This window comes from Arenibacter sp. F26102 (assembly GCF_023015865.1).
GTDB lineage: Bacteria > Bacteroidota > Bacteroidia > Flavobacteriales > Flavobacteriaceae > Arenibacter.
In genome coordinates, this window is the sequence record NZ_JALKBC010000017.1 from 1 (window position 1) to 57,671 (window position 57,671).

Here is a 57,671-nt window from a genome sequence, read left to right on the forward strand (position 1 = left end):
GTAATTTTTCAAACAATGGAATTGCGGCAATAAAGCGGTTTGATCATTCAATAAATCGGACTTTTTCTAAACTGGGCAATCTTACCAAATTAACTCTTGGTATTGGCCTGGGGACCTTATTTGCTAGCGGAATAGGGGGGATCCGGGACTACGAAACGGGATTGGTTGGAGTTAGCAAAACAACCGGCATTATAGGCAAAGATTTAAAACAGTTCAGTAATGAAGTGTTGATGACATCTAAAAAATTGCGCGGCATTTCGTCAGATAAACTATTGGAATTGGGACAGGTTGCGGGGCAACTTGGAGTAACAGGAAACGCCAATATTTTAAAGTTTTCAACCACCTTATCAAAATTAGAAAAAGCGAGCGATATACAAGGGGAAGCCGGGGCCGCGTCAATTGCTCGATTATTAACAATTACCGGTGAGGGTGTCGGGGTAGTGGATCGGTTTGCGTCTGCATTGGTCGGGCTTGGTAATACATCGGCCGCGACGGAATCGGAAATATTGGGGGTTGCAAGTGAGGTAGCCAGGGCAACGGCTGCATATAAATTACAATCGACCCAAATACTTGGAATTTCCACGGCGTTAAAATCTTTGGATGTTCGGCCCGAAGCCGCGGGAACGGCTGTTGGTAAGGTGTTTAGAGGTATTGAGGACGCGACTATAAAAGGTGGCAAAACATTGGCGGCCTATGCCAAGGTAATGGGGTTGACCTCTAAAGAAGCTAAAAATATTTTTGCATCGGATAAAACAGCGGCGTTTACCGCGTTGATCAAAGGGCTAAATAATATAAGTGTTCAAGGGGGCAGCGTTCAACAAACGTTGTCCGGTTTAGGTTTGGATGGGGAAACGGTATCTAAAGGGATTATCCCATTGGCCACAAACTTTAATTTGTTGGATGAAAAATTGAAGTTGGCCAATTTAGCATTTAAGCAGAATATTGATTTAAACAACGAATTTTCCGCGGCATCTAAAACGGTTAACACCGCCTTGGATTCTGTCCGTAACAGCTTTAATAATGTTTTGATTGGAACGGCAACCACTGGAACCGGGTTAGAAAAGGTTCAAAATACATTATTCTTTGTAGCGGACAACATGGAAACGGTTGTGGCCTTTGGAGCGGGCTTAATTGGCACCTTTGGAGCGTTAAAAGTATTGGTGTATGGTTCACAGGCCGCGTTTGCGGCATATAACGTTGTTTTGGGTGTCCATAGTGCTTTAAGTGCAACGGCATCCATAGCAATTGGGCAAAATGCCGTTGCATTAGGTGCCTATAAAACAATAATGGCAGTCACCACCGCCGGCACCTGGTTGGCCACCACCGCAACCACAGCGTTTGGGGTGGCCCTAAATTTAGGGTTATGGCCTATTTTAGCTATAATTGCGGCAATTGGGGCGTTAATCGCTATATTTTATTATTGGGATGATATAACCGCGTGGTTTGGTAAACAATGGAAAACGTTTACCGGAATGATCGGCGCGGTATGGGACAACCTGGTGAAATGGTTCAAGAATTTCAGTTTTACGGATTTCTTTAAAAACATTGGCCAAAGCCTAATGAAGTACATTTTATGGCCAATGAAACAATTATTAACGTTGTTATCCAATATGCCCGGTAAGGTCGGAAAAATGGCATCCATTGGGTTGGATAAAATCGGCGAAATGTCCGGTGAATTGGATGTGAACGACAGCCGCAAACCATTGGACGGTCCGGAAGTTAGGGCAGAACAAAGCCGACAGGCCACAAGGGACGCCATGGTACGGGGTAGTATAGACCTTAATATTAGAGATAATGGAAACAACGTGGAATCGGCAAAATCAAACGGACCCGTTGCTATACCGATAAGGTTAACCAATACCCAAGGAATGAATTAAAATTTTTGTTTGTCCATTTATTTTGATGTGAAAGACCGCTATTAGTTTAGCGGTTTTTTTATTATCTAAAATGTTATCTTACCCAAGTGTAATCTATTTTGAAAACGATGAAATCCAAATCCAAATTAGAAAATAGGAACTTGAAGTATTATGTTATGTTAATGATATTCTCAATGTCAATTATTGCAATTCTAATTCCAACAGTTTTGTTTGTTTTGCAATTCAAAAGTTATAGTATTTCGAATAGCATTGCGGAATGGGGGAGTTTTGGTGATTATTTTGGTGGTATTCTTAATCCTATTATTTCGTTTGCTAGTTTGGTTTTATTAGGGTATATAACGGTAATAGTTGCTAAAAATTCTAATAAAGAAAATTATATTTTGAATGTAAAATTAAGACGAATGGATGCCTATAAAGAGTTAACCGAATTTTCGCCAACATTAAATAGTTTGGCAACGGCATTATCTGATTTTTTTGATCAAACAGAATTCATATTAAATTTTCATAATGCTTCATTAGATGAAATAATAAACAATAATAATTATGATGATGCAAATAAAAGTGCTCTCAAAAAAGATTTGAAAAATCGACTTTCAGAGGATTTGAGCAATCATTTAAATAATGAGCTTTATAAAATGTCAGAAGCAACTACTAAAATTGATGAGTTTGAAAATTTAATAACATTTGCACATCTTCGATTTGGACACTTATTTAAATATGATTTTAAGTCAGAGGAATACAATAAAATATCAGTTTCGATTAAGATTATTGCTAATAAGACTAGAAAGATGAAGGGGATTTTTAATTCTTTGAAAATGCAATTTAATGGTAAAAGGATAAATGATTTAAGGAAAGAATTTCAAGATTTAATCAAAGAATTAAAAATCGTTAGTGAATTATTGGTGGTGTTCTATAATTCTATTTCACAGGAATTAGAATATAAGGATGAGTGAATCAGTTTCATTATTTACCGAATTTATTAACTGAATTGTTAATCGTAATCTAAAAAACCTGTAAACATTACGTCTATGGGCTTTTTCTTTGGAGAACCGCTAAAACTACGAAGCTTTAAATTTTTGTACTTAAATGTAATATGTGGGGAATATGTGGGGAAAATATAGTCATACAAACTAAAAAACCCTTAATAATCAACAGATTAAAAAGGGTTTTTGTACTCGAGGCGGGACTTGAACCCGCACGGACTAATGTCCATTGGATTTTAAGTCCAACGTGTCTACCAATTCCACCACTCGAGCCTAGCTGCTCAAAGCAGAATAGATTTTACAATGGAGCGAAAAACGGGATTCGAACCTGCCTACCGTCAGGCAGGCCTGCGACCAAGGTCGCTTTTCGTAAGAATCAATTATTGTCGTTTTTCAACTTTCAAAAAAATGAGCGAAAAACGGGATTCGAACCCGCGACCTCCACCTTGGCAAGGTGGCGCTCTACCAACTGAGCTATTTTCGCAATTTAAAAATGAACGTAGCATCCTTTTCAGGATGCGGGAGCAAATTTAATATAATTCTATAAAAAGCAAAGAACTTTTCACTAAAAAGAATCAAAATAATTATAATACCCCCAAGGTGAATATATTAGATCGGAAATATTGGCGTATTGGCCTACATTATTAATTACTAGGCATTTTTCTTTTTGGTGAGCAAACGCTTTATTTCATTTAGTTTCATCAAGGCTTCCACAGGAGTTAAGGTGTTGATGTCCAAATGGGTAATTTCTTCTTTGATCTGTTCCAACAAAGGATCGTCCAAATTAAAAAAGCTTAGTTGCATTTCGTTTTGCACCAATTGTAATTTATCGGAAAGCTCCTCGCTGGAATGCGATTTTTCCAGCTTTTTAAGAATTTTATTCGCCTTATGGATGACCTGTTGTGGCATACCTGCCATTTTGGCCACATGTATACCAAAACTATGCTCACTGCCGCCCGGGGTCAATTTGCGTAAAAAGAGCACATTGTCCTTCAATTCTTTTACAGATACATTGAAATTTTTAATGCGGCCAAATGTAGAGGTCATTTCATTGAGCTCGTGGTAATGGGTGGCAAATAAAGTTTTGGCCCTTGCAGGATGCTCATGCAGGTATTCTGATATAGCCCAGGCTATAGAGATTCCATCATAAGTGCTGGTACCCCTGCCAATTTCGTCCAAAAGCACCAAACTGCGCTCGGAGAGGTTGTTAAGAATGGAGGCGGTTTCGTTCATTTCCACCATAAAGGTAGATTCCCCCATAGAAATATTGTCGCTGGCACCGACCCGTGTAAATATTTTATCTACATAACCAATTTTAGCAGCATCGGCCGGTACAAAACTTCCCATTTGGGCCAACAATACTATAAGCGCTGTTTGTCTTAATATGGCCGATTTACCGCTCATGTTGGGACCGGTAATCATTATAATCTGTTGCTCGTCCCTATTTAGGGTGAGATCATTGGCAATATAGGCTTCTCCCAAGGGCAATTGCTTTTCAATAACCGGATGCCTTCCTCCAATGATCGACAGTTCGGTGGAATCATCCATGTCCGGGGAAACATAATTGTTCTCCTTGGCCAACTGGGTAAAGCCGCAAAGACAATCCAGTTGGGCAATTTGGTAGGCATTATTTTGTACCGGTGCTATATATTCCTGCATCCAAACTACCAATCGTGAGAACAACTGCTGCTCCAAACTTAAAATTCGCTCTTCCGCACCTAATATTTTGGCTTCATATTCTTTTAGCTCTTCGGTGATATAGCGTTCGGCATTTACCAAGGTCTGCTTTCGTATCCAGTCCTCAGGGACCTTGTCCTTATGGGTGTTCCGTACTTCTATATAGTAACCAAAGACATTGTTGGAGGCTATTTTTAGGGAGCTAATGCCCGTGCGTTCGGTTTCCCTTTGCAGCATTTTGTCCAAATAGTCCTTTCCGGAAAAAGCCAGGCCTCTCAATTCGTCCAATTCGGTAGAATATCCTTTTGCTATAGTACTGCCTTTGAGCATATTCACCGGAGCCTCCTCACTGATCATTTCTTTGATCTTAGATCTTAGCATATCACAGGTATGCAATTGATCTCCAATAAGGTTTAATGCTTCATTTTTGCTTTTGGTGGTGATTTGCTTTATGGGAACAATGGCCTCCAAGGAATTTTTAAGCTGAACCACTTCCTTCGGATTAATTTTTCCCGTGGCCACTTTGGAAATTAACCGTTCCAAATCCCCGATCAACTTAATGCCACTCTGCAATTTATGGTGGGCAACCTCATTTTCGGTCAAATAGGTAATTACCTGATGCCTTCTACGGATTTTTTCAATATTCTTCAAAGGAAGTGCCAACCACCTTTTCAGCATTCTTCCGCCCATGGGCGAAATGGTTTTGTCTATGACATCTAAAAGCGTAACGGCATTTAGGTTATTGGAATGGTATAGTTCCAGGTTTCTTATCGTAAACCGATCCATCCAAATATATTCCTCTTCCGCAATACGTTGAAGGGTGTTGATGTGCTGTAATTGTCGGTGCTGGGTGTCGGAAAGGTAGTGTAATACAACCCCAGCAGCTACTATGCCATGGGATAAATGGTCTACGCCAAAACCTTTTAAGCTTTTTGTTTTAAAATGATTGGTGAGGGTTTCAAGGGCATAGTCATCCTGAAAAATCCAGTCTTCCGTAAAGAATGTATGGAAGTTTTTGCCAAATACTTCCAGGAATTCCTTTTTATTAGCTTTAGATACCAATACCTCGTTAGGGGAGAAATTCTGTAGTAATTTGTCTATCTGTTCTTCATTTCCTTCCGAAGTTAAAAATTCGCCTGTTGATATATCTACAAAGGATATACCTAATCTCTTTCGGCCAAAATGTACCGCACATAGAAAATTATTGGTTTTGGCCGATAGGATATCATCGTTCATGGCCACCCCCGGGGTCACTAGTTCGGTAACACCCCTTTTAACTATGGTCTTGGTGAGTTTCGGATCTTCCAGCTGATCGCATATGGCCACACGTTGCCCTGCTTTTACCAGTTTTGGTAAATAGGTATTTAAGGAGTGGTGCGGGAAACCTGCCAATTCCGTTCGATCCCCTCCGTTGTTACGGTGGGTAAGGATAATGCCCAATATCTTGGAGGCCTTAACGGCGTCTTCCCCAAAAGTTTCGTAAAAATCCCCGACACGGAACAATAATAGAGCATCAGGATATTTCACCTTAATGGTATTGTACTGCTTCATTAAAGGGGTTACCTTTTTTGTTTTTCCCGAGTCGGCCAAAGCGATTTTATTAACTTATTTTTGCATTCCTTTCTGAAACAACGAATGTAAGGTTTATCTACCGGAATGTACACTATTGTTGATATTTTGGGGATAACTTTATGTCGGTTGGAGAGGGGTTTATACCACAGTACAAGTGGTATGAAAATTAAATTTAATATTGGATTGTATGCGTAAATTGGAGAATAGCGAATTGGACCGACTTAATGTAGATGAGTTTAAACAGGTGGAAAAGACTCCTATTTGTATTGTTTTGGATAATGTAAGGAGCTTGAACAATATTGGATCGGTTTTTAGGACGGCGGATGCCTTTTTGATCGAAAAAATATACTTGTGCGGAATAACTGCGACCCCACCTCATAAGGACATTCATAAGACTGCTTTGGGAGCTACAGATAGTGTTACCTGGGAATATCGGGAAAACACCATGGAATTGTTGGAGGAACTAAAGCATGTGGGCTACACTTCGCTATCTGTTGAACAAGCAGAAAATGCAGTCATGCTAAACGATTTTGAAGTGGATAAAAAAGAAAAATATGCCTTAATTTTTGGGAACGAAGTAAAAGGAGTTTCCCAAGATGTAGTCTCAGGTAGTGATCTGGTCTTGGAAATTCCACAATACGGTACCAAGCACTCGTTGAATATTTCGGTAAGCGTGGGAATCGTGGTTTGGGATCTCTGGGCCAAATTGAAGGGGTAAAATGAGTCAAGCCCAAAAACAGTGAGTTCCCTATATAAAGTAAGGATACACCATCTCAAAGGCAGTGTTTGTTTATTTTTTTGTTCGCCAAAAATCAAAAAAAAGTCTGCCTATATAAAACCAAAAACCCAACCTAATGGTTGGGTCGGCAATATATAGTTTGAGTTAGTTAGTTTAAAACCTTGAAGTCTTTCCATCAATTTTTATGATGTGCCATATGGCTGAAAACGACTTTATTGGAGGCGCAAGTAAATAAATTGATTTGTTCTGTGCAAGTAATATGTGAAAATTATCTTAAAATGATAGTTTTACCGTAAATTTTTGTATCTGGTCCAATATCACCTCATAATCCTCTTGGTTTTCAACAAAATCCAATTCGCTTACATCCAAAATTAGATTGTTCTGCTCGGGAAAGCTTTTTAAAAAGTCGAAATAGCCGCGGTTTAACTTCTCTAAGTATTCAGGTGCAATATTTTGTTCGTAATCTCTTCCCCTTCGCTTTATATTTTGTAGAAGTCGTTCCGTGTTTTGGTACAGATAGATGTACATAGTTGGCTTCTTGATTTCTTTGTGCATGAGGTTAAAAAGCTTCCGGTAGAGTTTAAATTCCTCCTCCTGTAAGGTAACTTTGGCAAAAATGAGGGACTTGTTAATGTCGTAATCGCTTACCATAAAATTCTTGAACAGATCATATTGTGAGGTGTCGTCCATAAATTGCTGGTAACGGTCGGCAAGAAAGGACATTTCCAGTGGAAAGGCAAACCTAGCTTGATCTTCATAAAATTTAGGAAGGAAAGGGTTGTCCGCAAATCGTTCCAAAACCAATTTTGCGTTAAAATCGTGTCCTATTTTATGGGCCAATGTGGTTTTTCCGGCACCAATATTTCCTTCAATAGCAATATATTGCAATTGAGAGAAAAGCTGTGTTCTGGTAGTGTATAGCTTATGTTGGGTTCGTTTAATATTGCTTTTGTCCTTGCATTCCTGTAAGAGATTTCTAGTGTCCTTGTTCAGAACAGGATGATAAAACTGTGGTGCTATGTCTGCCAAGGGCCTCAGGACAAATCTTCTCAATTGAAGACTGGGGTGGGGGATGGTCAGCGCCTCGGAATTAATTATTTCCCTATCATAATATATTATGTCGATATCCACAGTCCTGGAGGTGTACCCAACCGCTTCATTTCGCGACCTACCCAGCCTTGTTTCTATTTCCAATAATTTTTTTAACAAATCTAATGGCGTTAGGGTGGTTTCTATTGCAATGCAGCAATTGTAAAAATTTTCCCCCTCAAAACCCCATGCCGGTGTTTCGTAAATTGGACTTATCTTAACAACATTTCCGATAGTGGAATGGATTAAAAACACCACCTCCTGTAGGTGGTTTAGTTTATCCCCTAAATTACTTCCAAGTGAAAGATATGTTGTTACGGTCTTATTCATAATTAGCGAGCAAAGTAAACAAAAGAAATCCACTCTATAAAGGGAATTGCCAAAAACACGGTCAAATTTCATCTACCTTCATCTGGTTGCAAATTCTAATATTTGGGATATATATAATTCAATATTTTTAATCGCATAAATTCCACATTGGCTATCTTTGCACGTTATTAGTAATACTTATATCGAATGAACTTTTTAAGAAATTTATTAGCGGCAATTATAGGTTGTCTCATAGCCTTTGGAATCATGTTTGTAATGTTTCTTGTATTGGCAGCCCTTATCGGAAGGGGAGAAGACACTGTGGTGGTCAAGAATAATTCCGTTTTGGAAATACAATTGCAGACACCCATCAGTGATTATGTGGGAATGGACGATTCCAACCCTTTTGCAGGGCTTTTCAGTGTTAAACAAGGATTGGACGATATATTACACGCCATTCGCGTGGCCAAGGACGACAATAAAATAAAAGGGATAAGTCTAAATAATAATGTGCTTATGGCCGGCTTATCACAAACCAAGGCTATACGCGATGCCTTAATTGAGTTTGAAGGTAGTGGGAAATTTATATACGCTTATGGGGATTTCTATACCCAGAAAGATTATTATTTGGCCAGTGTAGCTAAAGAGATATTTCTTAATCCAGTGGGGGCCCTGGAGTTTAAAGGACTTTCAACGGAAGTGTTATTTTTTAAAGATTTGCAGGAAAAGACCGGTGTTAAAATGGAAGTAATTCGCCATGGGAAATACAAAAGTGCGGTTGAACCTTTTTTGGCGAACGAAATGAGCGATGCCAATAGAACACAGATCAAGGAGTTACTGGATGCTTTGTGGGATTCAATGCTTACCAATATTTCCGATAGTAGGAATATTTCAATTGAAAATTTAAATCATATAGCGGATACCTTAGGGACCAGGACACCAAAATACGCAGCTTTGTCCGGATTGATAGATGATGTTATATTTTTTGATGAATATGAATCAAAGATTAAAGAGGCTTTAGCAATAGAGGACGATATGGATATTAACTATGTTGGCATATCAGATTATATTAATACCGCGAGCAAAATAAAAATCAATAGTGGCAAGGGAAAGATTGCGGTGATTTATGCCCAAGGCGAAATATGGTACGGAGAGGGAGGGTCGGATGTAATTGGTCAAGGAATTATTAATGATGCACTCAAGAAGGCCAGGGAAGATGATGATGTTAAAGCCATAGTACTGAGGGTGAATTCTCCAGGTGGAAGTGCATTGGCTTCCGATATTATCTGGCGCGAAATTGAAATTACCAAACAGTCCAAACCTGTTGTGGTTTCTATGGGCGATGTTGCCGCTTCCGGAGGATATTATATTGCAGCCGGGGCCGATAAGATTTTTGCAGAACCTACTACCATTACGGGGTCTATAGGTGTTTTTGGTACTGTTCCAAATATTAGTGAATTGGCCAAGAATATGGGTGTAAATGCGGAACAAGTAGGGACCAACCAAAACTCAGTGGAGTATTCCCTATTTGAACCGATGAACGATAATTTCAGAAATAATGTACTTGAGGGAATAGAAGCCACCTACGAAACATTTTTGGATAGGGTAGCTCAGGGCAGGGGTATTTCCATAGCTCAGGCAGATAGTTTGGCCCAAGGTCGCGTATGGAGTGGGGTAGATGCGTTGCGCTTAGGTCTGGTAGACGAACTGGGTGGACTGGATGAGGCTATTGCCGAGGCAGCTAAAATGGTAAATCTAGATAATTACAGTGTAAGAAAACTTCCAAAGTATAAATCGGATTTTGAGAAATTTATGGAAGACATGGGAGGTGCCAGTGCCAAAAGCAAAGAGACTTTTATTCAGAAGGAAATTGGTCTAGAAGCCTATTCAATTCTAAAGGAGTTAAAATCCGCGATGGAAAATAAGGGAATTCAGGCCAGAATGCCTTTTACCCTGAATATCAAGTAGGATTTATTTAACCCAACTATGATTATACAAAAAGCCCCTTCGAAAAAAGGGGCTTTGATATTAAGTAAATATTTGTAAACTAGTTTTTTGCCAGGTTAATTTCCACACGCCTATTTTCTGCGCGTCCTGCTTTGTACATATTGGTCGCAATTGGTTTACTTTCGCCGTAACCAATGGAAGTCAATCTAGAGCTGTCGATTCCTTTTTCAACCAAGAAGTTCTTAACGGAAAGTGCCCTTTCCTCTGAAAGTTTCTGATTGGACGGCACACTGCCTATACTATCCGTATGGCCCTCAACAGTGAATTTGGCATTGGGGTATTCGTTAAGTATTTTTATGATATCCACTAAAACATTAGTAGACTCTATTTTGATCGTAGCCTTTCCGGAATTGAACAAAATAGTCTTGGCATACTCATTTAAGGTTTTTTGTACCTCCTCAGTAACTTCAGGACATCCGTTGTTGGCAACTGTTCCGGCTACCTCGGGGCAATTGTCATCTTTGTCCAATACGCCATCAGCATCGGTATCTGGCCAAGGACACCCTTGGTTTTCTGCAACCCCAGCTTCTTCCGGACAATTGTCATCCTTATCCAATACACCATCATTGTCCGTATCTTCCCAAGGACACCCTTTGTTTTCTATAATTCCTGCTTCCTCTGGACAGTTGTCATCTTTGTCCAATACTTGGTCACCATCCGTATCTTCCCAAGGACAACCATTGTTTTCTACAGGTCCAGGAACCTCTGGACATCCATCCACCTTATCCAACACCCCATCCTCATCCTTGTCTTTTGGTCTGGATTGGTAAATAGGAATTTTTAATCCGGCATAAACATCCGCACCTTTGGATTTGTCACTGGTCAAAACTGTTAAAATGGAGCCAGAACCAATATACAGTGGTCCTGCCCTTAATCCAGCTCCCCATTGGACACCTAGGTTTTGTATATAACTGACCGGAGAATAAAAACTGAACCATTTGCTTTCGAACCTAGGAGTAAGGGATACAATGTTGGCAATACTATTGGTATTGGTATTGCTTTTTGAAGTTATTGATAAATCGGTATTTAGATTCATATAAAAGTGATTGTTAATGTTCCAATCAGCATTTAGATGCAAGGCTGTAGGCAAAACTGCTTTTGAGGCGTTTCCAGACCTGATTTGTGTATAAAGGTTGTTTAGTTTGTCCTCAAACCCTTCTTCGCTATCAAAATCGTCTTCACTAATAGAATTGGTAATGTCGTAGGCATTTTCTGTACCTTTATATTTAAGGCTGCCCAGGTCCGTTAAGGATAGTCCAAATTTCAATTTGTATTTATTGATGTCTTTTGGAGCATACGGATTGCCATCCTTGTCGGTAACGGTATAGTCTGCAAAATTAGGGCGCCATTCGTAAATAAAACCTAGGTCTACTCCAAAGCCGTCCGCACTTTTAACAAATTCGTAGTCTTCAAAATCGTTCGTAATATTGTCACTGTTTCCGTAGGATATTTCACCTTGGGAGTCAATGCTTCCTGTAGTTCCGGAACCGTCCGCATCATAATCTATAACTATATTCTTTCCGCCTGAATAAACATTGCCATATCCCATTAAATATTTTAATGAGATACCTCCCTTAAGAAAATGTTGTTCCTCATTCATTAGCACTGTGGCATAGGTGATTCCTGTTTCTGCCCAGGCATTGGCGCTCATCTGATAGTCGCCTTCATCCACATTGAAATCCTCATTTTCATCGAACTCATTGGAAATGTTGTCATAGGTATCTCCATTAATTTCGTTGACATTGAAAAATACCCTGCCTCTGGTAAAGACTGCCAATGAATTTTTGGAATTGATGTTGAACATGAAAGAAGGTCCCAAAATATCAACATTGCCATAAGCATTATTGGCATTTTTGGGTGATTTTGTTCCATCATCATCAAAATCAAAACTGTCCTTAAAGATATCTCCAAACTTTGCACTGTAATAGTCGTTTCCTATTAAGCCACTGACCCCTATAAGGTTTATATCCGTCTTAAGTCTAGAGTCCACTATATTGGCCGGATTGGAAATTATGCCATGTACCCCGTTGTAATTGTCAGTGCCTAATCCAATATAAGATTGGGCCTTCACCATGGTGGTAAATAGAATTAAGAATGCCACTAAAATACTTTTGTTCATGCTTAAAAATTTAGTTTATTTCATTTTTATTGTTAATCGACCCCTGTTCTCGTAAATTTGAGTTTTTTCAAGAGTCAAATTGTAGGAACGCTTTAATTTGGATTAAATTATAATATGTTAAAATTTTTAATTTTTCTATGGGGAATTCGGTCTTAAAGGAAGAGGATAAGAAGCTGGCTTTTAAGATTTATCTCTATTTGGGAGCTTTGTTTATTACCTCCTTGGTAGTTTCCAATCTAATTTTTCAGAAGTTTTTTTATTGGAGGCCTTTTGGGGATGTTACGGTTTTAGGAGCTTCGTTATTTGAAATTTCTGTTGGTATTTTGCCCTATCCCCTTACTTTTTTGATTACGGATCTTATTTCGGAAATATATGGTAGAAAAAAGGCGAACCAAATTGTAACTGCGGGAATTTTTGCATCCTTTTTTTCCATGGGGATAGTATTGCTGGCCAACTTGGTCCCTGCATTGCCAAATTCACCGGTTAGTGATGAGGTGTTTGGCCATGTTTTTGCCCTATCTCCAATTGCAGTTCTTGCTTCAATGTTGGCCTATCTTTTTGCTCAATATATAGATATAGGTATTTATCATTTCTGGAAAAAATTGACCAAAGGGAAACATCTTTGGCTACGTAATAATTTTTCGACTTTTCTTTCGCAGTTCATCGACACGTTTACAGTTGTGGGCCTTCTGTGTATATTTGAAGTGTTGCCGTGGTCCATGTTCTACGGACTCGTTGTCAGTGGTTTTGTCTTTAAGGTAATTGTGGCATTCTTCGATACCCCTTTTCTGTATTTTTTTGTATATCTGTTTAGAAGGCGGTTTAATCTGAAAGTAAACCAGGAAATTGATCTCGAAGCATAATAAAACTTGCTTTTCTCTGTTCTTAACGAAGGGACCAATAACGCAATAATCATCTAGGGTTATAATAGTAGGAGTCCAAGCTAAGACTGATATTTGTTTCAGTGTTAAATATTATTTAAACTGGATGTGAATTTGAATTTTGCTTGGCAATTTATTGTAGAATTGCGTCAATATTTGAAGGTATACGTTTAAACTTATGGTCAATTTCTATGTAATATTGGGCCATAGCCGGAATGTAAAACAAAAGAATACTAAGAAAAAGGGGGAATTGCTCCTTCTTGGCCATAAATTGATTGTATTGCTTATAATATTGTAAATAGTAACAGATGAAAAATAAAATTTTAAAGATTGTTGGAGGCTTTTTTTTGGTGATAATTTTATTGCTAATTGCAACCCCATTTTTCTTAAAGGGCAAAATTGCGGATATAATTAAGAATAAGGTGAATAATAGCATCAATGCCACGTTCGATTTTGCCGATGCGGATTTAAGTCTATTTAGAAGTTTTCCCAATGCCACAGTTACCTTAAGTGATATAACCTTGATTAATAAGGCCCCTTTTCAGGGCGATACCCTTTTCGCTTCCAACAAGGTAACCTTGGACATGTCTATAAAAGAACTTTTTAAGGAAGCCAGTGAGCCAATTGTTATTAAAAGTTTAATACTTGATGGTCCACTATTGAATGTGAAAGTGGACAAGGAAGAAAAGGCAAACTATGATATTGCCGTTGATGATGGTTCTTCCTCAGTGGATACAGCCTCCACTGATAGTGGTTTTACCCTGTCCATGGAGTCGTATGCAATTAATAATGCGGCTATTAAATATGATGACCTTTCCAGTGGCATGTCATTTGCAATTTCTGAAATGAACCATAGTGGTAGGGGAGATCTTTCCTTGGAGAATTCTGAATTGGATACGGAGACCAGTGGTTTGGTCTCTTTTGAAATGGACAGTACACAATACCTAAATAGGAATCCAGTCCAATTGAAGGCTCTTATAGGCGTGGATCTAAAAGAAAATAAATATACTTTATTAAAGAATGAGGCCATGGTAAATCAACTGGCCTTGGTATTTGAAGGTTTTGTTAAATTGAATGAAAACAATCAGGAGGTGAACATTAGTTTTAGAACGCCTTCTTCTGACTTTAAGAACTTTTTAGCGGTTATTCCAGCAGCATATTCCAAAAATATAGAACAGGTGTCCACCACTGGAAACTTTACGGTTGCAGGTGTATTTAAGGGCGTTGTGGACGATGATCATATCCCTCAGTTCAAAATCGATATAAATTCTGATAATGCCTCCTTTAAATATCCCGATTTGCCAAAATCGGTCCGAAACGTATTTATAGATACCGAAATTTCCAATAATACTGGAATTGTAGAAGATACCTATGTGGATATCCGTAGGTTGTCCTTTATGATAGACGAGGACAAATTTAATATGGTTGCCAAAATAAGTGACCTTATGGGCAATACTAAGGTGAATGCCAAGATAGATGGTAAGATGAATTTAGCAAATATCTCCAAAGCTTATCCAGTGCCTGCCGATTTAAATTTAAAGGGAATTTTGAATGCCGATATTTCAACGGCTTTCGATATGGCTTCCATAGAAAATAAGAAGTATGAGAATACGAAGACCAATGGTACCCTTAATTTAATGGACTTTGAATATAAGTCCGATGAATTTCCCAACCCTATTATTTTAAAAAGCACTTCGGTTACGTTTAATCCAGCCACGGTAACCCTAAACAAATTGGAAGGGGCAACTGGCAAGACCGATTTTGATGCCTCCGGGACCATCAATAACCTACTGGGGTTTATGTTCAACAATGAAAATGTAGAGGGCAATTTTAATCTAAAGTCCAACTCTTTTGCCATTAATGATTTTATGGTGGCTGAAGAGACCATAGGGAACAGTAGTGGAGAAGAAGGGGCGGCAACTACATCCACTGAGGAAAAAATAAAGATACCTTCCTTTTTGGATTGTACCATAAATGCCAGCGCCAACACTGTAATTTATGATAATCTTACCCTAAAGGATGTAAAAGGAACTCTTCGAATTAAGGATGAAAAGGCAATTCTGACCAATATGACATCTTCAATATTCGACGGTAAATTGGCCTTGAACGGAGAGGTGTCCACCAAGGATGTCACACCCACATTTGCCATGAAACTGGGGATGGAAAGTTTTAAGATTGCTGAGACCTTCAAAGCTTTGGAAATGTTTAGGACATTGGCGCCTATTGCAAAGATTCTTCAGGGAACCTTAAATTCAGATGTGCAGATATCGGGAAGTTTAAAGGATGACTTTACCCCGAATTTAAGTACCATTTCTGGTAATATTTTGGCCGAATTGATGACAAATCAAATTGATGCCAAAAGCGCACCCCTACTTAGTGAGTTGGATAGTAAGCTAAGTTTTTTGAATCTTGAAAAATTAAATATAAAGGATTTGAAAACGGCCTTGACGTTCGAGGATGGTGTGGTAAAAGTTAAGCCATTTACGATTAAATACCAGGATTTTGCCATAAATGTGGCCGGTAGCCACACATTTGACCAAAAATTGAACTATGCTGCTACCATTGAAGTGCCAGCGAAATATTTGGGAAAGGACATTAGCAGTTTAATCGCTAAAATTGATGAGAAATCCTTGGAAAATTTAACAATCCCAGTGACTGCCAATATAGGTGGTGGGTATACGAGTCCTACGGTGACAACCGATCTTACTTCGGGTATAAAAAATTTAACGGGCCAACTTGTTGAGATAGAAAAACAGAAATTGATCAATAAGGGCAAGGATAAGGCCAAGGATTTTATTGGGGACCTTATCACCAAAAATCAGAAAGCCACAGATTCCACTAAAATGAAAAATCAGGAGAGTGCCAAAGATGTTATCGGTGGCCTATTGGGGGGAACAACCAAAAAGGTGGATTCAACAGGGAAAACCGATACTACAGCAATAGCAAAAAAGGAAGCCCAGAAAGAAGTAGCTAAAAAAATATTGGGCGGGCTTTTGAGCAAAAAGAAACAAGAAGCGGAAAAACCAAAAGATAGTGTTCAGTAAACAAATTAAAGAGGAATTGAAACCCTTAGGGTAATATCTTAATAGATTTTAGGATGGAAATTAATGGATGCATACTAATTTTGAGGATTAGTATGCACCTATTTCATATATAGCCACAATAGTTGTTTCACTGTTAAGATAGATTGGTGGTGATGTACCTGTCTAAGTTGATGACAAAACTTGCTCCAAAACTGTAATTAAATCCTTTGGATTTTTGAGGTAGGTTACCATTTTATCATATTTTTCAGTTTCAAGATTAATTGGACTTCCAGAGAATAAAAGGGGTGTATTGGTCTCCGATGACAATCTATGAACCTTTTCTTCAACCACTGATGGGGTTGTGGTAATAAAAAAGGTTAGTAGATAATTGGGCTTTACCAACTCTGCCATGGTCTTTACATTGTCATAGGGTACATTCTGTCCGAGGTAAAAAACTCTCCACCCTAGTTTTTTGGCAATAAAGGAAGCTAGTAATAATCCTATTTCATGATTTTCCCCTTCGGTCAGGAACAAGATAATCTTTGGTGCGTTTTTCGGAGCGATCGGCAATAAATCTATTGCAGAACATATTTTTTGACGGATTAAGTTTGAAACAAAATGTTCCTGTGCCGGCATAATCTTATTAATACCCCAAAGAATCCCAACTTTATGTAGAAATGGATAAATCACCTCAGTGAATGTGGTCAATATGCCATTTTTAATAACTTGGGATTTAATTATATTGTCAAATTCCTGTTCATCCAAATTAATCATGCTTAATACCAAGGCCTTTACTTCATCGTCTTGGTTTGAGTTGATCAAAGATTCTGCAACTTTCTTGTGAATTTCTTCGTCGGACATTTTTCCTATCGCCGATAATCGAACTCCTTGACTTCTTAAGATACTTATATTTAATAACTTTTTTAATTGACTGTCCGAATAAAATCGAATATTGGTTTCCGTTCTTTCCGGAACTAAAAAATCATATCTACTTTCCCATTTTCTCAACGTATGTGAGTTAATTCCTGTTAAGGAAACGATTTGTGCCATGGAATACCTACTCATAGTAATGTCTAATAAATTATAGTGTAAAGTTAAACAATTATAATAAAATAAAGAATGCATTTTGTTAAAATGTCTAACTTTGTGATAAAATAAGTTGTACAAAACAAAATAAAGCATATATTTGTCTAAGTATTAATCTAAAAACATTAGACATGAAAAAAATTGGAATTTATTTTTTGACATTTTTCAGTTCACTGTTACTTTTTGTTTCCTGTAACAATGATGATGATAATGACATTATTGTTGAGCCCACTTTGAAGACTATAGTGGAAACGGCTCAAAACACAGACATTTTAAGTAGCCTAGTTGCTGCTTTGATCAAGGCGGATGAAAACGACGATTCAGATTTAGTAGGAGCATTGAGCGGTGAAGGAACTTTTACGGTTTTTGCACCAACCGATAGTGCCTTTACTACCCTTTTGGCTAGTTTGGACGGCTTTGACAGTTTGGAGGATTTTGATACTCCGGAGAAACGGGAACTTCTAGCTGCCATCCTTAAATATCACGTAGTTGTTGGCGCTGCCGCTACTTCCAGTTCACTAACCAATGGTCAAGAATTTACCACATTACAAGGTGAAAAGATTATGGTTAGAATAGATGGAGATGTTTATATTCAAGATCCGACAGAAACGGATGCAAAAGTTGGACCTGCGGATATTATGGCTTCCAACGGTATTGTACATGTCATAGACAAGGTTTTGATTCCACAGGAAGTTTTGGATGCCCTAAACCCTGAACCAATGCCCAATATTGTAGAATTGGCAAAGGATACCGAATTTCTATCTCTTTTGGTAGGAGCCTTGGTACAGGCCGATGCCGGTTTGGTAGACCTGTTGCAGACCGATGGTCCTTTTACAGTCTTCGCACCTACCGATACCGCCTTTGCCGCCCTATTGGAAGCTTTGGGTGAAGATTACAACAGCTTGGCAGATTTTGACACCGCCGAGGAAAAAGCATTGTTGGCACAGATTTTAAAATATCACGTAGTCGCCGGAACGGCCGCCTATTCTACGGACTTGTCCGACGGACAAATGATAGAGACGGCGCAGGGCGAATCAGTAGCGGTAAGCCTTACAGGTGGAGTTTTCATCCAGGATAAAACCGATGTGGACGCAGCCGTGGCACCTGCCGATATAGCTGCCAGTAATGGGGTAGTACATGTGATTGATAAAGTGTTATTGCCACAGGAGGCTTTGGATGCCCTAATGCCGCCAACGCCAAATATTGTAGAATTGGCAATGGATACCGAATTTCTATCTCTTTTGGTAGGAGCCTTGGTACAGGCCGATGCCGGTTTGGTAGACCTGTTGCAGACCGATGGTCCTTTTACGGTGTTCGCACCTACCGATACCGCCTTTGCTGCCCTATTGGAAGCTTTGGGTGACGATTACAACAGTTTGGCGGATTTTGACACTGCCGAGGAAAAAGCCTTGTTGGCACAGATTTTAAAATATCACGTAGTCGCCGGAACGGCCGCCTTTTCTACGGACTTGTCCGATGGACAAATGATAGAGACGGCGCAAGGCGAATCCGTAACGGTAAGTTTGTCCGGTGGAGTTTTCATCCAGGATAAAACCGATGTGGACGCAGCCGTGGCACCTGCCGATATAGCTGCCAGTAATGGGGTAGTACATGTGATTGATAAAGTGTTATTGCCACAGGAAGCTTTGGATGCGCTAATGCCGCCAACGCCAAATATTGTAGAATTGGCAATGGATACCGAATTTCTATCTCTTTTGGTAGGAGCTTTGGTACAGGCCGATGCCGGTTTGGTAGACCTGTTGCAGACCGATGGTCCTTTTACGGTGTTCGCACCTACCGATACCGCCTTTGCCGCCCTATTGGAAGCTTTGGGTGATGATTACAACAGCTTGGCAGATTTTGACACTGCCGAGGAAAAAGCATTGTTGGCACAGATTTTAAAATATCACGTAGTCGCCGGAACGGCCGCCTATTCTACGGACTTGTCCGATGGACAAATGATAGAGACGGCGCAGGGCGAATCCGTAGCGGTAAGTTTGACCGGTGGAGTTTTCATCCAGGATAAAACCGATGTTGACGCAGCCGTGGCACCTGCCGATATAGCCGCCAGTAATGGGGTAGTACATGTGATTGATAAAGTGTTGTTGCCACAGGAAGCTTTGGACGCTTTAGGACACGAATAAAGGATTAACTAGTGTGTTTAGTTTGGTTATGGAAACTGACGGCCATTTAATGGTCGTCGGTTTCTTTTAATAATTCATCTTATTAATATTTTTTAAACCTTAAATATCATATATTTTGAAAGCGCTCTTCGATTCTTCCAGTTTAAAATGCAGTAAATTGGTTACCCGTACCTATAGTACTTCATTTTCTTTAGGCATTAGATTATTCGCGCACAAAATAAGACCAGCAATCTACGCCATTTATGGTTTCGTTAGGTATGCGGATGAGATCGTGGATTCATTTCACGATTACGATCAAGAGGAATTGCTGACCGAATTTATCCGGGAATATAAACTTTCCTTGAAAAGAAAAATTAGCCTAAATCCAATTATCAACTCTTTTCAGGCTGTGGTACATAAATTTGAACTTTATGAATATGCCGAAGTTTTTTTAGAAAGGATGCAATATGACTTGGACGTATGTGAATACACCACAAAAGAAGCTTATGAAAATTATATATATGGATCGGCCGATGTGGTTGGTCTAATGTGTTTAAGGGTGTTTGTGGATAATGACAACGAGAAGTTCAATTCCCTTCAATCCTCAGCCAAGTATCTAGGGTCTGCATTTCAAAAGGTTAATTTTTTGAGGGATATAAAAGAAGATCTTGAAAGTTTGGGCAGGTCATATTTTCCCAATGTTCATAAAAAGGAATTGACCGATGAAGTGAAAAAGGAAATTATTGCAGATATTGAGCAAGACTTTGAAAAGGCCTATCAAGGATTGGTTCAATTGCCAATAGAAAGTAGATTAGGGGTTTATATAGCTTATAAATACTATTCTAAACTTTTAAAAAAACTTAAACACACTAAATCCGAAAAAATACTTACCAATAGAATCCATATTTCCAATCCTATGAAAATGGTAATATTGGCAAAGGGCTACTTTAGATACAAGCTAAACGCTATTTAACTTGAGCTCAATTTTAATTAAAATGCAAATAATGGATTATCAATTAATTAAAGTCGATGTTTTTGTCTCCTCGAGCCTGCCTACGGACAGGTAGGCCTGCCTTGTCGGCAGACAGGCCCAGTCGAGAGGTTTTAGGCAGTTATATTTTTAAATAGAGGTCTCGACTGCGCTATTAGATTAGCATTACCCCAAACAACCCACATTAACAATTAAAAATCAATCTAACACACGACCTTTAGTATTGAGTTTCTAGGCATAAGTAGTTTAGTCATTTAGTATAAGGTCTTTCCTTCGGTCTTAGCTTGGAACATAATCCTTAAATGTGAAATGAATGATATTAAAAAAAAAGTAAATGGAAATTGTATTGTACTTTGTCATAACACTGTTGACTTTTATGGTGATGGAAGTAGTTACTTGGTGCACCCACAAATTTGTAATGCATGGTTTTTTATGGACTTTACACGCCGATCACCATGCGCCTAAATACCCGCACATATTTGAGAAAAACGATACTTTTTTTGTGATTTTTGCCATTCCAAGCATTGCGCTTTTTTATTTTGGAGTAGCCCCAATATTTAACTATTTGTTCTTTATAGGTTTGGGGATTTTTCTTTACGGCATAGCCTATTTTTTAATTCATGATGTGCTGATTCACCAGAGATTCAAGTGGTTTAAGAACGTCAAAAACAAATATTTACTGGCTTTGAGGAAAGCCCATAAAATTCATCATAAGAACATGGGAAAGGAAGATGGGGAATGTTTTGGAATGTTATTCGTCCCTAAAAAATACTTCAGGCGAAACTGATGAAAGATTTTCCATCTTAGGTTGATAAATTAAATTTTAATTCGATTTCTTTCCAAATTGGTATATAAAACCTAAGGTCGGCAGTTTGGATTCTATAGCAATGGGATGGTTGCCTACTAATGTACAAATAAGTGGAACTTCGCAATATTATCTTCACTTTTAAGCCTCAATTCCACTTTTATAAGCGGCCAAAGCTCTTTCCCTGGCAAATTTATGTTCCACTATGGGGTCGGGGTATTCGAGGGAGTCAAATTCAGGAATCCACTTTCTTACGTATTTGTAATCCTTGTCAAACTTTTTTTGTTGAGATAAGGGGTTGAAAATTCTAAAATAAGGTGCTGCGTCGCAGCCGGTCCCTGCTGCCCATTGCCAGTTACCATTGTTGGAAGATAATTCATAATCCAACAATTTTTCGGCAAAATAACTCTCTCCCCACCTCCAATCGATCAATAAATGTTTGCATAGAAAGCCGGCCGTAATCATCCTTACCCGATTATGCATAAAACCTGTTGCATTAAGTTGCCTCATTCCGGCATCCACCATAGGGTATCCTGTTTTTCCTTGGCACCATAATCTAAACTCCTCCTTGTTGTTTCTCCACTTAATTTTATCGTATTTAGACCTAAAATTTTCAGTGACTACCTTAGGGAAATGAAATAATATTTGCATAAAGAATTCACGCCAAATCAATTCACTTAAAAATACCGCATTGCTTTTGTCAATTCTAGAAATTATCTGCCTAATGCTAATTGTCCCAAATCTCAAATGAGGGCTTAGATAACTTGTTATATCTTCATAGGGAAAATCCCTTTTTTTTCCATAGAGATGCAACTGGGACAGATCAAAGTCCCTCACTTTTATTTCCGATTTTTTAAACCCAATATCTTCCAAAGACATTGTGGTGTGTTTAGCCTTGCACAGATTATTCAGCTTTGGATCCCTTAGTTGTATGGGATTGTCTTCCTGGAATTTAAGAAGCCATTTATTTTTGTAGGGTGTAAAAACGGTATATGGCTCTTGATTGTTTTTCAAAATGTCATTTTCCTCGAATACAACCTGATCCTTAAAACTCAAAAAAGTAACCCCATTTTTGTTGAGTATTTCAGCAATTTCTTTGTCCCTGGTTATGGCATATGGTTCGTAATCCTTATTAGTATACACTTTAGCAACCTTAAACTTGGAGATTAACTCCAGCCATACTGCTTTTGGGTCCCCATGTAAACATAATATGTCCGAACCATGCGCCTTTAGGGAATCTTTAATTTTTAGAATTGATTGATGGATAAAACCAACTCGGGCATCATCCTTTGGCAATTCGTTAAGTATATTGCTATCAAAGATAAAAATGGGTAGGACTGGAATGTCGTTATCCAGTGCTTCTGCAAGTGCTGTATTGTCCTCGATTCTTAAATCGCGTCTAAACCAAAAAATAGAAATTGGTCTTTGGTCTTCAGATTTTGTTGAGATGTCTAAAGGGCTTTTAGCTGGCACAATATTTTAGATTTATTACAATTAATTTGATGTCATGGTTATGGACAGCTATGGGAGTCGAGCATTTTGTTTAAACCACTTGGTTACATATTTAAGGATAAAATGGAATTAATTTATTTCCAATTACAATTTAACGATTAATCAGCACTTTTATTAAATTATCTACTTTACTTCCAACCCAACAACGTACCCCTCACTCCCCCTAATGTTAAAGACTGTATTGTCCTCAAAAATCAGGTACTGGCCTTTAATGCCTTTTAATACCCCTGAATATGTTGGTATTTTGTCCAAGTTAAGACTTTTTACTTTTTGGGGATATTGTAGCACGGGAAATTCTAAATGGGTTTCTGTATTGCTTTCTATATAATAGGGGGCAGCCTCCTCCGGAATATATTTTTTTAATTTATTTCTGTATTCCACTAAATCCTCATCGTCAACGTCATTGGTCAGCATTTTTCTCCAATTGGTTTTGTCGCCAATGTGTTCTTTTAGAGCCATCTCGGTAACTCCCGCCAAATAGCGATTGGGAACTTCAACAATTTCTATTGCTTCATGGGCGCCTTGGTCTATCCATCGGGTAGGGACTTGGGATTTTCGCGTTACACCTACCTTGATATTGCTGGAATTGGCAAGGTACACGATATGCGGTTGTAATTGCACCTTTTTTTCGTATTCCAAATCGCGATCTTCCTTGTCCAAATGTGCGGTACTCAATTCGGGCCTCATGATCCAGTCCCCAGCGGTCGGAGTTTCATAAAAACATGTTCTGCAGAAACCTTGTCTAAATATGGGACGATCTTCACCACAATTTAGACATTGGTATTTAACAAAAGTAATTTTAATTTCTTTGTTCAATACCTGGTTGAGGTTTAAAAAGTCCCCTTCAAATATTAAGTAATATTGTATGGGATCTGCCAATTCGGATTCCATTTTTCTTAAAACACCTTGATACTGCATATTTTTTTCTTAATGTAAAATCTATTTGAATATGAATTCAATTAAAGCTATTTTTAGCTAATTTAACTTAGGGCCTGTTTAAAAAATATAATATTAATTCTTAAACCGGTTCTTAACCCAAAACCCTACTCTAACAGGGAATAAAGATACCTAAAAATGCCAATAACACTATTCAATTCCATTGCTTCTTGGCTGCTGAAAAAGCGTTACCATCAGATAGAACTTTTTTTAAAGTACCCCGAGGAAGTACAGGATGAGGTGTTGCACCAATTGCTGTCCTTTGCCGAGGATACGGAAATAGGAATAATATACGATTTTGAATCTATCAACAACTATGAAACCTTTATAGAGCGGGTGCCTATTGTTTCTTATGAGGAGGTAGAACCTATGATAGAGCGGTCAAGAAGGGGTGAGCAAAATATTTTTTGGCCAACCACCATTAAGTGGTTTGCCAAGAGTAGTGGTACTACCAATGCCAAAAGTAAATTTATTCCGGTCAGTTCTGAAGCCTTGGAGGATTGCCATTATAAGTCCAGTAAGGATTTGCTATGTCTGTATTTAAATAACAATGAAAACTCGCAGTTGTTTACAGGGAAGAGTTTACGTTTGGGGGGCAGTAAGGAGTTGTATCAGGATAACGGTACCATTTTTGGGGATCTTTCGGCAATTTTAATAGATAATATGCCATTCTGGGCGGAATTGAGTAGTACACCAAGTAACAAGGTGTCGCTTATGAGCGAATGGGAGACTAAATTACAGGCAATTATTAGGGAAAGTGTACAGGAGAATGTGACCAGCCTTGCAGGGGTGCCCTCATGGATGTTAGTGCTTTTGAATAATGTCTTGGAGGAAACCGGGAAGGATCACCTTTTTCAGGTTTGGGAGAATTTGGAAGTTTACTTTCATGGAGGGGTTAGTTTTAATCCGTATATGGACCAATATTCCAAATTATTGCCCAAGAAAAATTTCAACTACTATGAAATCTACAATGCCTCCGAAGGTTTTTTTGCTATTCAGGACAGAAATCATGCAGACGATCTTTTACTGATGTTGGATTATGGTATTTTCTATGAATTTATACCTATGGAAACATATGGCACAGATGAACAAATTACACTGCCATTGTGGAAGGTGAAGATAGATCAAAATTATGCCGTAATAATTACGACCAATGCAGGGCTATGGCGTTACAAAATTGGTGATACGATAAGATTTACCTCTACCAATCCATATAGGATAAAGGTTACGGGCAGAACCAAGCATCATATTAATGTATTTGGGGAAGAATTGATTATCGAAAATGCGGAAGAGGCATTGAAAACTATATGCAAAAAAACAGGGTCCGAAATAAAGGATTATACCGTGGCACCTATATTTATGGAAGGTAAAGAAAAGGGGGCACATGAGTGGATCATAGAATTTAGAAAGGCCCCTGAAGAATTGGCATATTTTACCGAAATTTTGGATAATGCACTAAAATCCTTGAACTCAGACTATGAGGCCAAGCGTTATAACAATATTACCTTAAAGCTTCCCAAGGTGCATATTGCAAGACAGAATCTATTCTATGATTGGCTAAAATCCAAAGACAAGTTGGGAGGGCAACATAAAATTCCAAGATTATCCAATAAAAGGGACTACATCGAGGAATTGCTTCAGATGAACAAATAAATAAGGTTAACTCTTTTATTATCTACATCTTAGAGGTGTTAAATGTTTCCCATTAACTTTTTAAACTTTTTATTATGGCGAATAGATTAGTTATATTGTCGGATATGTGGGGGTCTAAAAAAGGGCTATGGATTACTTCTTATTTAGCTTACTTACAGCAATATTATAATATTACTTTTTACGACTGTCAGCATTTGGCCGATGTAAGTTTGGCGGTAGACTCTCCTGAAAATATCCAGAAGGAATTTATAGATGGAGGAGTGGAAACAGCGGTGGCGCATTTGCTGAAAAAAGAAAATGAACCCAGCCATTATTTGGCCTTTGGAATAGGTGGGACTATTGCGTGGAAAGCGGCACTAAAAGGATTGCCGATGAAATCGCTTTATGCTATTTCCAGCACAAGATTGCGACTGGAAAACCAGAAGCCGGAAGGGAATGTACAATTATTATATGGGCAGCATGATGAGTTTAGGCCATCCGCGGAATGGTCGCTTCAGGTAGGTGTAGAGTTGGAAATTGTTCAGAATTTTGGACATGAACTTTATACCGATGAGAAAATAATCAGTAAAGTATGTCAAGGTTTGTTGGCTAAGGTAATGCAAAAACAATCCGTGGCCTGATAATCGAAATTCTTCTTTTTAGAAGAATAGAGGAAGGAGTAGAATGAATAAAAGCCAAAAGCAGTCTTACGAGACTGCTTTTAGCTTTTTAATAGTTTCAAAGGATAATTTCTCCTCGGCATAAGGTTTTGTTACCTTAAATTCGGTTTCGTTCGTACTTGGAAATTCGAACATTGCGTCAGTGAAAATGGCTTCACATAAAGAGCGCAAACCTCTTGCTCCCAACTTATATTCTATGGCCTTTTCTACAATATAGTCCAATGCCTGATCCGTAATTTTAAAGGTAATCCCGTCCATCTTAAACAATTTTTCGTACTGTTTAATTATGGCGTTCTTAGGCTCTGTTAATATAGCCCTTAAGGTTTCCTTGTCCAATGGATTCATATGGGTGAGTACAGGTAGTCTACCAATAATCTCAGGTATTAATCCAAAGTCCTTTAAATCCTTAGGTACAATGTATTGTAAAATATTCTCGTTGTCTACCTTTTCTTCAGCTTTGGACGCGCTATAGCCTACGGCCTGCATGTTCAACCTTTTGGTAATGTGCCTTTCAATTCCGTCAAAGGCACCTCCGGCAATAAACAAAATATTTTCTGTATTTACCTCTATAAATTTCTGATCTGGGTGCTTTCTGCCTCCTTTGGGCGGTACATTTACGACAGTACCCTCCAGAAGTTTAAGAAGTCCTTGCTGAACACCTTCTCCTGATACATCACGGGTAATGGAAGGGTTATCGCTTTTACGTGCAATTTTATCAATTTCATCAATAAACACGATGCCACGTTCCGCCTTTTCCAAATTGTAATCCGCAGCCTGAAGCAAACGGGTAAGTATACTTTCCACATCTTCCCCAACGTAACCAGCTTCAGTAAGAACGGTAGCGTCAACAATGGCCAAAGGAACGTTTAGCATTCTGGCAATAGTTTTTGCCATTAGAGTCTTACCGGTCCCGGTCTGACCTACCATTACAATGTTACTCTTTTGGATTTCTATATCGTCTTCCTTGCTTTTTGGTTGTAGAAGTCTTTTGTAATGGTTGTAAACTGCTACAGACATTACTTTTTTGGTACGGTCTTGACCAATAATATACGTATCCAAAAATTCCTTTATTTCCAAAGGTTTTTTTAATGTCAACTCAGAGGAAAGGTCATTGTTCTTGGTCTGCTTGGATTCCTCCGCAACTATCCCATGTGCCTGCTCTATACATCGATCACATATGTGCGCATCCAAGCCCGCAATCAATAAATTGGTTTCTGGCTTTTTCCTACCACAAAAAGAGCATTCTAAATTTTCTTTTGCCATATCATTTTATCACTTTCAATAATAGTAACGAAAAAATCTACATTTTGGTTCATCCATAAACGAAGGAACAGTGATTTTTTGATACCTTTAGTCGTCTCTAATCCTTATCCCTTACTAAGATTTCATCGATCATGCCATATTCCTTGGCTTCATTTGCTTTCATCCAATAATCCCTATCGCTATCATCACTAACTTTTTCAAGGGCCTGACCTGAATGTTTTGCAATTATCTGGTACAATTCATCTTTAAGTTTCAATATCTCCCTAGCTGTAATTTCTATATCGCTAGCCTGTCCTTGGGCACCACCAAGAGGTTGGTGGATCATTACCCTGGAATGGGTTAGACCGCTACGCTTTCCTTTTTCTCCAGCGCATAGAAGTACGGCGCCCATAGAGGCTGCCATTCCGGTACATATGGTGGCAACATCTGGTTTTATGAACTGCATGGTATCATATATGCCCAAACCGGCATAAACACTTCCGCCGGGCGAATTGATGTATATTTGTATGTCCTTGGAAGCATCGGTGCTTTCCAAGAATAATAACTGTGCTTGTACAATGTTGGCAACTTGATCATTGATTCCCGTTCCCAGGAAAATAATACGGTCCATCATTAATCGGGAGAAAACATCCATCGCTACTGCATTTAGCTGTCTTTCTTCAATAATGTTGGGAGTAAGGTTGGTGGGGTACATACTACTTAGTATAGTATCGTAATACATGCTATTTATTCCCTGATGTTTAATAGCGTAGTTTTTGAATTCTTTCCCGTAATCCATATTTTAATCAATAGTTTTTTAAGATAAAAAAAGTGTCGAAAATAAAATCTTCGACACTGTAAATATACTTATTTTTAGTGAAACTTGATTTTAATAGCTCTTATCTCGGCTTAATTAAAATGTATTGTTCAACTAATTTGAATTACCCGTATACTTCCTTGACAAAGTCTTCGTATGTAACTTCTTTTGGTTTTAAATTTGCCTTTTCCTTGTAAAGGGTCAATAGTTTTTGACTCATTAATTGCTCCGATAGTCGTTTTACCTCATCTTGGTTGGAAAGGACTCTTGCAGCAATGCTGTCCAATTCTTCCTCTTTCGGGTCTAACTGGCCAAATTGTGCCATCTGTTGTTTTATAAAGCCCTTTGCAAATTCTTTAAGCTCGTCAAATTGGATTTGAATACCGTTTTCCTGGATGATTTTGCCTTCGATCAATTGATAGCGCAACCCTTTTTCGGATTTTTCAAATTCTTCGTTCGCTTCTTCCTCTGTCAGTTGTTTTTCACCTGTCATCTGAATCCATTTGGTAAGGAATTCTGTTGGAAGGTCAAATTTTATGTTTTCTATAAAATGTTCCGTAACATCGTTAAGCAACTTCTGATCGGACTGTTGCTCAAATTGCTTTTCGGAATCTTCTTTGATCCGTGCCTTAAGCTCCTTTTCCGAGCTAATAGCATCCTTGCCAAATAACTTATCAAAAAGCTCCTGGTCTAATTTTGCAGGCTCCTTTTCGTTTATTTCCTCAATAGTGAAAGTAACATCGATATCCAATTTTTCGGATTTTTCACCGTCTATACCTAAAGAGCTGCCCAGTAAATGATCTTCCTTGAACAAGCCTTTTGTTTTTAAAGTAACAACGTCGCCCACTTTTTTGCCCAATAGGCTTTCAAGTGCTTTTTTGCTTTTTATTTTTTCAATCTCGATAACGGTCTTATTGTCTATTTCCTCCGCTTCGTTCTTGAAAACACCATTTACTTCATCTTTTTTTCCAACTTCAGTCTTGCTGATCAATTTGCCGTATTGCTTTTGGATACGTTCCACTTGCTCTTCGATCATTTTTTTGTCGGCAGTAATCTTGTAGTGGGTTATGGCCTTTTTCGATTTAAGGTCTACATTGAAACTTGGAGCAAGTCCCAATTCAAATTCAAATGCGAATTCTTCAGAATCCCAATTAAAGTTGTCTTGTTGTTTTGGAAGTGGATTTCCCAAAACATCCAACTTTTCTTCTGTAAGATATTTGTTGAGATTGTCTTGTAACAGCTTATTCACTTCATCAACCAAAACGGCTTTGCCATATTGTTTTTTGATCAATCCCATAGGTACTTGACCTTTTCTAAAACCCGGTATATTTGCCTGTTTTCTGTAGTCTTTTAAGATTGTTTCTACCTTGTCGTGGTAATCCTCTTTGGTTACCGCAACTTTTACTACTGCATTTAGTTCGTCAATCTGCTCTTTAGTGATGTTCATTTCTATGTCTAATTTTGCTAAAATAAAATGGGATGCAAAAGTACTACATTTTCTAATCTCCAACAAGTTTTTAAATTACTGAATGTCAAAAAGGTATCCTATATTTTTTTGTCATCATTTAGAAATGAATAAAATATAGATTGTAGAAAGGACAGTAAAAGGCTAAAAAGTAGTGCCCACCATATATTATTTACCTGAAAACCATCAATAAAATAGTCGGCCAAAAGGATTATTACGGCATTAATGATGAGTAAGAATAGTCCTAGGGTGAGAATGGTGACCGGCAAGGTTAAAATGATCAAAATTGGTTTTACTATAAAATTCAATAAGCTTAGTACAATGGCGACAATGATGGCTGTGGTGTAAGAGTCCACGCCGACCCCAGGTAATATTTTTGCCAAAATAACAACCGCTATGGCACTAAGGAGAATTCTCAAAATTAAATTCATATTTATGTTTTTTTTTTTGGTTAAACAATTGTTTTGGAAAATGGAATAATACCTTTAAAAGTAAACATTTATTTATTTAGTGAAAGCACTATTTTGCTGGGCTGAAAGTCATGGGTTTAAATGGCCCCTCTAAATTCTATATTGATAAAGCATCCCGCTCTACTTGATAAATTTAAGTGTTTTCTCTAAAAACTGGGTTGGATTCTCTGCATGTAGCCAATGTCCCGCATTATCTATGGTTTCTATAATGGCCAAAGGGAAATGTCTTTTTACCGTGGCTAGGTCCTCTTGTGTAATATACTCTGATTTGTCTCCCCTTAAAAAAAGTGTTGGGCCTGTATAGGTGTCCGTAGACCCTATGTTTTCACCTATTTCTTCCATTTTCCCACTTAAAACCTCGAGATTGAAACGAAAACCCAAAACCCCTTTTTCTTCCCAGTACAGATTCTTTAGCAAAAATTGACGAATCCCTACATTTCCAATGTATTTGGACAACTGTTCGTCAGCATCGTTTCTAGAGCTAATATTGTGGATATCTATGGCATTGAGGCCATTGATAATTTCTTGATGATGGGGTGGGTAGTATTTTGGGGCAATATCGGCTACAAGAAGTTTTGTTGTTAAATTGGGGTGGTGACAGGCAAAAAGCATGGCAGTTTTTCCTCCCATGGAATGGCCCAGTATGATGGCTCCTCCCAAATGATGGTGTTCCATATATTGTTTTACATCCTCTGCCAGCACTTCATAATTGAATTCATTGGAATGGAAGCTTTTTCCATGGTTGCGCAAATCTACAAGATGGGCCTGAAAACCCTCCTCGGCATATTTTGCTCCCATCGATTTCCAATTATCCGACATTCCTAGAAATCCATGTAAGATAATTATCGGTTGACCTTCCCCTAAAATATTGGAATGTAAAATCGGCATTATTTTAACTTGTTTAGATACATATTTATAACATTTTCCAGACCCAGATAGAGGGATTCGCATATTAGGGCATGACCAATGGAGACTTCCAATAAATGAGGGATGTTTTCCTTAAAATATTTAATATTGTCCAAGCTAAGGTCGTGTCCGGCATTTAGTCCCAATCCCAATTGATAGGCCACTTTGGCAGCTTCTGTAAATGGAATTACCCCATTTTTGTTTCCTTTGGCATATTCATGGGCATAACTTTCAGTGTAAAGTTCAATACGGTCGGTCCCAGTTAAGGCTGCCCCTTCTATCATTTTAATATTGGCATCCACGAAAATAGAAGTTCTGATCCCATTATGTCTAAATGTGTCAATTACTTCCTTTAGAAAGTCCTTGTGTTTTACAGTGTCCCATCCGGCGTTGGAAGTAATGGCGTCAACAGCATCGGGCACTAAGGTTACTTGTGTGGGTTTTACTTCCAAAACCAAGTCTATAAAGGAGCCTATAGGGTTTCCTTCAATATTATATTCCGTTTGGACCACTTTTTTTAAATCCCTGGCGTCTTGGTATTTAATATGTCTTTCATCAGGCCTGGGGTGTATGGTAATGCCCTGTGCCCCAAATTCTTCAATATCTTGGGCTACTTTTAGTAGATTGGGTACGTTTCCCCCACGTGAATTTCTTAATGTTGCAATTTTATTTACATTAACGCTAAGCTTTGTCATAGGACTTTAGTATAATTAAAAGGCAAAAATACAAATTAGGCATACCTTTTGCTCCATTTAGTATGAAAGAATTCGTTTTCCGAACCTTACTTTGTTTATGGGGTGCACTTTTGTAAATAATGAATTGGTGGGCATTTTAAGCATAAGGATGGTAAAGAGTTTGGAGTATTAATAATTAATAGGGATTAATTTTTCATAGCTCGCAAAAGAGGTTGCCTTTTGGTAATAATACTTTGGAAGATTAGGGTTCTTAGAAATTTTTATTAGTATTTTGCGTTATAATATGAAGTTATGAATATTCAAAACAACATAATTGCCACATTACCGATTTTTAAAGTGGGTGATTCCTTGAAAAAAGTGATCAAATTCTTTAAGAACTCGACCTATTCCCATATAGCCGTGGTAGAAGAAAATCTATTTATAGGTGTTTTGGATGAAAAGGATCTTGATAACTATGAGGTGGATAAAAAGATAGAGGATTACCGATATAATTTGGAAACTTTTTTTGTCCGAAAAGAAACTTCTTGGCTCGATGTGTTGGAAATATTTTCCAAAAATGAGGCAAATCTTTTGCCGATCCTGGACGAGGAAGGCCAGGTGGTTGGTTATTACGATTTAATAGATGTTGTTGATGAGTTTATAGATACACCATTTTTTACGGAGCCAGGAGGAATCCTAGTCTTGGCAAAGGGTATAAAAGACTACTCCTTTAGTGAAATTGCCCAAATAGTGGAAAGTAATAACGTGAAACTTTTAGGTGGCTTTATTACGGATATACGCAATGATGTTATTCAGATTACCGTTAAAATAGGTACTGCCCATTTGAATGAAATTATACAATCCTTTAGAAGGTATAACTATACTATTCTTTATGGGAACAACGACGATTTATTTATTGAGGATTTAAAACAGAGGTCCGATTACCTGGATAAATACCTAAATGTCTAACTCCTATGAAATGAGCCAGCTTGCCCAAGGATATTACCTCCCGTTCATTTTTGGACGTACGTATATTGGCAGTGGCGAATTACATCTGATAAATAATAAAAGATAAATTTAAACAGATGAAAGTTGCCATTTACGGACTTACCTGTCAGAACAGTGCATTGGATTATATAGTAGAGTTGCTGGACGAACTTCACAAGGAGAATGCCGAAATTTACTTTGAAAAAGATTTTTACAAGCTAATAATGGCCAAGCGGAATGTAGGTGAATTTTCTGTATTCACGGATTCCATTGGTCTGGATGCCACTTTTGACATGTTTGTCAGTTTTGGTGGCGATGGTACAATTTTAAGGGCAACGACCTACGTTCGTGATCTGGGAATACCCATAGTAGGGGTAAACACAGGTAGATTGGGTTTTCTGTCCACATTTAGGAAAGAAGAAGTGCGTAAGGTGGTCAAGGAATTTGTGTCTGGCGCCTATACCATTGTGGAGCGAAGTTTGGTGGAGGTAAGTTCCCAATCCAATATTCCCGAATTTAAGACATTAAATTTTGCACTGAATGAAATTACGGTGAGCAGGAAAGATACCACCTCCATGATTACTGTAGAAACTCACCTAAACGATGAATATTTAACCTCTTACTGGGCCGATGGCCTAATTGTGGCCACCCCAACGGGTTCTACGGGTTATTCCCTTAGTTGTGGTGGGCCGGTAATTGCACCCACGGCAAAATCTTTGATACTTACTCCGATTGCCCCCCATAATCTCAATGCCAGACCTTTGGTGATTTCCGATGATACGGTTATAAGACTTAAGGTTTCAGGTCGGGAAGAAAGTCATTTGGTGTCCCTCGACTCCAGAATTGCTACAGTGGCAAGTGGTAAGGAGATTTTCATAAGAAAGGCCCCTTTTACTATTAAGATGATCGAGTATACTTCCGAAAGTTTTCTAAAAACGTTGCGAAATAAATTATTGTGGGGCGAAGATAAACGTAATTGATTGTTTTTGGAGCGACAATAAAATAAGACAAAATCTGTTTATCAAGTGAGAACATGAATGTAATAATTTACTAGTCTAAACTACTGAAATTGTTATATTTGCAAACTTTTATAAATAATGAGGTTATTTTTTGCGGCATTTCTGCTTTTCATTTTTAGTGAAACTAAGGGACAGACATATGAAGTTGGCCTATTTGCTGGGGGTGCCAATAATATAGGTGATGTTGGAAGGTCTAATTTCATTTTACCTTCGGGTCCGGCTTTTGGTGGTTTGTTCAAATGGAATAAGAGCAAGCGCTATGCTTGGAGAGCGAGTATAATTTATGGCGAGTTTACGGCGGATGATGCCAAATCGGATATCCCTTCCAGACAACAGCGAAATTTGGCAATGGACAATAGTGTTTTGGAGGCGTCGGCAGGTTTGGAGTTTAATTTTGTAGAGTATAATTTGCATCAATTAGGTCCGGCATTTACACCTTATCTTTATACGGGTGTCACCTATTTTAGATATGGGTATCATTATTTTGATGCTGCACAATTGCAGGATATTGGACAAAAAGATGGGTCTTTTGCGGTTCCGATGACCGTTGGGGCAAAATTAAGGATTAGTCAATTTTTTATAGTTGGCGCTGAAATAGGGGCTAGATATACGTTTACGGATAATTTGGATGCCAGTAATCCGGAAGGGTCCAATTATGAAGAGTTTAGATTTGGAAATATTTTTAGTGATGATTGGTATGTTTTCTCAGGGGTTACTTTAACGTATACGTTTGGAAGGAAACCTTGTCAGGATTGCTTTCAGTAATTTTAAAATAAATAGTTTGGAAGAGGTGAAAATGAAATCATTACCAAGACACTTGGCCATAATAATGGATGGTAATGGGAGATGGGCCAAAGAAAAAGGAAAATTAAGGGTATTTGGCCATGAGCAAGGGGTTAAAACAGTTAAAAGAACTGTTGAGGACTGTGCTAAATTGGGATTGGAGTACCTTACTTTGTACACTTTTTCTACCGAAAATTGGAATAGGCCGAAACTTGAGGTGGATACCCTAATGCGGTTATTGGTGTCTTCCCTTAAAAAGGAATTGAAAACCTTGAACGACAATAATATAAAGTTGAATACCATTGGCAATATTACCTCCTTGCCTATAAGTGCCCACAAGGAATTGTTGGATGTGATGGCGAAAACCAGTGGGAATACCGGAATGACTTTGACCCTAGCACTTAGTTATGGATCTAGGGAAGAGATAAAAAATGCTGTTCAACAGATAAGTATCAAAGTTAAAAATAATATAATTTCTCCCGAAAGTATTGACGAAACCATTATTAATACCCATCTTTACACGCACAATTTACCAGATGTAGACTTGATGATTCGAACCAGCGGAGAGCATCGAATCAGTAATTTTCTACTATGGCAGATTGCATATGCGGAATTGTATTTTATTGACGTATTTTGGCCGGATTTTTCGGAGCAGCATTTATTGGAAGCCATTAAAAATTACCAGAACAGAGAACGAAGATTTGGAAAAACTAGCGAACAACTCACCTAGCGACATGAAAAAGTTCATGTCCCTTGAACTTTTTATTACACTTTTATTCTTAATTTTTACTACAGTTATCTCGGCACAGGATACAGCCTATGAAGATGGCAAAAGGTATATACTTGGAGGATTGGAGGTAACCGGATTGCAAAGTTACAACGAACAGACCGTAAAGACTTATACGGGCTTAAGGATTGGGCAGCCCATAACCGTACCTGGCGATGAAATCAGCGCCGTTATCAATAAATTATGGGGGCTGGAACTTTTTACGGACATAAGCTTCTATATTGTCAATATTGAAGGCGAGAATGTTTTTCTTGAACTTAATATAATTGAAAGGCCTACACTTTCCAATGTAACCGTTTACGGGGTTAAGAAAAGAAAGATAGATGAAATTTTAAAGGATACGGATCTTAAGAAGGGGAAGAAGATAACGGAGAGTTTAATTGCCAATTCCAAGAATTATATCCAGAACAAGTATAAAAAGAAAGGTTACCTTAATACAAAGGTTACTATAGCTACAGCAAAGGACACTACCGATGCCAATACCCAGACTATGGTAATTAATGTTAAGCAAGGTGATAAGGTGAAAATCAACGATATCGTTTTTGAAGGAAACGAACAGTTGTCCGACAAACAGCTTGGTAAGGCCTTGAAAAAGACCAAGAAAAGAAAATTCTACAGATTCTGGAAAAAATCCAAGTATATCCAAGAAGATTACAAAACCGATCTAGTTTCCTTAGTAGATAAATATGCTGAAAAAGGTTTTAGAGATGCCCGAATTATATCGGATACCTTTGTAAAGGTTTCAGATGACCTCATCGATGTGAAAATCAAGGTAGAAGAGGGGAATAAGTATTATTTTGGGGATATAGATTTCGTCGGAAATACTATTTATACCGACCGTCAACTTGCCCAGGTTTTGGGTGTTAAAAAAGGTGATACCTATAATGGGGTGTTATTGAGAAAGCGCATCGCAGATGACTCCAAACCAGATGCTGAAGATCTGACCAATTTATACCAAAATAATGGCTATTTATTCTCCAGTATCAATCCCGTCGAGATTTCTGCAGAGAATGATACCATCAATTTTGAAATAAGAATTATTGAAGGTAAAGAGACGTTTCTAGATCATGTTACTGTAATTGGTAATGACAAAACCAATGACCACGTAATTTTTAGGGAGTTGCGTACAAGACCTGGCCAGCGTTATAATAAATCGGACATCATTAGAAGTATCAGGGAATTGGGACAATTGGGATTCTTTGATGCAGAACAGATAAAGCCGGATATCCAAAATCCTGATCCAAATGCAGGAACAGTGGATATTGCCTATAACTTGGTGGAAGCTGGCTCCAGTCAGATAGAACTCCAAGGTGGTTACGGTGGAGGTGGTTTTATAGGTACTTTGGGACTGTCTTTTAGTAATTTCTCCATGAAGAATTTATTTAATGGAGAGGCTTATAAGCCCGTACCTATGGGTGATGGGCAAACCTTTGCCCTTCGTTTGCAGGCGAGTAGGACATATAGGGTGTATAGTTTGAATTTCTCCGAACCATGGCTAGGTGGTAAAAAGCCGGTAAGGTTTAATATGTCCCTTTCCAGAACCCAACAGTTCTATTATAACCCCTATGTAAGCAGTAAACCAGATAAGAGCAAGCAATTTTCTATCACAGGAATTACGGCCGGTTTGGCTAAAAGGGTGCAATGGCCAGATGATTTCTTTACCATATCACACTCTTTGGGTTATCAATTATATAATTTCCAAGACTATAATTTAGGACTTTTTAATTTTGGAAATGGAAAATCGAATTCAATTGCCTATACCCTTGGAATCTCTAGAAATGCTACCGGTGGTGGCCGTATTTATCCAAGATCTGGGTCTAATTTTGAGCTGACTGCCAAGTTTACCCCTCCATTTTCTTTGTTCAATAATATAGACTATAAGCAACTCAATGAAGATCAAGAGGTTGCCATTGAGGAGTTGGATAGTGACGAAATAGAGCGCATAGATCAAGAACGCTTTAGGTGGCTGGAATTCTATAAGGTTAATTTTAAGGGAGATTGGTATACTACTTTGGTAGATAAATTAGTATTAAGAACCAATGCCGAATTTGGATTTTTAGGAAGTTATAATGAAGAGGTGGGCAAGGTTCCTTTCGAGCGATTTTTCGTAGGTGGCGATGGAATGGGTTCCTATACTTTGGATGGAAGGGATGTAATTTCTTTAAGGGGTTATGAGAATCAATCCTTAACGCCATATAGTGTAGATCCATTAAGTGGCGGACAAGTACAGGATGGTGGTATTGTATATAATAAGTATTCCTTGGAACTAAGATATCCGTTGACACTTAAGCCATCGGCCTCCATTTATGGACAGGTATTTTTAGAGGCTGGAAATGCCTTCAACAATTTTCAAGACTTTAATCCGTTTGAATTGAAAAGATCTGCCGGAGTGGGGCTTCGTATTTTTATGCCAGCATTTGGATTATTGGGAATTGATTTTGGATACGGATTTGATCAAGATTACAACCCCAATTCAGCTGGACCTAGCGGTTGGCAAACCCACTTCATCATTGGACAACAGTTTTAATATATAGAAATTTGCAATTGTTTTATATGTTAAATGGTTCATTCTAAAATATTTAGTTATTTTGGCACGATATTTTCTATAGTATAAAAAGAAGATAGCATGAGAATTAAATCAAAAGTACTTTTGTTCCTAGTTGTAACTACGTTTGTTACTACTATTTCGGCACAAAGAGGGGTTAGAATCGGTTATGTGGATATGGAATATATCCTAGAGAATGTTGAGGAGTATAGGGAGGCAAATGAACAATTGGCCGCCAAAGTGCAGAAATGGAAATTGGAACTGGATAAGGAGAAGGGTGAAATTGATCAGATGAAAAAGGATTTAATGGCAGAGAAAGTGCTGTTAACGGAGGAGTTGATTTCAGAGCGCCTGGAGGAAATCCAGATTTTGGAAAAGGAGATGTTCGATTATCAGCAGGACAGATTTGGTCCCGAGGGTGATTTGGTTCTTCAGAAAAGACGATTGATTCAGCCCATTCAAGATCAAGTTTTTAATGAAGTCCAGAAAATAGGAGCGAATAAAAAATATGATTTTATTTTTGATAAATCGGCAGATGTTGTAATGTTGTATTCCGAGAAAAGACACGATATTAGCGATCTTGTTTTAAGAGGAATATCAAGGACCAGAAAAATAAGCGCACCTAATAAAAAGCAAGGGGCAAGAAATAATTTTGAGGATCTAGAAGAAGAGGAAACCGAGGAAAATATAAGCGATGCACTTTTAGAAAGACAGGAAAAGGCAAAGCAGGCCGAAGAGGCAAGGACCAAGACCGCCGAGGAAAACAGGGCAGAACAGCTTAGGATCAGGGAGGAACGGAAAAAGGCTTACGAGGAAAGAAGGAAAAAATTATTGGAGGAGAGAGAGGCTAAAAGAAAAAAGGAAATTGAAGAGAGAAGCGGTAAAAGCGACTCAAAGGAAGACGATGGAGAGAAGTCAAAAGAAAATCAGTAACATTGAATTAAGTATAAACCAAATTACTTTTATATAACTAAATCTTTAAATTAACACTCAAACATTAATTAAAATCATGAAACAAATTAAAAAAATAGCAGTAGCCATAGTTTTGTTCGTAGCAGCAACAAGTTTTGTTAATGCACAGGCAAAAATAGCGCATATAGATGTACAGAAATTGTTGTCTGAAATGCCGGAGATGAAAGCAGCAGATGCAGAACTTAAAAAATTACAGGAAACCTATAGAGCGGATATTGAAAGTTCTATGACAGAATTAAAAAATAAGTACACACAGTATTCAAATGAGTCTTCTTCCAAATCTGAGGAGGAAAACCAAAAAAGAGCTTTGGAACTTCAAGGTTTTGAAAAAAATATTGGTGAGGCACAACAAACTGCTCAACAGGAATTGCAGAAGAAACAAGCTGAGCTTTTAGGTCCAATCACCGAAAAGGCTAAAAAAGCTATAGAATCTGTAGCTGCTGCTCAAGGAATCGACTACGTAATGGATGCTACCCAAGGAGGTGGATTGATCGTTGCCAAAGGAAAGGATATTTTGCCAGATGTTAAGAAGCAATTAGGCTTCTAGTCAGGAAATTGAATAAATAGGAAAAGCCATGCAATTGCATGGCTTTTTTTGTTAGTGAAACGCTATTTTAAAAACGCTGTAAAGCAGCATTTTTAAAATAGTTGGTTGAACTAATCTCGCTGAAAAAGCGGGATATAAATAAGTACATGACCTGGAAGCCTGACGGGATAATTTAGAAAATCTTTTCTTTTTTATGTCACTAGCATTATTGTCCGAAGGCTTTTACGTTACTATGCTTTGTGTTTATGGAATCGGCTTTGGAAAATTGACTAAAAATTCCCTTGAAAACCTGTAAAGGGTTAGTGCACTAATCGTTGTAAGGAGCTATTACAAGAGAGGTTGACATGAACCCACTTCATGATCGTATATGCTTCAGTGTAATTCCATATCTTCTGCCTTTGGAGTTTCCAAGTATTCTTCGAGATATACTAAATACTGTTCTGGTTCTATTTGGAATGGCTAAGAGTGGAATATACTCAGAGTATATTCTGAAACATAGCCTGTATTAAGTTATGGTTTGTGGATTATTAGGAAGGATTTTATTGAACTTGCCTTCAAAATAGAAAAACAATGGTGGAAAAACGCTATTTTAGTTAGCGCTATAAATTCCCTGGGAATCACATAAGTGAACTGCGACATTGCTCGGTATATTAAATGAGCTTTGTATCTTTTAATAAATGAATTCGAGAGCCAACTATTATCTTTTATAATATGAAAAATATATTCAGTCTTGTTGCAATTACTTTTTTTGGTTTTATAGCATGTGGTCAGGATAATATGTTGTGTGTAGGAAGTCATTGGACCGAGGATGAAGCAAATATCGTGATGAAAAAATTCGCCTCCGAATGGACCGATTTGGAATCTTGGGAACAAAGGTCGTCGAGAATCAGGAAAGGTATTGTAGAAGGTATGCAACTGGATAAGATGCCGAAAATAGCGGGTAATTTCAATCCTATTATTAGAAATACCAGGCTTATGGATGGTTATATCGTAGAAAACATAGCCATTGAAAGCTTTCCAGGTTTTTATATTACGGGCAACCTGTACAGGCCCATTAAATTGGAGGGCAAATATGCTGCGATTCTTAGCCCCCATGGCCATATGAAAGATAAGAGGTATACGGATTATATTCAATGGCGTTGTGCTGCCCTAGCTAGAATGGGAGCGGTTGTTTTTGCCTATGATATGGTTGGTTATGCCGAAAGTAACCAGGTGAATCATAAGATGCCCATTGCATTGTTGTTGCAGACTTGGAACAGTAAACGGGTCTTGGAATATTTGTTGTCCAGGCCGGATGTGGATAAGGAACGGGTAGGGATGACCGGTGCCTCTGGAGGAGGTACTCAGACCTTTGTCTTAACAGCAATTGATGACCGTATAAAAGTAGCAGCACCAGTGGTACAGGTTTCTGCCCACTTTTTTGGCGGATGCGTTTGTGAGAGTGGAATGCCCATACACAAAAGTAAGGGCCACCAGACCAATAACGTGGAAATTGCAGCCCTTTGTGCCCCGCGACCCTTGCTTTTGGTTTCGGATGGATCGGACTGGACAAGGAATACTCCTAGAGTAGAGTATCCTTATATACAAAAGGTATATGCCTTATATGATGCTGAGCACAAAGTTGAAAATGTTCATCTACCGGCAGAAAGACATGATTATGGGTATAATAAAAGAACGGCTCTCTACAATTTCTTTGACCATCATCTTGATCTTAACGCTGGAAATATTCCTTATGAGGAAGGTTATAAGGAGGATTTTGTTACAATTTTGGCCCCTGAGGATTTAATGGTATTTGGCAAAGAAAATCCAAGGCCTAGAAATGCACTTCAGGGTGATGATGCCGTTATAAAATATTTGAAAATATCAATTGATTAAAATTAAATAGTTATTCATGCAAAATATACTTGTGTCAGCCGATTGGCTTAAGGAAAATTTGGATCAGCCCGAAATAGTAATTTTGGATGCCCGGTTGCGATACGATGTAACAGATTCTGATGTGGAGGATCAAAGGGTCACAGGAGCACGTATTTTTGATTTGGAAAATGAGTTCAGTGATAAAAATAGTCCGTTTCCCAATATGCTGCCCAGTTCGGCCCAATTTGAAAAAGCCTGTAGAAAATTGGGTATTAATAAATCCAGTAAAATAGTGGTTTATGATCATTACGGTATATACATAAGCCCTAGGGTCTGGTGGATGTTCAAAGTTATGGGTCATGACAACGTCAGTGTCTTAAATGGTGGCTTCCCAGAGTGGGATAGCAAGGGGTATGCCTCGGAAAAAGGGATTAGAAAGAAGGTTGGTTTAGGTAATTTTAAAGCACACTTCAATCCTGAATTGGTGGTGAATTATGAACAAATAAAACATAATATAGAAGATAAGAAGGCCTTGGTAATTGATGTTCGTTCTTCAGATCGCTTCCTTGGCCTTGTTCCAGAACCAAGGAAGGAATTAAGACGGGGGAATATTCCGAACTCCATCAATATGCCATATGAAACTGTACTTAAGGATGGGAAATATAAATCTGAGAGCGAATTGAAGGAGGTTTTTGATGATTTAAATAAGGAAGGGCGGCCCCTGGTGTTTAGTTGCGGTTCTGGAGTTACGGCCTGCATTGTTCTGTTGGCTTCTGAAATGACCCTCGGAAATACCAAAAAGGTATATGATGGGTCGTGGACGGAGTACGCACAAGTAGCGGACTAATTTAATAATATTCCTTATCTATTTTTAGAAAATGAAATTTGTCCAACAAAAGATGACCTTTATCCAGAAAATATTCACTGGACAAGTCAAAAAATGGGTGGGATTCATTTTCTTGACTTGCATCTTGGTAGCATGTCAGGAAAGTCAGCATAAAAAAATTAGAGTTGCCACTGCCGCTAATATGGCTTCTGCCATGGAGGAGTTGACAAAAGTCTATGCCAATAAATCTGGTTTGGAATTTGAATTGGTTGTGGGTTCGTCCGGTAAATTAACGGCACAAATTTTAGAAGGTGCTCCATATGACGTTTTTGTAGCGGCAAATATGAAATATCCGGAAGCGGTTTTTAATGGGGGCAAGGCAATGAGTTTTCCTAAGGTCTATGCAAAAGGGCAATTGGTACTTTGGTCAATGATTGAGAATATGCCGGTTTCAATTGTTGATCTATCAAATCCCCAAATAGAACACATTGCTTTGGCAAATCCCAAAACCGCCCCATACGGCGTTGCCGCCACGGAAGTATTGCAGCACTATGGTCTGCATGAAACTTTAGGACCCAAATTGGTTTTTGGGGAAAGCATTGGTCAGACCGATCAATTCATTATGTCCAAAGCTGCACAAATTGGATTCACGGCTTTGTCAACGGTACTATCTCCGGAAATGAGGGGTAAAGGTAGCTGGATTCTAATAGATCCGTCACTTTACTCCAACATTGGTCAAGGGGTAGTGCTTGTAAATCTAAATGGGGGCAATAATCCTGAAGCCAAGGGCTTTTATGATTTTCTTTTTTCCAAAGATGCCAAGGAGATATTAAAAGATTTTGGATATTTGGTGAATGAATAGTTTTCCTGGGCATATTACAGATATTAAAACGTATGGAAATATGTCCATAGTTTACGTTGAGGTAGAGAACCAAATTGAACTAATTTCGGTGGTAATAGATACGCCTCAAACATCCCCATATTTAACAAAGGGCCACAAGGTAAATGTTTTGTTTAAGGAAATGGAGGTAGCCATTAGTACCCAAAAAGAACTGGACGTTAGTATAGAGAATAAGATTTCTGGAAGTATTGCCAATATTGAAATAGGCGCATTAATGAGCAGGTTAATTTTGGAAACCAATTTTGGTGAGGTCGTTGCCATAATAAGTACCATGAGTGTAAAGCAACTGGGATTGGTTGTTAAAATGAAAGTGAAGATTATGGTTAAATTAAACGAGATAATACTGGCACCATAATGGATTGGCAACCTCTAGTGCTTACTTTTAAACTTGCCGTGATAACCACGGCTATATTGTTTGTGGTTTCAATTCCCATTGCCTATTGGCTCTCCAATACCAAATCTAAAATGAAGCCAGTGATAGAAACTCTGGTCAGCATGCCCTTGGTGCTGCCGCCAACCGTTTTGGGTTTTTATATGTTAGTGGCATTTAGTCCGGAAAATGCCTTTGGGAATTGGTTAAATGAATGGTTAGGAATAAGACTTATATTTTCTTTTGGCGGTTTGGTTGTAGCTTCTGTCATATATAGCCTTCCGTTTATGGTACAACCTATTCAAACCGGACTTTCCTCACTGCCATCTACACTAAAAGAAGCTTCCTATACCATGGGGAAATCTAAATTGACTACCCTAGTGAAAATTTTATTGCCCAATGTTAAGCCCGCGCTTTTGACGGGCATTGTCTTGTCCTTTGCCCATACGGTTGGTGAGTTTGGCGTGGTTTTGATGATTGGTGGTAATATGCCAGGAAAGACCAAAGTGGCCTCTATAGCCATCTATGACGAGGTAGAAGCTATGAATTACTCCGCTGCCAATAGTTATTCATTGATATTGTTTTCCATAACATTCATTATTCTCCTTATGGTTTATCTTACAAATGGCGGATATTTTAAACGCTTCGTCCCATGATACGGCTAAACCTAAAAAAGACACTAAAGTCAATCGGAGGAGAAATGGTTCTTGATTTGGAATTGAACATTGCAAAAGGGCAATTTGTTACCTTGTTCGGGGAATCCGGGGCAGGGAAAACCTCCACTTTAAGAATGCTCAGCGGTTTGTTGAAGCCAGATATGGGAAGTATAACCGTAGACGGGAGAACTTGGTTTGATAGCAATAGAAATATTAATCTTATACCACAACAGCGAAAGGTGGGATATGTATTTCAAGACTACGCCCTCTTCCCTAATATGACGGTTAGGCAAAATTTGGAATATGCCTTGCAAAAGTACCAGGACAATTCTATAATTCAGGAATTGTTGGATTTTGCACAGCTCAGCGAATTGCAACAACGAAAACCGGAAACCCTATCGGGAGGTCAGAAGCAGCGCGTGGCATTGGCCAGAGCCTTGGTGCAAAGACCGGAGATTTTAATATTGGATGAGCCATTATCTGCCTTGGATTTAAAGATGCGGATAAAATTACAGGAGTATCTTTTGCAAATTCATAAAAAATACAAACTCACTACGATACTGGTAAGTCATGATATTGGTGAAATTGTAAAATTATCTGATTGCGTATTTGAAATTCAAAATGGTAAGGTTATCAAGAAAGGTACGGCCAGCGATTTTTTTGGACTCAATAAGACCAGTGCTAAATTTAGATTTTCCGGGGAAGTCTTGAAAATTGAGAAGGAGGATGTTATTTATGTAATTTCGGTCCTTATTGGTAATGAAATAATCAAGGTGGTTTCGGATCGTACGGAAGCTAATGAATTAAAGGTTGGAGACCAGGTTTTAGTGGCTTCAAAAGCTTTTAACCCTATAATTCAAAAAATATAGCAATTGGTTTTGCCAGGTATTCCTGATTTTTTGGTTTAAACGGTCATCTCTGTAAATAGGCTCTCCAGATTTTTGTTTTTCCTACTTAATTGAAGTGTCTTTAATTGATTGTCATGGGCGAAGTCGAACACCGTAGGACGCATATCCTTGGTGGTGTTAAAGGTAATCTCGTAAACAAAACCACCTATATTTTTAACTGAGTTTACATTGGGCAGTTTTTTCAGGAAAGCTTCTTCCACTCTAAAATCGAATTCAACCACCAATACTTGATCCTGGCCGTCCCTTAATTCAGAAAGTTTTTTATCTGCAACCAAAGTTCCTTTGTTTATTATCAGTACCCTGTCACAGACGGCCTCGACCTCTTTCATGATGTGTGTGGAAAGGAGAATGGTCTTTTCTTTTCCAATTTCCCGGATCAATTTTCTAATTTCCAACAATTGATTGGGGTCTAGGCCGGTGGTTGGTTCGTCCAAAATTAAAACCTCTGGGTCGTGCAATAGTGCAGCAGCTAGGCCAACCCTCTGCCGATATCCTTTGGAAAGTTGTCCAATTTTTTTGTTGGCTTCGGGGGTAAGGCCTGTTTGGGCAATTACAGTATTGATCCTATCCTTGTCAACTTTATATACCTCGGCGTTAAATCCAAGATATTCCTTTACATACATGTCCAAATACAAAGGATTGTGTTCAGGGAGGTATCCAATACTTTTTTGAACGTTTTGCTTATCCTTATGTACGTCAAATGAATTTACTGCTGCCTGTCCTTCATCCGGGGTGTAATAGGTGGTCAAAATTTTCATCATGGTGGATTTCCCTGCTCCATTAGGTCCTAAAAAGCCGACAATTTCTCCCTTTTCGATAGTAAAGGAAACCTTGTTCAGTGCTATTTGTTTGCCAAAGGATTTGGTGATGTTTTTTACTAGGATGGACATGCGACTACTTTTTATCAAAAATAATGCAAATAAGTGGAATCTAGTTTTATTTATTTTTGATAAAATATTGAAGGTCAACGTTGGATAGTTGTTTTCTGTAAAACTATCGGTATGGATTTCATTGGAGTAATTCGTAAAATTGAGTCAATTTAAGGGCGAAATTCACATTTTTTTTAAAATATAATAAAATAAATAAAAAAATTGTAGCTTAGGGACTGATTTATAAATTTAATTATTACTTTAGCCGCAGTTTTACAAGAAAAATGACAAAGCAATATTTCTGGAACGGTTTTTATTTTTACTTCTTTTTTAAGGGAGGTAGGGGACTGTTCTAGCATATTTTAAAGTATATATAGAAAAAAGTCCTGTGAAAACCAGGACTTTTTTTTTGGATATAACTTTCATAATTAATGGTAAAATTAGAAAGTAGTAAAGCTGAAAGGCTCTAATAGTCAGGCAATTAAATTGTAATAAGGTGAAGTTGAAAATTGCAATACAGGGTATAAAAGGTTCTAATCACCATCAGGTGGCTAAGGATTATTTTGGCGATGATGTTACATTCGTTGAATGTTCGTCCTTTGATAGTTTGGTGGATCATTTGATCAATAGAACTGCCGATAAAGGGGTGATGGCCATAGAGAATTCCATTGCGGGGTCCATTATTCCCAATTATGCATTGGTGTTCCATAAAAACCTTCATATTATTGGGGAGCAGTATTTAAATATTCATCATAACCTAATGGTTTTAAAGGGGCAGACGATAGAGGATATTCAAGAGGTTCGATCGCATCCCATGGCTCTGCTGCAATGCCATGAATTTTTTAAAAACTATAAGCACATTAAACTGGTGGAGGATGTAGATACAGCGGAGACTGCTAAAAGAATTCAGGAAAACCAGTTAAGGGGAATAGCAGCAATTGCTCCAAAAGTTGCAGCGGAATTGTACGACTTGGAGATTATACATTCGGAAATTCAGACGATAAAGGACAATTCCACTAGGTTTATAATAGTGAAAACGCAGAACAAAGCTTTGCCGGAGAATGAAATTAATAAGGCATCGGTACGTTTTATTACTGACCATAAGCGAGGAAGTCTAGCGGCAATTTTAAACGTGATGAGCGATTGTAATCTGAATCTAACCAAGATACAGTCTTTACCGGTAATAGAAACGCCATGGAAGTATTCTTTCTTCGTGGATGTTACCTTTGAAAAGTTTAAAAATTTTTCCAAAGCCAAAGCCTTGTTGGAAATTATGGCGGAAGAATTTAAAGTATTGGGAGAATATAAAAATGCCAGAATATTATGATTGGGGCAAATAGATTAAACACAGTTGAAGAATACTACTTTTCTAAAAAACTTAGAGAAGTAAGGGGGTTAATGGCCGAAGGTAGACCTATAATAAATATGGGTATCGGAAGCCCGGATCTGGAACCATCCATAGAGGTGCAGGATGCGGTGAAAGATGCTCTGAGCCATGATGGAGCACATCAATATCAGAGTTATCAAGGATTGCCCGAGCTAAGGGAATCATTTACGTCATTTTATAAGGATAAATTTGGTGTAATTGTAAATCCACAAACTGAGGTATTGCCTTTAATGGGGTCTAAAGAGGGAATCATGCATATTAGCTTGGCCTTTTTAAATCCAGGAGATGAGGTGTTGATCCCTAATCCAGGATACCCAACATATACATCGGTAACCAATTTGGTAGGGGCGGTACCAAGGTACTATGACCTGACCAATAATAACGGTTGGTTTCCGGATTTGGAAGCATTGAGGAAGCAAGACCTTGCTAAAGTGAAAATAATGTGGACCAGTTATCCACATATGCCCACAGGGGCGACGGCAAGTAGAGAACAATTGACTCATTTGGTTGCTTTTGCAAAAGAGAACGATATTTTATTGGTGAATGATAACCCTTACAGTTTTGTGTTGAACCAAAATCCAATAAGTATTTTGGAGATTGATGGTGCAATGGACGTGGCTTTGGAATTAAATTCGCTGAGTAAAACCTTTAATATGGCAGGCTGGCGTGTAGGGATGGTTTTCGGTAATAGTGAACATATAAATGCTGTTTTAAAGGTGAAAAGTAATATGGATTCCGGCATGTTCTACGGTATTCAAAAAGGGGCCATAGCGGCTTTAAACAGCAGTGAATCATGGTTTAGCGAATTGAATAAGGTGTATAATGAGCGGAGGGAATTAATGTTCGCATTGGCCGATAAGTTAAATTGTGCCTATGATAAAAATTCGGTAGGGATGTTCGTATGGGCCAAATTGCCCTCCGGAGTTTTGTCTTCTGAGAAATTTATCGACTCGGTGCTTTATGACAAGAACATTTTTATTACCCCTGGGACAATTTTTGGTTCTAACGGAGAGGGGTATATTCGCTTCTCTTTATGTGTTACAGCCGAAAAGATTCAGGAAGCGATAGATAGGTTTTGAAAAAATGAAAAATCGAGATGGTTTAATGGCCATATTTTGGAATGGGGTCGAGGTAATTTTATAGTTAATCGATAATAATTGAAATTCCTGATTTTTAGTGGGTATATTGTAGTTGTTCTGCTAATTGGGAACTAATGATTAGATAGTATGAATGTATTTGTAATCGGTATCGGATTAATTGGAGGGTCTTTGGTCAAGGATATTAAACGCAACCGGCCGGACACCAAAATTTACGGAATAGATGCCAATGAGGGTCACTTGGATGAGGCCTTGTCATTATCTCTGATCGATGAAAAGTCGGACTATGGTCAACTTCATTTGGCCGATTTTGTGATTGTGAGTATTCCCGTGGATGTTATGGTTCGGGAATTGCCTAAAATATTGGATGCCGTAAATGATGATGCTGTAGTACTGGATGCCGGATCCACGAAGTCATTAATTTGCAGAGTAGTGGAAAATCATTCTAAAAGAAGAAATTTTTTGGCTTGTCACCCGATTGCCGGAACCGAATTTTCCGGACCTTCTGCGGCCATTGAAGGCTTGTTTATGGGGAAGACGAATATCATATGTGAAATAGAGAAAACAGCCTTTAAATTACAGGAAAGGGCGCTGGAGCTTTTTCAACAATTGGGTATGCGGATACGATATATGAACCCGGAGGCTCATGATAAACATATTGCCTATGTTTCACATTTGTCACACATAAGTTCTTTTATGTTGGGAAAGACGGTTATTGAGAAAGAAAGGAATGAACGTGATATTTTTGACATGGCCGGAAGTGGTTTTGAAAGCACTGTGAGGTTGGCCAAAAGCTCACCAGCTATGTGGACCCCGATTTTTAAGCAAAATAAGGAAAATGTAGTTGAGACCTTGGGAGAATATATTCAAAATTTAAAGGAGTTTAAAGCAATGTTGGTTGCGGATGATTATGAAGGCATATTTAATGAAATGAACAGTACAAATAAAATAAAGGAAATATTAAACGGAATACCACTTAACAAAAAATAGAGTATAGAAATGGAAAATTCAAAACAAATGAGAACATGGTTGGACGATATGAAATTGGACCATCCGTTAGTAATTGCCGGGCCTTGTAGTGCGGAAACAGAGGAGCAGGTGCTTCGAATTGCCAATGAGTTAAAAGATACCGATGTAAATTACTATCGTGCAGGTATCTGGAAGCCAAGAACACGTCCTGGAATGTTTGAAGGAGTGGGAGCTTTAGGTTTAAAGTGGTTGCAAAAAGTTAAGTCGGAGACCGGAATGAAGACCTGTACCGAGGTTGCAAATGCTGCCCATGTAAAGTTGGCATTGGAACATGACGTGGATTTATTGTGGATCGGTGCCCGTTCAACGGTAAGTCCGTTTATTATGCAAGAAATTGCAGATGCTTTAGAGGGAACAGATAAGATTGTTTTGGTAAAGAATCCGGTAAATCCCGATTTGGCATTATGGCTTGGTGGAATTGAAAGATTGTATACTGCCGGAATTAAAAATTTAGGAGCCATACATAGGGGTTTCTCTACGTACGAAAAAACAAAATATAGGAACATCCCTGAGTGGCAATTGGCCATTGAATTTCAAAATAAATTTCCAGATCTACCTTTAATCAATGATCCTTCGCACATAACGGGAAATAGGGAAATGATTTTTGATGTTTCCCAAACCGCCTTGGATCTTAATTTTGATGGTTTGATGATTGAGACTCATTTTGATCCGGATAATGCGTGGAGTGATGCTGCACAACAGGTAACTCCATCTAAATTGATCCAGATTATGAGAGATCTGAAAATTAGAAAAGAATCCGATTCGGAAGCAGAGTACACTAGTCAACTTAGTAATCTAAGGGCGCAAATAGATGTCCTTGATAGCCAGTTGATCGAAATGCTTGGGAAGAGAATGAAAATATCCGATGGTATAGGTGCATTAAAAAAGCAGAAAAACGTTGCTGTATTGCAAAGCAATCGCTGGAATGCTATTTTGGGTAATATGATTTTGGAAGGTGAAGCTAAGGGTTTAAGTGAGGAATTTGTTTTAAAAATGTTTAAGGCAATTCACCAAGAATCCATTAATCACCAAGAGAAAATAATTAACTCATAAACTATTTTATTGGTAGACCGTTTAAACCACGCCATTAGGCGTGGTTTTTTTGTTTAATGGATTGTATTTTTATACTGGATATCGTTTGGTCATCACGTGAAATTAAAGCCTTGGACCTACAAAGAGATACTCATGTTTAGGGTACGAAATTGATTGTTGGCCTGTTAAAAAGTTAATTGTTTCATTAAATGAGTGTAACAAATGGACTTTTGTTTCATCTTTACCAAGAAAATGGATTGACTAGTCTATTGTTTCCCCAAATTTTAACGGAAAAATTTAATAACAAAAATTTAAGGATGATGAAAAATGTTTTGCTAATAGGATTCCTTTGCATATCACTTCTAGGGTTTTCGCAAAGAACAGTAGATAAATCCGTAGGTGATTTTAATGAGGTGAAAGTTTATGATTTAATAGAAGTTAACCTTATTAAATCGGAAGAAAATAGAGTTTTGGTAAAAGGGGACAATGTTGACGATATACAAATTGTTAATAAGAATGGAGTCCTTAAGATAAAAATGGAACTGGATAAAAAGTTTCACGGGGAAAATACCTTTGTAGAGGTGTATTTTAAAAATATAGATTTAATCGATGGGAATGAGGGAGCAAGAATTACGGTCAACGAAACCTTAAGCCAAGAAAAGGTAGAATTAAAAACCCAGGAAGGTGCTAAAATAAAAGTGGGATTGGATGTGCACCAATTAATCGTTAGATGTGTTACCGGCGGTAATGTTGAGGCCTCTGGAAAGACTATAAATCAAGAGGTCGTCCTAAATACTGGAGGAGTTTTTGAGGGCAAACCGCTTCTAAGTGAGAAGGCCAGTGTTAAAATAACTGCTGCCGGTGAAGCGGCGATGTTTGCTTCGGAGGCAATAGATATAAATATTAAAGCTGGTGGGGATGTATATGTTTATGGAAATCCAAAAGAGGTAAATAAGAATACGTTTGCCGGAGGAAGGGTGAAAATTATGGAATAGTATTGCTTTAGGGTAAAAGGAGACTTTCTGGAATTAGATTGTGTCCAAATATATTACTTTAAACACTGAACCCTACCAATTGGCAGGGTTCAGTGTTTTTTTATTTTTTTGACAATGAAGATTACTTCTTAAATATGTAACGTGTTATAAAAATTCCTTGGCCATCATCCTTGCCGCTATCACTTTCAACTGCGCTGGTAACAAAGGCCAATTCCCATCCTTCGGCGACCATGGCATTTATTTTTGACGATATTAAAGCGTCGTTGGCAGCAATATTTTGGAATCTAATTCCTCCAATATTGTAAAAATTCAAAAGTTTGGTTTCTTCAAAATTCTTCACCTGAATATCCCCGCGGTCAGATTTATTTCTACCGTTATCTTCATCGGTTTGTTCGCTGGTAAACTCTTTGTAATCCCTGTCCTCTGTTGCACTAATGATCCCGGATCTCCCTAGACCACTCGGAACAATGGATTCTACACTGGTGATTACTTTAAATTGTTGGGCATTTACCTCCATTACTGTAGCAAAAACAAGGCAGGTAATAATTATAAATTTTTTCATATTCGTGTTTTTTTATGGTCTAAAGTTGATTAACAGCGATCAATTTTAAAAGCTAGTATAAAACTAAAGTTGTTTCTTTGTAGGTAAATCTGTCAGAAGTCGTTAATGGAAGGAACTGTATATAAATCTACTGGAAGTTGGTATAGTGTAAAAACTGCCGATGGAGCATTTTACGAATGTCGGATTAAGGGGAAATTTCGCCTTAAGGGGATAAAGAGTACCAATCCTGTATCCGTGGGCGATAGGGTGGTGTTTGATGTAGATGGGCCAGCTGAGAATTTTCAAGGTATTATTACCGAAATTAAGGATAGGAAAAATTACATTATTAGAAAATCGGTAAACCTATCTAAGCAAACCCATATAATCGCAGCTAATTTGGACCAGGTTTTCCTAATTGTAACCTTAAATAATCCGCCCACTTTTACGAGTTTTATAGATCGGTTTTTGGTGACATCAGAGGCATACCACATTCCTGCTGTCTTACTTTTTAATAAAATAGATACTTATAGTGAGGAAGAACTGGATGAGATTAAGTATTTGGCAAACCTATATAGGGAGGTTGGATACACCTGTATCGGGATATCTGCCAAAACCGGAAAAAATGTGGGACAGGTAAAGGAATTGATGGTGGGGAAAACAAGTATGTTTTCCGGACATTCCGGAGTGGGTAAATCTACTTTGGTCAATGCCATAGAGCCACAATTGGATTTAAAAACTAAAACAATTTCCTCCCAACATATGCAGGGTCAACATACTACAACTTTCGCGGAAATGTTCGATTTGGAATTCGGGGCTAAAATAATTGATACCCCTGGTATCAAAGGGTTCGGGATTGTAGATATGGAAAAGGAGGAAATAGGGGATTATTTTCCTGAATTTTTCAAGTTGAAGGGCGAGTGCAAGTTTAATAATTGCCTGCATTTGGACGAACCTCATTGTGCGGTAAAAAAAGCATTGGACAATAATGAGGTGGCTTGGAGCCGATATAAAAGTTATGTGCAGATGATAAGTGGGGAACAAGAGCACTATAGGGTGGACATTTACGGGGAAAAATAATGCGTGCAACAATACAAAGGGTGGCCACTGCCAGTGTAAAGGTGGATCGGAAAATTATTTCAGAAATTTCGAACGGGCTACTTATATTTTTGGGCATTGAGGAGGCTGATGCCGAGGAGGATATAAAGTGGCTTTCCAATAAGATAGCAAATCTGAGAATTTTTAATGATGCGCAGGATGTAATGAATTTGTCCCTTCTTCAGGTAAATGGTGAGGCATTGGTGATAAGTCAGTTTACGCTTCACGCCTCCACAAAAAAGGGAAATAGGCCAAGTTATATAAAAGCCGCAAAACCAGATATAGCAGTTCCGTTATATGAAAGTTTTGTAACACAGTTAGAAAAAGATCTTGGGAAGAAGGTGGGAACAGGAATTTTTGGGGCTGATATGAAAGTGGCCTTGCTAAATGATGGACCGGTTACTATTCAAATAGATACAAAAAACAAGGAATAATGAACATAGAAAATGCACAGGTAGCTGTAGACGAATGGATCAAGGCCCATGGGGTGCGATATTTTAACGAGCTTACCAATATGGCCCAATTAACAGAGGAAGTGGGGGAGGTGGCCCGTATTATAGCCAGACGTTATGGTGAGCAAAGCGAAAAGGAGTCGGACAAGAATAAGGATCTAGGGGAAGAATTGGCAGATGTACTATTTGTAGTCCTATGTTTGGCCAATCAGACCGGAATAAACTTACAGGAGTCTTTTGATAAGAAATTAAACCTTAAGACCAAACGCGATCATGATCGCCACCACAACAATAAAAAGCTGAAATAGTGCTATATTTGTCGTTTGTTTTTGTGCATTCATTTAAAAACAATTAATTAAGCAAATAAGTCTAAAAAATTCCATATAAATTGAAGCTACATTTATCTGCCCCTTCGCAAACCCTGATAAAATCTGAAGTAAAAATCACGGGATCTAAAAGTGAATCCAATAGGTTGTTGTTATTACAGGCCTTGTTTCCCAATATAAAAATCAATAACCTTTCCAATTCCGACGATGCAGAAGTAATGCAAAAAGGGTTGCTTATTGGTAACGGGGAAGTGGACATTCACCATGCGGGTACTGCCATGCGTTTTTTAACAGCTTATTTTGCGTCACAGGAAAACAAAGAAGTTACCCTAACGGGATCTAAACGAATGACCGAAAGACCAATAAAAGTATTGGTAGAGGCATTGCGTAGTTTGGGTGCTGAGATTAACTATGTAAATAATGAGGGTTATCCACCAATAAGTATTAAGGGCAAAAAACTGTTGAAGCATAAGGTAAGCTTGCCTGCAGATATTAGTAGCCAATATATATCAGCATTACTTTTAATAGCGCCAAGCCTTGAAAATGGCCTGGAATTGGAATTGGTTGGTAAGATTACTTCGGTGCCTTATATAAAAATGACCTTGGGCCTGCTTTCGCAAATTGGGGTAGTCAGTTCTTTTGTAGGGAATACGATCAAGGTGTCGCCAAAAACCACAGTTGAACCTTCTACTCAAGTTGTGGAATCGGATTGGAGTTCTGCATCATATTTTTATAGTATTGTAGCAATGTGCGATATTGGTACTGAAATTTCTTTAACGGCCTATAACAGGAATAGCCTTCAAGGGGATAGTGTGCTTAAGGAAATTTATAAGGATTTTGGGGTGGAAACAAGCTTTCAAGACCATCAGGTTATCTTGAGAAAGACGGCAAATCCCAAAAATACCACCTTTAATTTTGAGCTTGCAAATGCACCTGATATAGCACAAACCATTGCTGTAACCTGTTTCGGTTTGGGCGTAGGTTGCCATATGACAGGTCTACATACCCTTAAAATTAAGGAAACAGACCGATTGGAAGCCTTAAAGACTGAATTGACCAAGTTGGGCGCTCCTATATCGGTGACCGATAAAACACTGACTCTGGAGCCTTCCAAAAAAATTAAAGGGGAAATTGCCATAGATACCTATAATGACCATAGAATGGCTATGGCTTTTGCTCCACTTGCCCTGAAAACATCACTGTTTGTCAACGATGCGGAAGTGGTTTCCAAATCGTACCCTGACTTTTGGGAGGACATGAAAAATTTAAAATTTAAGGTGCAAACCGTCTGATTTTTATTTAAATGGGGTTTTACTTGACATCGCCCCTTGCATCGTCGTATATTTGCAGCCGCTAAACATGAATCTAAAATTTAAGGAATATACTAAATGAAATTATCGCACTTCAATTTTGAACTTCCAAACGAATTATTGGCAGAGTATCCAGCAGAGAATAGAGATGAGTCCAAATTAATGGTCGTTCACAGAGATACGGGTAAAATTGAGCACAAAATGTTCAAGGATCTTATTAACTATTTTGATGAGGGCGATGTAATGGTGCTTAACAATACCAAGGTTTTTCCTGCAAGACTATATGGTAATAAAGAAAAGACAGGGGCCAGAATAGAGGTATTTTTATTACGTGAATTAAATGAGGAGCAACGTCTTTGGGATGTTTTGGTAGATCCTGCGCGTAAAATAAGAATTGGAAATAAACTTTATTTCGGTGATGACGAAACTTTGGTTGCCGAGGTAATAGATAACACAACCTCTAGAGGAAGAACATTAAGGTTCCTTTACGATGGTTCTTATACCGATTTTAGAAGAAAATTAAAAGAACTTGGAGAAACTCCTTTGCCTAAGTATATTAAGCGAAAGGTAGAGGCCGAGGATGAAAAAAGATATCAAACCATTTATGCCAAACATGAGGGTGCAGTAGCTGCTCCTACAGCCGGTTTGCATTTTTCCAAACATTTGTTGAAAAGATTGGAGATCAAAGGAATCGATTTTGCGGAGGTAACCTTGCATGTAGGCCTTGGGACTTTCAATCCTGTTGAGGTAGAAGATCTTTCCAAGCACAAGATGGATAGTGAAGAATTGATCATAGATGAAAAGGCAACCGAAATTGTAAATTCAGCTAAAGTTAAGAAACGTAGAATATGTGCCGTAGGTACTACCGCTATGAGGGCTTTGGAAAGTGCAGTGTCTTCCAAGCAGACTTTAAATACGTTTGACGGTTGGACTAACAAGTTTGTTTTTCCTCCATACGATTTTAGTATTGCAAATGCCATGGTGACCAATTTTCACCTGCCAAAATCTACCCTATTAATGATGGTTTCGGCCTTTATGGGGCATGACTTAATGAAGAAGGCGTATAAGGAAGCAATTTTGGAAGGATATAAGTTTTATTCTTACGGTGATGCCATGTTGATTATATAGGTATCCAAAATATTATCTAAATCCCGTCAGTAACACAGATAATTCTGTATTGGCGGGATTTTTTTATAGAATCAATTATCTTTAGGAAGTGGAAATCGCAAAAAACAAAAGAGATATAAGAGCGTTTACCAAGGAACAACTTAGGTCGTTCTTTGTAACCCAGGGTGACAAAGCCTTTAGGGGTAACCAGGTCTATGAATGGTTGTGGCAAAAATCGGCCCATACCTTCGAGGACATGACCAATATCTCCAAGGAAACAAGGCAAATGCTGGAGGATAATTTTGTGATCAACCATATAAAGGTAGATCAAATGCAACGCAGTAGCGACGGAACCATTAAGAATGCCGTTCGACTACACGATGATCTTATTGTGGAATCCGTTTTGATTCCTACCAAAACCAGGACTACTGCCTGCGTATCCAGTCAGGTGGGTTGTAGTTTGGATTGTAAATTTTGTGCCACAGCCCGATTAAAACGGATGCGAAATTTAAATCCGGATGAGATTTATGATCAAGTGGTGGCCATTGACAATGAAAGTAGGCTGTATTTTGATCGTCCATTGAGCAATATTGTTTTTATGGGTATGGGAGAGCCTTTAATGAATTATAACAATGTACTTAAGGCCATAGATAAGATTACCTCGCCGGAAGGATTGGGGATGTCCCCTAAACGCATTATAGTGTCTACCTCAGGAGTGCCAAAGATGATACGAAAAATGGCCGATGAGCAGGTGAAGTTTAAGCTGGCGGTATCCTTGCATTCCGCTATTGATGAAATCCGGACTTCTATTATGCCGTTTAATGCGAAATTTACTTTAGCCGATCTCCGTGAGTCCCTTGAATATTGGTATCTAAAAACAAAGAGTAGGATAACCTATGAATACGTGGTTTGGGACGGAATTAACGATACCCAAAAAGATGCAAATGCTTTGGTGGATTTCTGCAGGTTTGCTCCGTCCAAGGTTAATTTAATTGAATATAACCCCATTGACGACGGAGAATTTCAACAAGCAAAAAACGCTGCCATTGAAATGTACGTTAGTACCTTGGAGAAAAATGGCATTACCGTTACGGTAAGGCGATCTAGGGGCAAGGATATTGACGCTGCCTGTGGACAATTGGCAAATAAATCCTAAATAAGCCTTGTCCAAAGGACTGTAGGCAAAGCGGAGTCAAATTCCAAACACAAATTCGCTAAAAATTATAAATTACGGTTACATTACCATTATCGGCTGGTGATTACTATGTTTTTTTGCCTAATTTTACGCAACTGAACAAGCAATCCAAAACAGTCTAATCTATCCCTTGAAAATTGTATCCCAAATAAAGGAACCGATTAATCAGGAAATGGAACTTTTTGAAAAAAAGTTTTATGAATCCATGTCTTCCAAGGTTGCCCTTTTAAATAGAATTACGTACTATATCGTTAACCGAAAAGGGAAGCAGATGCGGCCCATGTTCGTATTTCTAACCGCCAAACTTCTGAACAAAGGACAGGTCAACGAAAGGACTTATAGAGGGGCGTCGGTAATTGAATTGATACATACGGCTACCCTAGTCCATGATGATGTGGTGGATGATAGTAACAAGCGACGAGGCTTTTTTTCGGTAAATGCTTTGTGGAAAAACAAAATCGCAGTT

The 57,671-nt window shown here is 38.3% G+C and carries 50 protein-coding genes and 2 tRNA genes (1 of these 52 running past the window's edge); 36 read left to right on the forward strand and 16 right to left on the reverse strand.

The window, feature by feature from the left end:
• Both MWU78_RS19080 and MWU78_RS19085 read left to right on the forward strand, forming a co-directional pair.
• A partial coding sequence (locus MWU78_RS19080) for a phage tail tape measure protein (RefSeq protein ID WP_247000782.1) occupies positions 1 to 1,877 on the forward strand: 1,877 nt, incomplete at its 5' end.
• A gap of 173 nt (positions 1,878 to 2,050) precedes the next feature.
• Positions 2,051 to 2,830, forward strand: a complete 780-nt coding sequence (locus MWU78_RS19085) for a hypothetical protein (protein ID WP_247000784.1) — start codon at positions 2,051 to 2,053, stop codon at positions 2,828 to 2,830.
• A gap of 219 nt (positions 2,831 to 3,049) precedes the next feature.
• Here the strand turns inward: MWU78_RS19085 and MWU78_RS19090 are convergent.
• From MWU78_RS19090 to mutS, 3 genes are all read right to left on the reverse strand, one after another.
• Positions 3,050 to 3,133: transfer RNA gene (locus MWU78_RS19090), tRNA-Leu, on the reverse strand.
• Positions 3,134 to 3,271: 138 nt separating this feature from the next.
• Positions 3,272 to 3,344, reverse strand: a tRNA-Gly gene (locus tag MWU78_RS19095).
• A 167-nt stretch (positions 3,345 to 3,511) separates the two neighbouring features.
• Positions 3,512 to 6,088 (reverse strand): DNA mismatch repair protein MutS, encoded by a 2,577-nt coding sequence (gene mutS, locus MWU78_RS19100; protein WP_247000786.1) that lies wholly within the window; start codon positions 6,086 to 6,088, stop codon positions 3,512 to 3,514.
• A 208-nt stretch (positions 6,089 to 6,296) separates the two neighbouring features.
• Between mutS and MWU78_RS19105 the strand changes: the two genes are divergently transcribed.
• Positions 6,297 to 6,827 carry an RNA methyltransferase gene (locus MWU78_RS19105; RefSeq protein WP_247000788.1) on the forward strand — a complete coding sequence of 177 codons (531 nt, stop codon included), beginning with the start codon at positions 6,297 to 6,299 and terminating at the stop codon, positions 6,825 to 6,827.
• A gap of 294 nt (positions 6,828 to 7,121) precedes the next feature.
• Here the strand turns inward: MWU78_RS19105 and folK are convergent, their stop codons facing one another.
• On the reverse strand, positions 7,122 to 8,267 hold the full coding sequence (gene folK, locus MWU78_RS19110) for a 2-amino-4-hydroxy-6-hydroxymethyldihydropteridine diphosphokinase (protein ID WP_247000790.1): 1,146 nt from the start codon (positions 8,265 to 8,267) through the stop codon (positions 7,122 to 7,124).
• Positions 8,268 to 8,453: 186 nt separating this feature from the next.
• Here folK and sppA point away from each other — a divergent pair, with 186 nt between their 5' ends.
• Positions 8,454 to 10,214: a signal peptide peptidase SppA gene (gene sppA, locus MWU78_RS19115; RefSeq protein ID WP_247000792.1), complete on the forward strand. Its 1,761-nt coding sequence runs from the start codon at positions 8,454 to 8,456 to the stop codon at positions 10,212 to 10,214.
• 79 nt (positions 10,215 to 10,293) lie between these two features.
• Here the strand turns inward: sppA and MWU78_RS19120 are convergent, their stop codons facing one another.
• Positions 10,294 to 12,372 (reverse strand): DUF5723 family protein, encoded by a 2,079-nt coding sequence (locus tag MWU78_RS19120; protein WP_247000794.1) that lies wholly within the window; start codon positions 12,370 to 12,372, stop codon positions 10,294 to 10,296.
• Positions 12,373 to 12,509: 137 nt separating this feature from the next.
• Here MWU78_RS19120 and MWU78_RS19125 point away from each other — a divergent pair, with 137 nt between their 5' ends.
• Together MWU78_RS19125 and MWU78_RS19130 are read left to right on the forward strand one after the other, a co-directional pair.
• Entirely contained in the window at positions 12,510 to 13,235 is a 726-nt protein-coding gene (locus tag MWU78_RS19125) for a queuosine precursor transporter (protein ID WP_247000796.1), read from the forward strand.
• A gap of 326 nt (positions 13,236 to 13,561) precedes the next feature.
• Positions 13,562 to 16,297 carry an AsmA-like C-terminal region-containing protein gene (locus tag MWU78_RS19130; RefSeq protein WP_247000798.1) on the forward strand — a complete coding sequence of 912 codons (2,736 nt, stop codon included), beginning with the start codon at positions 13,562 to 13,564 and terminating at the stop codon, positions 16,295 to 16,297.
• Positions 16,298 to 16,459: 162 nt separating this feature from the next.
• On the opposite strand, the gene MWU78_RS19135 is transcribed toward MWU78_RS19130, so the two are convergent.
• Positions 16,460 to 17,341, reverse strand: coding sequence for a MerR family transcriptional regulator (locus tag MWU78_RS19135; RefSeq protein WP_247000800.1), 882 nt, complete (start codon positions 17,339 to 17,341; stop codon positions 16,460 to 16,462).
• A gap of 152 nt (positions 17,342 to 17,493) precedes the next feature.
• Here MWU78_RS19135 and MWU78_RS19140 point away from each other — a divergent pair, with 152 nt between their 5' ends.
• The 3 genes from MWU78_RS19140 to MWU78_RS19150 all read left to right on the forward strand — a co-directional run bounded on the left by MWU78_RS19140 (position 17,494) and on the right by MWU78_RS19150 (position 21,263).
• A complete protein-coding gene (locus MWU78_RS19140) occupies positions 17,494 to 19,506 on the forward strand; it encodes a fasciclin domain-containing protein (RefSeq protein WP_247000802.1) in 2,013 nt (670 codons plus the stop codon).
• 115 nt (positions 19,507 to 19,621) lie between these two features.
• A complete protein-coding gene (locus MWU78_RS19145; RefSeq protein WP_247000804.1) occupies positions 19,622 to 20,458 on the forward strand; it encodes a squalene/phytoene synthase family protein in 837 nt (278 codons plus the stop codon).
• A gap of 352 nt (positions 20,459 to 20,810) precedes the next feature.
• Positions 20,811 to 21,263, forward strand: coding sequence for a sterol desaturase family protein (locus tag MWU78_RS19150; protein WP_247000806.1), 453 nt, complete (start codon positions 20,811 to 20,813; stop codon positions 21,261 to 21,263).
• Positions 21,264 to 21,422: 159 nt separating this feature from the next.
• Here the strand turns inward: MWU78_RS19150 and MWU78_RS19155 are convergent, their stop codons facing one another.
• Both MWU78_RS19155 and MWU78_RS19160 read right to left on the reverse strand, forming a co-directional pair.
• On the reverse strand, positions 21,423 to 22,754 hold the full coding sequence (locus tag MWU78_RS19155) for a deoxyribodipyrimidine photo-lyase (RefSeq protein ID WP_247000808.1): 1,332 nt from the start codon (positions 22,752 to 22,754) through the stop codon (positions 21,423 to 21,425).
• A gap of 162 nt (positions 22,755 to 22,916) precedes the next feature.
• Complete coding sequence (locus tag MWU78_RS19160) at positions 22,917 to 23,711, reverse strand: DUF2797 domain-containing protein (protein WP_247000810.1); 795 nt, start codon at positions 23,709 to 23,711, stop codon at positions 22,917 to 22,919.
• Positions 23,712 to 23,867: 156 nt separating this feature from the next.
• Between MWU78_RS19160 and MWU78_RS19165 the strand changes: the two genes are divergently transcribed.
• A complete protein-coding gene (locus MWU78_RS19165; RefSeq protein WP_247000812.1) occupies positions 23,868 to 25,382 on the forward strand; it encodes a GH3 auxin-responsive promoter family protein in 1,515 nt (504 codons plus the stop codon).
• Positions 25,383 to 25,456: 74 nt separating this feature from the next.
• A complete protein-coding gene (locus tag MWU78_RS19170) occupies positions 25,457 to 26,002 on the forward strand; it encodes a hypothetical protein (protein WP_247000814.1) in 546 nt (181 codons plus the stop codon).
• A 66-nt stretch (positions 26,003 to 26,068) separates the two neighbouring features.
• On the opposite strand, the gene clpX is transcribed toward MWU78_RS19170, so the two are convergent.
• The 6 genes from clpX to MWU78_RS19200 all read right to left on the reverse strand — a co-directional run bounded on the left by clpX (position 26,069) and on the right by MWU78_RS19200 (position 31,636).
• Positions 26,069 to 27,304 (reverse strand): ATP-dependent Clp protease ATP-binding subunit ClpX, encoded by a 1,236-nt coding sequence (gene clpX / locus MWU78_RS19175; RefSeq protein WP_247000816.1) that lies wholly within the window; start codon positions 27,302 to 27,304, stop codon positions 26,069 to 26,071.
• A 97-nt stretch (positions 27,305 to 27,401) separates the two neighbouring features.
• A complete protein-coding gene (clpP, locus tag MWU78_RS19180) occupies positions 27,402 to 28,082 on the reverse strand; it encodes an ATP-dependent Clp endopeptidase proteolytic subunit ClpP (protein ID WP_247000818.1) in 681 nt (226 codons plus the stop codon).
• 142 nt (positions 28,083 to 28,224) lie between these two features.
• Positions 28,225 to 29,547 carry a trigger factor gene (tig, locus tag MWU78_RS19185; RefSeq protein ID WP_247000820.1) on the reverse strand — a complete coding sequence of 441 codons (1,323 nt, stop codon included), beginning with the start codon at positions 29,545 to 29,547 and terminating at the stop codon, positions 28,225 to 28,227.
• A 98-nt stretch (positions 29,548 to 29,645) separates the two neighbouring features.
• Positions 29,646 to 29,996 (reverse strand): phage holin family protein, encoded by a 351-nt coding sequence (locus tag MWU78_RS19190; protein WP_247000822.1) that lies wholly within the window; start codon positions 29,994 to 29,996, stop codon positions 29,646 to 29,648.
• Positions 29,997 to 30,155: 159 nt separating this feature from the next.
• A complete protein-coding gene (locus MWU78_RS19195; RefSeq protein WP_247000824.1) occupies positions 30,156 to 30,923 on the reverse strand; it encodes an alpha/beta fold hydrolase in 768 nt (255 codons plus the stop codon).
• A complete protein-coding gene (locus tag MWU78_RS19200) occupies positions 30,923 to 31,636 on the reverse strand; it encodes a pyridoxine 5'-phosphate synthase (protein ID WP_247000826.1) in 714 nt (237 codons plus the stop codon). Before MWU78_RS19200 ends, MWU78_RS19195 begins: the two co-directional genes overlap by 1 nt.
• A 291-nt stretch (positions 31,637 to 31,927) precedes the next feature.
• Between MWU78_RS19200 and MWU78_RS19205 the strand changes: the two genes are divergently transcribed.
• From MWU78_RS19205 to MWU78_RS19265, 13 genes are all read left to right on the forward strand, one after another.
• Positions 31,928 to 32,584, forward strand: coding sequence for a CBS domain-containing protein (locus tag MWU78_RS19205; protein ID WP_247000843.1), 657 nt, complete (start codon positions 31,928 to 31,930; stop codon positions 32,582 to 32,584).
• 116 nt (positions 32,585 to 32,700) lie between these two features.
• Positions 32,701 to 33,582: an NAD kinase gene (locus tag MWU78_RS19210; RefSeq protein ID WP_247000845.1), complete on the forward strand. Its 882-nt coding sequence runs from the start codon at positions 32,701 to 32,703 to the stop codon at positions 33,580 to 33,582.
• Positions 33,583 to 33,699: 117 nt separating this feature from the next.
• The gene (locus tag MWU78_RS19215; RefSeq protein WP_247000847.1) at positions 33,700 to 34,386 is read left to right on the forward strand and encodes a DUF6089 family protein; all 687 of its coding nucleotides are present in this window, start codon (positions 33,700 to 33,702) and stop codon (positions 34,384 to 34,386) included.
• Between the two features lie 7 nt (positions 34,387 to 34,393).
• Entirely contained in the window at positions 34,394 to 35,134 is a 741-nt protein-coding gene (locus MWU78_RS19220) for an isoprenyl transferase (RefSeq protein ID WP_247000982.1), read from the forward strand.
• Between the two features lie 4 nt (positions 35,135 to 35,138).
• Entirely contained in the window at positions 35,139 to 37,718 is a 2,580-nt protein-coding gene (locus MWU78_RS19225; protein ID WP_247000849.1) for a POTRA domain-containing protein, read from the forward strand.
• A gap of 99 nt (positions 37,719 to 37,817) precedes the next feature.
• On the forward strand, positions 37,818 to 38,669 hold the full coding sequence (locus MWU78_RS19230; RefSeq protein ID WP_247000851.1) for an OmpH family outer membrane protein: 852 nt from the start codon (positions 37,818 to 37,820) through the stop codon (positions 38,667 to 38,669).
• A 76-nt stretch (positions 38,670 to 38,745) separates the two neighbouring features.
• Entirely contained in the window at positions 38,746 to 39,255 is a 510-nt protein-coding gene (locus MWU78_RS19235; RefSeq protein WP_247000853.1) for an OmpH family outer membrane protein, read from the forward strand.
• 711 nt (positions 39,256 to 39,966) lie between these two features.
• The gene (locus MWU78_RS19240; protein ID WP_247000854.1) at positions 39,967 to 41,130 is read left to right on the forward strand and encodes an acetylxylan esterase; all 1,164 of its coding nucleotides are present in this window, start codon (positions 39,967 to 39,969) and stop codon (positions 41,128 to 41,130) included.
• A gap of 16 nt (positions 41,131 to 41,146) precedes the next feature.
• A complete protein-coding gene (locus MWU78_RS19245; RefSeq protein ID WP_247000856.1) occupies positions 41,147 to 41,956 on the forward strand; it encodes a sulfurtransferase in 810 nt (269 codons plus the stop codon).
• A 31-nt stretch (positions 41,957 to 41,987) separates the two neighbouring features.
• The gene (modA, locus tag MWU78_RS19250) at positions 41,988 to 42,797 is read left to right on the forward strand and encodes a molybdate ABC transporter substrate-binding protein (RefSeq protein WP_247000858.1); all 810 of its coding nucleotides are present in this window, start codon (positions 41,988 to 41,990) and stop codon (positions 42,795 to 42,797) included.
• 40 nt (positions 42,798 to 42,837) lie between these two features.
• Positions 42,838 to 43,191: a TOBE domain-containing protein gene (locus MWU78_RS19255; RefSeq protein ID WP_247000860.1), complete on the forward strand. Its 354-nt coding sequence runs from the start codon at positions 42,838 to 42,840 to the stop codon at positions 43,189 to 43,191.
• Positions 43,191 to 43,862 (forward strand): molybdate ABC transporter permease subunit, encoded by a 672-nt coding sequence (gene modB, locus MWU78_RS19260; protein WP_247000868.1) that lies wholly within the window; start codon positions 43,191 to 43,193, stop codon positions 43,860 to 43,862. Before MWU78_RS19255 ends, modB begins: the two co-directional genes overlap by 1 nt.
• Positions 43,859 to 44,731 (forward strand): ATP-binding cassette domain-containing protein, encoded by an 873-nt coding sequence (locus tag MWU78_RS19265; protein ID WP_247000870.1) that lies wholly within the window; start codon positions 43,859 to 43,861, stop codon positions 44,729 to 44,731. The genes modB and MWU78_RS19265 overlap by 4 nt, the downstream gene beginning before the upstream one ends.
• A 35-nt stretch (positions 44,732 to 44,766) precedes the next feature.
• Here the strand turns inward: MWU78_RS19265 and gldA are convergent, their stop codons facing one another.
• Positions 44,767 to 45,660, reverse strand: coding sequence for a gliding motility-associated ABC transporter ATP-binding subunit GldA (gene gldA, locus MWU78_RS19270; protein ID WP_247000872.1), 894 nt, complete (start codon positions 45,658 to 45,660; stop codon positions 44,767 to 44,769).
• Between the two features lie 475 nt (positions 45,661 to 46,135).
• Here gldA and MWU78_RS19275 point away from each other — a divergent pair, with 475 nt between their 5' ends.
• The 5 genes from MWU78_RS19275 to MWU78_RS19295 all read left to right on the forward strand — a co-directional run bounded on the left by MWU78_RS19275 (position 46,136) and on the right by MWU78_RS19295 (position 51,179).
• Positions 46,136 to 46,966, forward strand: coding sequence for a prephenate dehydratase (locus MWU78_RS19275; RefSeq protein WP_247000875.1), 831 nt, complete (start codon positions 46,136 to 46,138; stop codon positions 46,964 to 46,966).
• Complete coding sequence (locus MWU78_RS19280; RefSeq protein ID WP_247000983.1) at positions 46,960 to 48,105, forward strand: aminotransferase class I/II-fold pyridoxal phosphate-dependent enzyme; 1,146 nt, start codon at positions 46,960 to 46,962, stop codon at positions 48,103 to 48,105. Before MWU78_RS19275 ends, MWU78_RS19280 begins: the two co-directional genes overlap by 7 nt.
• Before the next feature lie 147 nt (positions 48,106 to 48,252).
• Positions 48,253 to 49,113, forward strand: coding sequence for a prephenate dehydrogenase (locus tag MWU78_RS19285; RefSeq protein ID WP_247000877.1), 861 nt, complete (start codon positions 48,253 to 48,255; stop codon positions 49,111 to 49,113).
• Between the two features lie 9 nt (positions 49,114 to 49,122).
• Positions 49,123 to 50,205 (forward strand): bifunctional 3-deoxy-7-phosphoheptulonate synthase/chorismate mutase type II, encoded by a 1,083-nt coding sequence (locus MWU78_RS19290; protein WP_247000879.1) that lies wholly within the window; start codon positions 49,123 to 49,125, stop codon positions 50,203 to 50,205.
• A 188-nt stretch (positions 50,206 to 50,393) separates the two neighbouring features.
• Complete coding sequence (locus MWU78_RS19295) at positions 50,394 to 51,179, forward strand: head GIN domain-containing protein (protein WP_348647114.1); 786 nt, start codon at positions 50,394 to 50,396, stop codon at positions 51,177 to 51,179.
• Between the two features lie 121 nt (positions 51,180 to 51,300).
• On the opposite strand, the gene MWU78_RS19300 is transcribed toward MWU78_RS19295, so the two are convergent.
• Entirely contained in the window at positions 51,301 to 51,696 is a 396-nt protein-coding gene (locus MWU78_RS19300) for a hypothetical protein (RefSeq protein WP_247000987.1), read from the reverse strand.
• 150 nt (positions 51,697 to 51,846) lie between these two features.
• Between MWU78_RS19300 and rsgA the strand changes: the two genes are divergently transcribed.
• The 7 genes from rsgA to MWU78_RS19335 all read left to right on the forward strand — a co-directional run.
• A complete protein-coding gene (gene rsgA / locus MWU78_RS19305; RefSeq protein ID WP_247000881.1) occupies positions 51,847 to 52,797 on the forward strand; it encodes a ribosome small subunit-dependent GTPase A in 951 nt (316 codons plus the stop codon).
• Positions 52,797 to 53,249 carry a D-aminoacyl-tRNA deacylase gene (gene dtd / locus MWU78_RS19310; protein ID WP_247000883.1) on the forward strand — a complete coding sequence of 151 codons (453 nt, stop codon included), beginning with the start codon at positions 52,797 to 52,799 and terminating at the stop codon, positions 53,247 to 53,249. The genes rsgA and dtd overlap by 1 nt, the downstream gene beginning before the upstream one ends.
• A complete protein-coding gene (locus MWU78_RS19315; protein WP_247000885.1) occupies positions 53,249 to 53,575 on the forward strand; it encodes a nucleotide pyrophosphohydrolase in 327 nt (108 codons plus the stop codon). The genes dtd and MWU78_RS19315 overlap by 1 nt, the downstream gene beginning before the upstream one ends.
• Positions 53,576 to 53,655: 80 nt before the next feature.
• Positions 53,656 to 54,885: a 3-phosphoshikimate 1-carboxyvinyltransferase gene (locus MWU78_RS19320; RefSeq protein WP_247000887.1), complete on the forward strand. Its 1,230-nt coding sequence runs from the start codon at positions 53,656 to 53,658 to the stop codon at positions 54,883 to 54,885.
• Positions 54,886 to 54,981: 96 nt separating this feature from the next.
• Positions 54,982 to 56,031: a tRNA preQ1(34) S-adenosylmethionine ribosyltransferase-isomerase QueA gene (queA, locus tag MWU78_RS19325; RefSeq protein WP_247000889.1), complete on the forward strand. Its 1,050-nt coding sequence runs from the start codon at positions 54,982 to 54,984 to the stop codon at positions 56,029 to 56,031.
• Between the two features lie 88 nt (positions 56,032 to 56,119).
• Positions 56,120 to 57,166, forward strand: coding sequence for a 23S rRNA (adenine(2503)-C(2))-methyltransferase RlmN (gene rlmN / locus MWU78_RS19330; protein WP_247000891.1), 1,047 nt, complete (start codon positions 56,120 to 56,122; stop codon positions 57,164 to 57,166).
• A 169-nt stretch (positions 57,167 to 57,335) separates the two neighbouring features.
• A protein-coding gene (locus tag MWU78_RS19335; RefSeq protein WP_247000893.1) for a polyprenyl synthetase family protein crosses the window boundary here: on the forward strand, positions 57,336 to 57,671 show its beginning. Its footprint extends 642 nt past the window's final position; only the first 336 of its 978 coding nucleotides appear in the window; it begins with the start codon at positions 57,336 to 57,338; the stop codon falls past the right edge of the window.

Bases quoted from the DNA above. Each gene is read 5' to 3' on its own strand.
- clpX (WP_247000816.1), bottom strand. From the start codon at position 27,304: ATGGCAAAAGAAAATTTAGAATGCTCTTTTTGTGGTAGGAAAAAGCCA.
- MWU78_RS19130 (WP_247000798.1), top strand. From the start codon at position 13,562: ATGAAAAATAAAATTTTAAAGATTGTTGGAGGCTTTTTTTTGGTGATA.
- MWU78_RS19125 (WP_247000796.1), top strand. From the start codon at position 12,510: ATGGGGAATTCGGTCTTAAAGGAAGAGGATAAGAAGCTGGCTTTTAAG.
- MWU78_RS19245 (WP_247000856.1), top strand. From the start codon at position 41,147: ATGCAAAATATACTTGTGTCAGCCGATTGGCTTAAGGAAAATTTGGAT.
- MWU78_RS19135 (WP_247000800.1), bottom strand. From the start codon at position 17,341: ATGAGTAGGTATTCCATGGCACAAATCGTTTCCTTAACAGGAATTAAC.
- MWU78_RS19150 (WP_247000806.1), top strand. From the start codon at position 20,811: ATGGAAATTGTATTGTACTTTGTCATAACACTGTTGACTTTTATGGTG.
- MWU78_RS19235 (WP_247000853.1), top strand. From the start codon at position 38,746: ATGAAACAAATTAAAAAAATAGCAGTAGCCATAGTTTTGTTCGTAGCA.
- MWU78_RS19140 (WP_247000802.1), top strand. From the start codon at position 17,494: ATGAAAAAAATTGGAATTTATTTTTTGACATTTTTCAGTTCACTGTTA.
- MWU78_RS19170 (WP_247000814.1), top strand. From the start codon at position 25,457: ATGGCGAATAGATTAGTTATATTGTCGGATATGTGGGGGTCTAAAAAA.
- MWU78_RS19285 (WP_247000877.1), top strand. From the start codon at position 48,253: ATGAATGTATTTGTAATCGGTATCGGATTAATTGGAGGGTCTTTGGTC.
- MWU78_RS19230 (WP_247000851.1), top strand. From the start codon at position 37,818: ATGAGAATTAAATCAAAAGTACTTTTGTTCCTAGTTGTAACTACGTTT.
- MWU78_RS19105 (WP_247000788.1), top strand. From the start codon at position 6,297: ATGCGTAAATTGGAGAATAGCGAATTGGACCGACTTAATGTAGATGAG.
- mutS (WP_247000786.1), bottom strand. From the start codon at position 6,088: ATGAAGCAGTACAATACCATTAAGGTGAAATATCCTGATGCTCTATTA.
- MWU78_RS19300 (WP_247000987.1), bottom strand. From the start codon at position 51,696: ATGGAGGTAAATGCCCAACAATTTAAAGTAATCACCAGTGTAGAATCC.
- MWU78_RS19200 (WP_247000826.1), bottom strand. From the start codon at position 31,636: ATGACAAAGCTTAGCGTTAATGTAAATAAAATTGCAACATTAAGAAAT.
- MWU78_RS19160 (WP_247000810.1), bottom strand. From the start codon at position 23,711: ATGCAGTATCAAGGTGTTTTAAGAAAAATGGAATCCGAATTGGCAGAT.
- MWU78_RS19210 (WP_247000845.1), top strand. From the start codon at position 32,701: ATGAAAGTTGCCATTTACGGACTTACCTGTCAGAACAGTGCATTGGAT.
- MWU78_RS19195 (WP_247000824.1), bottom strand. From the start codon at position 30,923: ATGCCGATTTTACATTCCAATATTTTAGGGGAAGGTCAACCGATAATT.
- rsgA (WP_247000881.1), top strand. From the start codon at position 51,847: ATGGAAGGAACTGTATATAAATCTACTGGAAGTTGGTATAGTGTAAAA.
- dtd (WP_247000883.1), top strand. From the start codon at position 52,797: ATGCGTGCAACAATACAAAGGGTGGCCACTGCCAGTGTAAAGGTGGAT.
- tig (WP_247000820.1), bottom strand. From the start codon at position 29,547: ATGAACATCACTAAAGAGCAGATTGACGAACTAAATGCAGTAGTAAAA.
- MWU78_RS19225 (WP_247000849.1), top strand. From the start codon at position 35,139: ATGAAAAAGTTCATGTCCCTTGAACTTTTTATTACACTTTTATTCTTA.
- queA (WP_247000889.1), top strand. From the start codon at position 54,982: ATGAAATTATCGCACTTCAATTTTGAACTTCCAAACGAATTATTGGCA.
- folK (WP_247000790.1), bottom strand. From the start codon at position 8,267: ATGAATAAGACCGTAACAACATATCTTTCACTTGGAAGTAATTTAGGG.
- MWU78_RS19255 (WP_247000860.1), top strand. From the start codon at position 42,838: ATGTCCATAGTTTACGTTGAGGTAGAGAACCAAATTGAACTAATTTCG.
- MWU78_RS19190 (WP_247000822.1), bottom strand. From the start codon at position 29,996: ATGAATTTAATTTTGAGAATTCTCCTTAGTGCCATAGCGGTTGTTATT.
- MWU78_RS19085 (WP_247000784.1), top strand. From the start codon at position 2,051: ATGTCAATTATTGCAATTCTAATTCCAACAGTTTTGTTTGTTTTGCAA.
- modB (WP_247000868.1), top strand. From the start codon at position 43,191: ATGGATTGGCAACCTCTAGTGCTTACTTTTAAACTTGCCGTGATAACC.
- sppA (WP_247000792.1), top strand. From the start codon at position 8,454: ATGAACTTTTTAAGAAATTTATTAGCGGCAATTATAGGTTGTCTCATA.
- MWU78_RS19315 (WP_247000885.1), top strand. From the start codon at position 53,249: ATGAACATAGAAAATGCACAGGTAGCTGTAGACGAATGGATCAAGGCC.
- MWU78_RS19265 (WP_247000870.1), top strand. From the start codon at position 43,859: ATGATACGGCTAAACCTAAAAAAGACACTAAAGTCAATCGGAGGAGAA.
- MWU78_RS19290 (WP_247000879.1), top strand. From the start codon at position 49,123: ATGGAAAATTCAAAACAAATGAGAACATGGTTGGACGATATGAAATTG.
- modA (WP_247000858.1), top strand. From the start codon at position 41,988: ATGAAATTTGTCCAACAAAAGATGACCTTTATCCAGAAAATATTCACT.
- gldA (WP_247000872.1), bottom strand. From the start codon at position 45,660: ATGTCCATCCTAGTAAAAAACATCACCAAATCCTTTGGCAAACAAATA.
- MWU78_RS19205 (WP_247000843.1), top strand. From the start codon at position 31,928: ATGAATATTCAAAACAACATAATTGCCACATTACCGATTTTTAAAGTG.
- clpP (WP_247000818.1), bottom strand. From the start codon at position 28,082: ATGGATTACGGGAAAGAATTCAAAAACTACGCTATTAAACATCAGGGA.
- MWU78_RS19240 (WP_247000854.1), top strand. From the start codon at position 39,967: ATGAAAAATATATTCAGTCTTGTTGCAATTACTTTTTTTGGTTTTATA.
- MWU78_RS19295 (WP_348647114.1), top strand. From the start codon at position 50,394: ATGAGTGTAACAAATGGACTTTTGTTTCATCTTTACCAAGAAAATGGA.
- MWU78_RS19165 (WP_247000812.1), top strand. From the start codon at position 23,868: ATGCCAATAACACTATTCAATTCCATTGCTTCTTGGCTGCTGAAAAAG.
- MWU78_RS19215 (WP_247000847.1), top strand. From the start codon at position 33,700: ATGAGGTTATTTTTTGCGGCATTTCTGCTTTTCATTTTTAGTGAAACT.
- MWU78_RS19120 (WP_247000794.1), bottom strand. From the start codon at position 12,372: ATGAACAAAAGTATTTTAGTGGCATTCTTAATTCTATTTACCACCATG.